We start from the raw sequence: 56673 nt of genomic DNA, 5'->3' as shown, positions 1-56673 counted from the left end.
CGCCAACTCAAGTCCTATGCGCGCAAGGGTCAGGACGCTCTGAGCCCTGTAAATATGGGCGATGCGCTGGCTTCGTCCCTGTCGATGATGGAGCCGCAGTTGCGTCAGCGCCGGGTGCTGATCAATCGCGTTGTACCCCCTGAACCAATCGAGGTGATGGGCGACCGGATGCGCATCGAGCAGGTCATGGTCAACCTCTTGCGCAATGCCATCGATGCCACCAAGTCAGAGCGAGAGCCGCAGGTGGACATTATTCTGTCGGCAGGAGAGACAGCGACGCTGACAGTGCGGGACAACGGGCCGGGGATCGAAAACCTCGATAGCCTGTTCGAGCCGTTTTATACGACCAAGCAACCGGGGGACGGTGTGGGGCTGGGCCTTGCCATCTCCTCCGGCATTGTGAACGATTTAGGCGGACGCTTGATTGCGCGCAACGGACAGGCAGGCGGCGCCGTATTTGAAATGCAGCTTCCGATCCTCGGGGACGAGGGGACGGAAGGTGAGGACACCAAGATCAGAGCGGCAGAGTAAGCCCCTCCGAGGAGCCAATAGATGACACAAGCCATGAAAATCGCGATCGTCGACGACGAGCAAGACATGCGCCAATCCATCAGCCAATGGCTGGCCCTGTCAGGTTATGACACCGAAACCTTTGCCAGCGCCGAAGACGCGTTGAAGGTGCTTGGACCGGAATATCCCGGCATTGTCATTTCCGACATCAAGATGCCCGGTATGGACGGGATGCAGTTTCTGAAGAAGTTGATGGGCAACGACAGTGCTTTGCCTGTCATCATGATTACGGGCCACGGGGATGTGCCCATGGCGGTTGAGGCGATGCGGGTGGGGGCGTTTGATTTTCTCGAAAAGCCCTTCAACCCTGACCGGATGAGCGAGCTTGCCAAGCGCGCCACCGGCGCCCGCCGCCTAACTATGGACAACCGGGTCTTGCGTCGCGAGCTGAGCGACGGCGGCCAGTTGATGAAGAAACTGATCGGTCAAAGCCCCGTGATGGAGCGCTTGCGCGAAGACATCCTGGATCTGGGTCAGGCGGATGGCCACGTGTTGATCGATGGTGAAACCGGAACCGGCAAGACCCTTGTTGCCCACGCATTGCACGCAGTTGGCAGCCGCGCCGGCAAGAAGTTCGTGTTGGTCAGCTGTTCGGCTTGGGAAGAAGAGGCGCTTGCGAAGCGACTGTTCGGACCGATGTTGCCCGAAGACACCGCTTTGCCCGCCATTGAAGAAGCCCGTGGCGGCACCCTTGTTCTGGAAGACATTGAGGCGCTGAGCGAAAGCCTGCAGGCGCGGTTGCTGTCGGTCATCAATGAACAAGGCACACCGGCAGAGACGCGCATCGTTGGCATCTGCAACATGCAGGAAGCTGGCAAGACCTGCGAAGACGCCTTGCGTCCGGACCTGTACTACCGACTGGCTGCATTGAAGATCACCGTTCCGCCATTGCGCCAGCGGGGCGAGGATATTTTGACTCTGTTTACGCGGCTAAGCGATCAATTCGCGGACGAGTATGGCTGTGAAGCGCCGAAAGTGTCTGCTCAGGAAGCTGCGCAGTTGCTTCAGGCCCCATGGCCCGGCAACGTGCGCCAACTGATCAACATAGCCGAACGCGCCGTCTTGCAGGCGCGCCGCGGAACAGGCTCCATCGCGTCGCTGCTGATGAACGACCACGAGGAGATGCAGCCGGTGATGACCACCGAGGGCAAGCCGCTGAAAGAGTATGTGGAAGCCTTCGAGCGGATGTTGATCGACAATACGATGCGCCGCCACAAGGGATCGATCGCCAGCGTCATGGACGAATTATGTCTGCCCCGACGGACGCTGAATGAAAAGATGGCGAAATACGGTCTGCAAAGGTCAGACTACCTGTAACGTCGTATTTCGGCTTGTATGAAACTGTGACCGCTGCCAGTGGCAGCGGTTCTTTCATTTCTGGAACGCCTGTGTCAGGTCCATGCCTTCCAAGGGAGGCGGGCAATGAACGACACACCGGCGGCATATCTTTTCGACATGGACGGGCTCTTGCTGGATTCCGAGCGCGTGTACCGGCAGGTCTTGATCGACCTGCTTGTGCCACAGGGCCATGCACTGGCCGAGATCGAAGAACTGTTTTTGCGACTCGTTGGCAATTCCGGCGCACGCAGCCGCGCCATTCTGGGAACGGTCCTGAACGGGGACGTTACCGACTTTGATACCCAATGGCACAAGGGCGTGCGAGAGGCGTTGACGAAGCGTATCCGCTTGCGCCCGACGGTCGAAAAGACCTTGAGCACATTGGCCCGAGCGGGGGCTCGGATGGCTGTTGTCACATCAACCCACGGGGCAGCCGCCCGACAACATCTCGCCAATGCGCGTTTGCTACACCATTTCGAACACGTGGTCGCCGGTGACGAGGTTCCGGCCAACAAACCCGATCCAGCGCCTTATTTGCAGGCAGCAAACGCGCTTCGGCTTGATCCTTCACATTGTGCCGCCTTCGAAGACAGTGATGCGGGGATCACCTCTGCCATGATGGCCGGGTGTCGCGGCGTACAGATTCCCGACCTTCGACCCAATACGGTTCCATTGCCCGATCTTGGTCAACACGTGGCACCTGACCTGTGGACCGGTGTTGAAACAGTTCAAGGGCGCGGCCCAAAGGCGAGAACCGCCTGACGAGCGATTGCCCATTGTCATTTGCACCCGGTTCCTCTTATCTAAAGAAACGGGAATGCGATGCGGAGCAGCGTCGCCCCGGTTGAGTTTCGCTGTTGGACAGGACGGGCAGGGCAACCTGCCGCTTTCAACAGACCGATTGGGCCAGAGATGGCCACGAGTTGCTGACGCGGACCGAGGTTTGGCGCAGCTTATGAACGGATACGCCGCATGCAGCGCGCGTATCGGAGAAGAACCGCGATGACGCGCGCGAGGACAATACAGGTTCCAGCAGAAGGCCCTCAGGGTCAGGCCTGCCGCACGTCTAAAATCGCTCAGACAAGACTCAATCCACGCAGCCTTGCACCGCCAGGTGCGGGGCTCGTGCGATTGCGCAATGGACTTTCATGGCAAAGAAAATGCTTATCGATGCCACCCACGCGGAAGAAACCCGCGTTGTGGTGGTGGACGGAAACAAGGTCGAGGAGTTCGACTTTGAATCTGAAAACAAACGCCAGCTTGCTGGCAACATCTATCTCGCAAAAGTAACACGGGTCGAACCGTCGCTTCAGGCGGCGTTTGTGGACTATGGCGGCAACCGCCATGGCTTCCTTGCGTTCTCGGAAATCCACCCGGACTACTACCAGATCCCCGTCGCCGACCGTGAGGCGTTGATGGAGGAAGAGCGTGCCTATGCTGAGGCGATGAAGGCGCGCGACGATGAAGATGATAAACCGAAATCGTCCCGCAGCCGCTCGCGCTCGCGGTCAAAAGCGTCCAAGGCCGCCGATACCGACGCAAAGGTGACGACCGAGATTGGTGGAATGGAAACCATAGATCTTGATACCGATGCCGAAGGCGACGTGAATGTACCCGAGGACGAAGCGGCTTCGCCCATGGAAACGGTCAAAGACACGCCCGTGGAGACACCGGAAGCCGGTGAAGAACCGGTTGAAACTGAGACTGCAACAGACGCGGCTGAAGATACGAAGACACCAGTCGACGCACCGGCATCTGATGCCGAAGCTGATGCTGCCTCTGCCGAGGACGAGTCTTCGGACGACGACACAACTGCCAAGGCATCCGATGCGACATCGAAAGATGACAGCATTGAATCCGTTGCAGATGAAGACGATAGCGATGACATCCGTCCGCCGCGCAAACCGCGTCCACGCCGCTACAAGATCCAGGAAGTCATCAAGGTCCGTCAGATTCTGCTGGTGCAGGTCGTCAAGGAAGAGCGGGGCAACAAGGGTGCTGCTCTGACCACTTATCTGTCGTTGGCCGGCCGCTATTGCGTCCTGATGCCCAACACAGCCCGTGGTGGCGGTATTTCCCGCAAGATCACCAATGCTGCCGACCGCAAGAAGCTCAAGGAAATCGCCAACGAGATTGAAGTGCCGCAAGGTGCTGGTCTTATCGTGCGCACCGCAGGCGCCAAGCGGACAAAGGCCGAGATCAAGCGCGACTATGAATATCTGCAACGCTTGTGGGAACAGATCCGCGAGTTGACGTTGAAATCCATCGCGCCTGCCAAGATTTATGAAGAGGGCGACCTGATCAAACGGTCGATCCGCGATCTTTATAATCGTGAGATTGACGAGGTGTTTGTCGAAGGCGAGCGCGGCTACCGCATCGCCAAGGACTTCATGAAGATGATCATGCCGTCCCATGCCAAGAACGTGAAGATGTACGCCGAAAGCCTGCCGCTTTTCGCGCGCTATCAGGTCGAGACGTACCTGGGTGGTATGTTCAACCCGACCGTTCAGTTGAAGTCGGGTGGCTACATCGTCATCGGAATCACCGAGGCGCTTGTGGCCATCGACGTGAACTCTGGCCGGTCGACAAAGGAAGGCTCGATCGAAGACACCGCGTTGAAGACGAACCTTGAAGCAGCCGACGAGGTGGCCCGCCAGTTGCGACTGCGCGACCTTGCCGGTCTGATTGTCATCGACTTCATAGATATGGACGAGCGCAAGAATAACTCGGCCGTTGAAAAGCGGATGAAGGATCGGCTCAAGACCGACCGCGCCCGCATTCAAGTGGGCCGCATCTCTGGCTTTGGCCTGATGGAAATGTCACGCCAACGTTTGCGCCCCGGCATGATCGAGGCCACGACACAGCCATGTCAGGCGTGTCATGGCACCGGTCTGATCCGGTCGGACGACAATCTGGCCCTGTCCATCCTGCGTCAGATCGAGGAAGAGGGCACCCGCCGTCGCTCGCGCGAAGTCTTGGTCAAATGCCCCGTTGGCATCGCCAACTTCCTGATGAACCAAAAGCGCGAGCACATCGCGCAGATCGAAGCCCGTTACGGCCTGTCCGTTCGGATTGAGGGCGAGCCACATCTGGTCAGCCCTGACTTTGCGCTTGAGAAGTTCAAGACAGCGACCCGCGTGGTAAAAGCTGCGGAGTCGCCTGTGGTGTCTGTTGATACCTCGATCATGGATCAGGTGGACGAAGAGGACGAGGTTGTCGAAGAGGCACCCGAGGCCACCACAACGGAAGATGGCGAACCCAAACCCAAGCGTCGTCGTCGGCGGCGTCGCAGCCGGAGCCGCAGCAAATCGACCACGACCGAGACCGAAAGCACGGATCAGGACGACGGCGACACCGCTTCGACATCTGACGATACGGCGGAAACCGTCGCTCAACCGGATGCCGCTCCCGAGGTAAAGGACGCCCCGGTAGAAATTGAAACTGTCGATGCCAAGCCCGAAGTGGTCGAAGAGAAGCCGAAGAAAACGCCGACGCGCACGCGGTCTACGCGTTCGAAAACTGCAACTGCAAAGGCCGCCGAAGCCAAGGCGGCCGAAACGGCGACGGCTGCCGAAACGGTCGAGGCGCCAGCTGAGACGGCCAAGCCTGCTCCGAAAAAGACCACGACACGGTCGCGTAGTACGAGTGCTTCCAAGGCAGCCAAGGCAGAGGATGCAACTGTGCCCGCAGCGGCGGAGCCCGCCTCTGAACCGGCGCCGGTTGAAGCAGTGAAAACGCCGGAACCAGTGGCCGAGGTAGCCGAGGTGCCCGCATCGGATGAGCCGCCCAAGCCGAAAAAACGCGGCTGGTGGTCGCTGGGTAAGTAACAAAAAGGGGGCGTTCCGAAGGGAGCGCCCCTTAACCTTTGCGGATGGTGTAGCGATGCACTGTGCTGTCAGTGTCTGCTGAGATCAGTGTATGTCCCGCTTCGACACAGAAATGGGGCACATCGACGACAGCGGCCGGATCATCAGCCAAAATGGTCAACGTATCGCCCGGCGCAAGAGCTATCAATCGCTTGCGTGCCTTCAGCACGGGCAGGGGGCAAAGCAGCCCGACAGCATCAAGGGTATTTGGATCATCCATGCCCGCCAAATAGGGGCGATGTTACACCCTGTCCACAGACATGTGACCGCACGACGCGTGACGGCAGCGCCAAGGGCAGTTAGGTGAAGAGAATGTTTGGAATAGATATCATCGACGCGAGCCTGATTCCGGCCATGAGCGTGGCACTGCTTGCGGGCATCATCAGCTTTCTCAGCCCCTGCGTTCTGCCCATCGTGCCACCGTACCTGGCTTATATGTCCGGCATGACAGTGAACGAGATGTCTGACGGCCGGTCCGGCCGCAACCGTGCGACGGTGACAGCACTGTTCTTTGTGCTGGGGCTGTCGACGGTTTTTATCATTCTGGGCTTCGCAGCCTCCGCCTTTGGCGCATTCTTTTTACAGAACCAGATTCTTTTCGCGCAGATATCCGGTGCCGTCATCATGGTGTTCGGCCTGCACTTTCTAGGCGTCTTTCGTATTCCGTTTCTGGATCGCGAAGCGCGGATGGATGCAGGCGATCACGGTGGATCGTCCTTTGGAGCTTATGTGCTTGGCCTGGCCTTCGCCTTTGGTTGGACACCGTGCATCGGTCCACAATTGGGCGCGATCCTGACCTTGGCCGCGTCCGAGGCGTCGGTGACACGCGGCACCTTCTTGCTTGGGATCTATGCGGCGGGCCTTGGCATCCCATTCCTGCTGGCTGCGATGTTCATGAGCCGGGCCATGGGTTTCATGAACCGGATCAAGCGGCATATGGCGCTGATCGAAAAGGTGATGGGCGCACTTTTGTTGCTTGTCGGCGCAGCCATGCTGTTCGGACTGTTTACGCGGTTCTCGTTCTGGCTGTTGGAGCAGTTCCCCGCTCTGGCGACTTTGGGATAAAAGGCCTCAGTTCAGTTTTTCGACCAAGAACCTAACAACACGCATTATCCCCCTCGGCCTTACTTTGGTTGCACAACAGCGCTAGACTGCACCAAAAGGTGCAAGACATGAGCAGTTCGCATCAAAAAACCGTAGCGCGTCGCCGGGTGTTCTACATCCCCGGCTACGATCCGATTCACCCGCGCAGATATCGTGAGCTGTATCGCAAGGAAGGGGCCGTGCAGGCCGCCATTACCGGGTATGATCTGACGCTGAAGCCTGCACAGGCATCGCAGCACTATGGCTGGCAAGTGGAGGCCACGATTGATGGCGCCAACGTCCACGCCGACGTGGAAGTCCTGGTATGGTCCGACATCGTGCGCGACAGTATGGAGGCGTCAATCCCCGGTACCTATCTGCAACTGGCACGCACCGCGTGGATCTACATCGCGTCCGGCGCATTGCGCCGTCTGATGCGGCTGCGCAAAGGCCCGGTGATCGCAGCCCTTTATCCGGTCGGGATGCTGTTGGGGCAGGCCTGTGTCGCAATGCTTTTGTGGTATCTGTGCTGGCGCGTCGGAGGGGCGGTATCGGGTGCCCTCGGCGCCTGGGCAGGGATTGCCTTGGGCGCAGTTGCCTTTGCGGTCGTCCTACGTTGGTTCAAAGCCAAGGACGGCAAGTTTTTCGCCTATTATCTGATGCATGATTACGCATATTCGGCAGCATCCAAAGGTGCGCACCCGCCTGCGCTCGAAGAGCGGATGCAGACATTCCAATCCAGTATTGCAGCTGCGCTGACCGATGATGTGGACGAGGTGCTGGTTGTCGGCCATTCGTCCGGCGCGCATCTGGCAGTGTCCATACTGTCTGATCTGATACGCGCGGGTCGTGTGCCTGCAAATGGGCCAGCACTTGGGTTTCTGTCACTGGGGCAGGTGGTGCCCATGGTGTCTTTCTTGCCAGATGCCTATCGATTGCGAGCAGATCTGCAATTCCTGTCGGCGCGGGACGAACTGACTTGGGTCGATGTGACGGCACCCGGTGACGGGTGTGCGTTTGCACTGTGTGATCCGGTGTCCGTGTCTGGTGTGGCGCCGGACGACAAGCGCTGGCCGCTGGTATTCTCGGCAGCCTTCACGCAAACCCTGAGCCCTGAGCGGTGGCAAGAACTGCGCTGGCGCTTTTTCCGACTGCATTTCCAATATCTGTGTGCGTTCGACCGTCCCAAGGATTACGACTATTTCCAGATCACGGCGGGCCCAGTGACGTTGGCTGACCGCTATGCGGATCGTCCGCCATCAAAGTCACTGATTGATGTGCCGGCATCCAAATATACCTCCGTCGCTGCATGATCCCTCCAAAGCCTCCCAGCCGACCGGATCGCGTATCGCTCTGGCGTTACATGCAGCTTTTTCGTCAGGACATCCTGTCGGCACAACCCGCACGCCTCTACCGCGCATGGATGGCAGAGTTCCGGACCCCGTTTTTTCGCAGCTACCTTATGAACCAGCCCGAGCTTGTGAAAACCGTACTCAAGGACCGTCCCAATGACTTTCCGAAGTCCGATCGGGTCAGCGAGGGATTGCGCCCACTTCTGGGTAACTCGGTCTTTTTGACGAACGGCGATACGTGGAAGCGGCAGCGGCGGATAATCGATCCCGCGTTCGAAGGCGGCCGTCTTCGCCAAACGTTTCCGGCTATGTGGCAAGCCTCCGAAGCAGCTGCGCAACGGCTTCCGATGGGCGTCGTCGAAATCGAGGAACAGACAAGCCATGCGGCTGCGGACGTCATCTTTCGCACCTTGTTTTCCATTCCGATCGAAGACGCATTGGCCAGTGCCGTATTCCATGAATTCCGCGCCTACCAACGCAGCCAGCCCATTTTGAACATTGCCGCGTTCGTGCCACTGCCGCGCTGGATGCCGCGCCTGTTTCGCAAGGATACGCGCGCAAGTGCGGCTCGTATCCGAGCGCTGATTTCACAACTGGTCGACCGTCGAGCCGAAGAGATCGAACAGGGTACTGCCCCAGATGATCTGGCCACCAAGATCATGACCACCCCGGATCCGGAAACTGGCCAGACGTTCAGCGCCGATGAAATGGTTGATCAGGTCGCCATCTTCTTCTTGGCCGGTCACGAGACCAGCGCATCAGCCCTGGCTTGGGCGCTGTATCTATTGGCACTGTATCCTGACTGGCAGGACAAGGTGGCCGTCGAGGCGCAGGCGCTGCAGAGTTGTGATTTTGCCGTGATGTCGAAGCTGCCGGTGACGCGCGATGTATTTCGCGAGACTCTTCGTCTGTATCCGCCAGTTCCCATGATGGTGCGCGAGGCATCGTGCCCCGAGAAATTCCGCGACCGTGACATCAAACAGGGCAGCCAACTTGTTCTGAGCCCATGGCATCTGCATCGCCATGAACGGCTGTGGGAGCGCCCCGATGAATTTGATCCGGGGCGGTGGCAGACAGAGAATGGCAAGTCTTGTGGCCGCGACGCGTATATACCGTTTTCTGCGGGTGCGCGCGTGTGTACGGGTGCCGGGTTTGCAATGGTTGAGGGACCGCTTCTGCTGGCGCGACTCCTGCGCGATGTCACGGTGTCACCCATCGAGAACCGCGTTCCTGTCCCTGTTGCCCACCTGACTGTCCGGGCCAAGGATGGGATATGGCTGAATTTGTGCAAACGGTAGCGCAAACAGTGACATAACGGGATTAACCGCGCTTGTGGAATGCGCTAGGGCTGTAACAATTGAAGCCAAGACCTTGGAGCACGCCTATGACCGATTTTGCAAAAATGCGCGACCAAATGGAGCGCGGGAAGGGCTTTATTGCCGCCTTGGATCAATCGGGGGGGTCCACCCCCAAGGCGTTGGCGCTCTACGGTGTGGACGCGTCCGATTACGGCTCCGAGGATGAGATGTTTGCCGAGATTCAGAAGATGCGCGAACGGATCATTCTGAGTCCGGATTTCACCAGCGACAAGGTGATCGGCGCGATCTTGTTCGAAAAGACGTTAAACGAACAGATCGACGGGCAGACTGTGCCCGAATTCCTTTGGAAGAAACGCGGCGTCGTCCCGTTTTTGAAGATCGACAAGGGTCTGGAAGACGAAGCGCAGGGCGTTCAGCTCTTGAAACCCATCCCGGGACTTTCGGAAACACTCGCCGCGGCCAAGGCAATGGGGATCTACGGGACCAAGGAACGTTCTGTGGTGCATGAAGCCAATGCAGAAGGCATCGAGGCGATCGTTGCGAACCAATTTGATGTCGCCCATGAGGTTATCGCTGCAGGCATGGTGCCGATTATCGAACCCGAGGTGAACATCCATTCGAAAAGCAAGGCCGAGGCCGAAGCGCTATTGGCCCAAGCGCTTATGGCGCACACAGATGCGTTGGGCGATGGGCAGGACATCATGCTCAAACTGACCCTGCCGGAAGAGCCGGGCATCTACGACGATTTGGCGGACCATCCGCGTGTGCAGCGTGTTGTGGCATTGTCAGGCGGGTATTCGACCCAGGACGCAAGTGAGCGTCTCGCACAGAACCACAAGATGATCGCGAGTTTCAGCCGCGCCTTGACCGAAGGTTTGCAGCGCGACATGTCCGAGGATGGCTTTCGTTCGGCCTTGGGCGACAACATCCGCCAGATTTATGACGCGTCGGTGGCTTAGGACACAATCAGTCTCAATCCAGGTACGCGGCAGTGAGATAACGGCGTGGCAGACGTGCTGATGTCTACTTCCGGTCCATCAACCTGCGAAGAACATAGACCCGTATGGCAGACGCGAGGCCGACATCAGCGCCGCGCTCTGCATCAATTTCGGCGGCCAAGGCATTGATTGGACGGCTCTCTTCCGCAGCAATCGCGCGGAAGGCATCCCAGAATTCGGGTTCAAGTGATACGCTGGTACGGTGCCCTTTGAGGGTGAGCGAGTGCTTTTGCGGTCGCGCACTCACCGTTCAGCCCAAAAGCGCCGCGACGGATCAAGCTGTGCGATGCGCTCGTACGTGTTCAGTACACGGGCCAATGCGCCTTCATTTGCGCGGATGTAGCGCCGAGCACGGCGCAAGGCGCGAATTTGGTCGCGTACGGCTGTGTTATGGTTTTGCATCTTGGTGAACCTGTGCTTCTCAACGCGAGCAACATGACGCTGGTTTATGGCTTTTTAGGGTTTCCATTTGCACCATACGGAGACGTTTCGGCGGCTTTGCCGTCCAGTTCTCGCGCAGACCGGGTATTTTCCCGCATTGCGTGATCCTTTTCCGCCTTGGTCAGCCCAAACACCACCGTATTGGTGTCGGCGCGCGCCTTCTTGTCAGCGCGCGCGCGGGCCTTGCGGACCTTATTCAGGTTGATTGGCGTACTCACTTTGGCCCGATCATGTTTTCGGGGCGCACAACCTCGTTGAACCGCTCTTCGGTCACAAAGCCCAGTTTCACGGCTTCTTCGATCAACGTCGTGCCGTTCTTGTGCGCCGTCTTGGCCACTTTGGTCGCGTTGTCATAGCCGATTTCAGGCGCGAGGGCGGTCACAAGCATCAGGGACTCACGCATCAACTTGTCGATGCGCACTTCGTCCGCTTTCAATCCGTCAACCAGATTATCCGTGAAGGCCGCGCTTGCATCACCCAGAAGTTGCATGGATTGCAACACGTTATACGCCATCATGGGTTTGTAGACATTCAGCTCGAAATGCCCTTGTGACCCGGCAAAACCAACGGCCGCATCATTACCCATCACATGCGCGCAAACCTGCGTCAGGGCCTCGCATTGTGTGGGGTTTACCTTGCCCGGCATGATCGATGATCCGGGCTCGTTTTCGGGCAGGACCAGTTCGCCCAGACCACAGCGGGGGCCAGAGCCCAGCAAGCGAATGTCGTTGGCGATTTTGAACAGGGACGCGGCAACGGTTTTCAGTGCGCCGGACATTTCCACCATTGCGTCATGTGCTGCGAGCGCTTCGAACTTGTTTGGGGCAGTGATGAAGGGCAGGCTGGTGATGTCCGCCATGTGCCCTGCGACGGCTTCAGCCCAACCGACCTTGGTGTTCAACCCGGTGCCTACAGCGGTCCCGCCCTGTGCCAGCTCATAAATGCGACCCAGCGCATCCTTCACCCGTTGGATGCCCATGGCGACCTGATGGCTGTAGCCCGAAAACTCTTGGCTCAAGGTCAGCGGCGTGGCGTCTTGCGTGTGGGTGCGGCCGATTTTGATGATGCCATCGAACTCCGTCACCTTTGCTTCGAGCGCAGCGTGCAGCTTCTCCAACCCGGGCAACAACACGTCGCGCGCGGTCATTGCGGTCGAAATGTGCATGGCCGTGGGGAACGTGTCGTTCGAGGATTGGCCCATGTTACAGTGATCATTCGGGTGCACCGGATCTTTGGACCCGATGACCCCGCCAAGAATCTCAATCGCGCGGTTTGCAATCACCTCGTTGGCGTTCATGTTCGACTGCGTGCCGGATCCGGTCTGCCAAACGACCAAGGGAAAATTGTCATCCAGCTTGCCGTCGACCACTTCGCCCGCAGCTTCGATGATGGCGTCCGCCAGTCGCGCATCAAGCGTACCCTGCGCCTTGTTCTGCATCGCACAGGCCTTCTTGATCACACCCAGTGCCCGCACAACAGGGATGGGTTGCTTTTCCCACCCGATGGGGAAGTTAATGATCGAGCGTTGCGTCTGCGCGCCCCAGTACTTGTCAGAGGGAACCTCCAACGGGCCAAAGCTGTCGGATTCGGTGCGGGTGTCGGCCATCAGGGGGCTCCTTTGCGGGTGTCGTCGTGATATCTTGCACTTACCGGGCGCGGGCCTTTCAGACAAGCATGGGCCGTCCAGCTCACTCGCATGTGCTCACACGCCGCACGGACAAGGGTGCATCTGGACGGCTGTGGCCCTATATTCACATTATCAGGAGGAAAAAGGGTTCATCTATGATCAAGACGCGCACTTTGACCCGGACATCGCCAAACGGCATTGTTGCGGCCCTTTTCGCTTTGGGAATTGCCTTGTTTCTGCTTGCCGGCCAAGCGCGCGCAGAGATTGCGCCCTTTGTCGGTTCGTACACGGGCAGCGCCGAGGTGGCCCAGGTCGATGGCACCAAAATCCCGCGCGACATGAGCGTAATGATCAGCGAAAACAAGCAAGGCTTCACAGTCAAGTGGACGTCGATCACCTATAAGGAATCGGGTAAGGTTTCGGAGAAATCGTACTCCGTCGATTTTGTGCCCAGTGGTCGGGGCAATGTGTACGCCGCGGCACAAAAGAAAAATGTGTTCGGGCACGAGGTTCAGTTGGACCCCATGAAAGGCGAACCCTACGTCTGGTCACGCATCGATGGGGACACGCTGACGGTCTATTCCCTGTTTGTGGACACGGATGGCGGTTACAGCCTGCAGCAATATGATCGCACACTAAGCGATGGCGGACTGGATCTGCGCTTTCAGAATATCCGCGATGGATTGATCCTGCGTGCGGTCACCACATTCCTGAGCCGCGAGTGAGCGACCCGCTTATTTTCTGAAACTATCGAGAGAAACGATTTCGGCATCTTTGCCGTCGCCCCCATCTTCAGGTTCTACATCTGTCGCCTTGGGCGCTGCAGGGGCGCGGCTCGGCAGAATTTCCGGTGGCGCGGCTGGTGTTGTTTCGTCTTCGTCCTCACCTTGCGTTTCAAACCGCAATCCGAACTCGACCGATGGATCAACAAACGTCTTGATCGCGTCATAAGGGATATAAAGGGGTTCTGGCGCATCACCGAAGTTGAGCGTAACGGCAAAGCCTTCGGATCCCACATCCAGCTTGTCATACCAGTGTTGCATGACCACTGTCATCTCGCCCGGATACCGATCGCTCAGCCAATCGGCCAGTTCTGCATCCGGATGGCTTGTGTCGAACGTGATAAAGAAATGATGCGCGCCGGGAAGCCCGTTCTGGGCCACATCGGTCAACACTTTGCGAATGAGGCCACGCATGGCCTCGTGCATCAGGTTGCCGTAATCAATGCTCCGGCTCATGGCGATCCTCACGCTGCTTGGTACAACCATATCCCAATTTACCGCAGAGGGAAGGGGGCCAGGTTCGCTGTGTCGGATTAAACCAGCCCAAGCAGCGAAAGCCCGCACCCGGCGACGGCCATCAGAGCTAACGTGCTCACGAATCCGACGCGGAACCGCAGCATCAAAAGGGCGGCCGCGCCTGTCAGAACGACTGCCCACAGATTGAGCGACGCGACGTCGGGCAACGGAACCGCGAAAGCTGAGGATGTGCTGATCCTGTCAAAGATGACATGCAGCGCGAACCAAACGGACAGATTTAGAATGACACCAACGACGGCGGCGGTGATGGACTGCAACGCTGCTGCCAGCCGTGGTCGCGCGGCAATGTGATCAAGATACGGCCCGGCTGCGAATATCCATAAAAAGCAGGGCACGAAAGTCACCCAAAGTGTGACAGCGCCTGCGGCCAGTGCAAGGGCGACACCGCCCTGGGCATATCCCGCCAAGAGCGCCACGAATTCCGTCACCAGTATCAGCGGCCCAGGCGTGGTTTCAGCGAGGCCAAGCGCATCGATCATCTCTCCGGTGGTGATCCAGCCATGATCCTGCACAACCTGTTGGGTCATATAGGCAAGCACCGCATAGGCACCGCCAAAAGTCACAACGGCCAGCTTGGAAAAGAACAGCCCGATGTCCAGCAAGAAGGTTTGGGCGGTCAACCACAGCGCAATAAGCGGTGCAGCCCACAGTCCGCCAAGGATCAAGACAGGACCCATCGTTTTTTTGGTCGTCCTGGACGGAGCGGCAGGTTGGACTTCGGCATTGGCACGCAGAGCGCCAAAAAGACCGGCAAGAATAACCACCGCGGGGAACGGTACGCCAAACACGAACAACGCCACAAAAGCCGCCCCCGCAAGACCCCAGGCCGCAGCACCGTTCAGTGCCTTGCCTCCAAGTCGCATCAGCGCCTGCAAGACGACTATGATCACGGCGGCTTTGATCCCCAGAAACGCGGCCTGCACCATAGGGACGTCCCCGTACCGAACGTAAGCCAGCGCGAGCGCAAGGATGACAATCGCTCCGGGTACAACGAACAAGAGCCCGGCCAGCAAGCCGCCCGCGACGCCACGCAGGCGCCACCCGGCAAAGGTGGCCAACTGCATCGCCTCCGGGCCAGGCAACAACATACACAACGACAACGCGCGCAAGTATTGTTCTTCTGTCAGCCACTTCTCGCGCGACACTAAAGCGTCATGCATCAGAGCAATCTGTGCGGCTGGACCACCAAAAGACAGCAGGCCAATGCGCCCGAAAACGCGGGTCATTTGGGACCAACTGTGTTGCATCATGCTGCCTCCTGTCCGATCTGCTGGCGGAATGCGACCCAGGCGGCGTCCAACAAGCGCAGGGCGGCATGGACCAAACATTCATCACTTTGATGAAGGTTTCGCAACGCACCAAGCAATGTCACCACTGGTGATGTCTTGGTTTCGATGTCGTCGAGAAACTCTGACAGCTGCGCGGTCATCAATCCGCGGGGCTCAAATGCCTTGGGAAGCGGTGTGTCCAACTCGAGAGCATACGCATCGAAGCGAGACGCGACTTCGGAAACGAGTTCGGGCGCGACCCATAGTAGTGGTGCGGTGGGATCATACCAACGCCTGACGACCCAAGCAGCGCTCAATGCGCGCCTGTCTCGGGTCGCCGGCAGGACCCAGTGTGTTCCCACTGATGGTGCCACGCTGAGCGACAATCTGGGGTAGTCCGCCGCCAACCAAGCCAGAATGCCACCGGTTAACGCAGTGGCGTCGAAGCCCATACTGCGTAGCAGGGCGGCAGTCCCATGAGACAGCTTCAATCCTTTTTGGCAGATGACGACGATGGGCACATGACGGTTCGCCGTACCTGCCCAATCTGCGACATCCTGATGCGAGACGTGCACTGACCCCGGGATGCGCCAAGGCGCCAACGCGATGTCTTCGGGCACACAGACGTCCACGACCTGTGGCATGCGATGCGTGCCGAGGTCGAACATCAGTCTTTGGGCGGAAATCGAGTGAGGTGTTTGGTCCATTGCGGCATCCTTTGAGCACAACAAAAGGATGCGACTTTGGGCCAGCGCACGGGTCAAGCCTGATGGGGCAGTCGCGTCAGCCCCTGAGGCTTGGGTACACGGGCCGATCAGCTTTCGTCAACCGTCAGGTCAACTTGTTGCCGGCCATCAGAAGTGGGTACGCGTCGTCCGGCAGTTGCCCAAGCTGTTCGAAAAACCGCAACAGGTCGAACTGTGGATAGCTCTCGGCCAATCGCCCGTCCTGCTGTCGCAACATGATCTGTTGAAAGACTTCCACCTTTGCCCCGTTGACACGCGACGTGCAATTAATCCTCATGAACACTGACGCCCAGTTGTCGACATCCAGCGCCTTCAAAAACGTCACCTGTATGTCCCGCACCAAAGAAAAGAGTATGGCCATCCATTCCCGAACTTCATTTGGTTCAACACCCCTGTCACCAACCAGGATCACGTCATTGGGCGCAGGCTGGAAATACGTATCAATGCAATCCATGCGCTCTTGCTCCCACACTTCGGTGTAGAACTGCCTCAAGATGTCAGATGTTGTAGGCATCAACGCAGCCGCGTCCCGCCCAGCATCACTGCCATGGCGTTCTCCGGCAACATTCCCAGCTGCTCAAACAGTGTCAGGGAATCGGTGCCGGTGTAGATTTCCACCATTTTTCCGCCATCAAAGCGCGCGATGACTTGCCCGAAAACATGAACGGGATCGCCGGTATCGGCGGCATGACTTTTGATCTCTACCAGAGCCGACAGCCAATCGTCTTGTTCCATTGTGATGGGAAGGGTGATTTCGATTGTGCCAAGCAATTCGCGCACCATCGTCACCAGATCTTCCAAATCATCGATGGCGAAGGGCATGTCGCCCATTATGCCGCGAGAACGGGCATTTGGGGCCAGGAACTTAGGGATCGCCTCCAGATCCCCATTGGTCCAAACCTCATCATACCAGCCTTGCAGGGTCTTGACCTTGTTCGGCATGGAGCCCTCGTTTTGAAATCACCTCTGTAAGATCAGCGATAGCGCGAGGGGCTTAACAACCCTTAAAGTTGTGGAGAAAAATGCACGCGTCAGCCAAATACTTGCGGCGTCGCGTCGGAACGTAGTGGATTGAAAGTGCAGGCTTCTGTTGCCAGGTGCCTGCGAACCCCGCCTTACGCGGCTAGGCGCAAGGGCTTAAGTTTCGATTTAGGTAACAGCTTACGCTGCTACTGCCATCGGAGCACGATTGTCATTTGCAATTGTACAAGTTTCGCCGGTAACGGTGGCAGACAGCCGAGACAAAGCAAACCCCTTTAGACGTCCGTCGATCCTATTTCGACCCCATGGTCCCCCAAATGAAGGGATGTTTGGTGGAGTCGCCGGGTACCGCCCCCGGGTCCGATCCGCTTATTACGAGCGCGTTTATGTCCATAGTCCCGAAGGACACTGTCTAAGTATGTGACCGATGCGCCTTTTGCAATCTGTGTGGGTGTCAGACAGTAAATTTTTTGGAGTGGAGAAGACAAGCGTTTACTTCAAGAATAGCGTTTAGCACTTTGATTACAGGGCGCTTACAGCGAACTGCATCGCCCGAATTGCGCCAAGATTGACGGACAACGCGACAGCGGCCACAGCCACTTCCGAGCCGAAGAATATCCATTTGAGCCGTGTCGTGCCGTCCGCGATGAGCGATGTGACCCGCCCGAGCGCACCACCCGCCCAGATGAAGCCAAGCATTGCATAGGCCACATGCGTGCCCAACCACAGCGCCCCCAGTCCGGCCACCACAAACAATGCGCCGGAGGCTGCCCGCACCTCGGATCGACCCATGGTCGAGCCACCGTCCTTCAGGTCAACCGTTTTCATTGTGTAGCGTGGTGCAAGCCAGCCCAATGCGCCGAAAAAGATCGTGATCATGGCAATGGCGGAGTTGATGACTGTAATCCAGTCCATGGGCGTCCTCATGCGTTAGGTCAGGAACGTAACGCACGGTGCTGCCCAAAGGTTCACACGTTCGCGCCCAGAAACCACAGCGCCAGTGCCGCCTCAATGCCGCCGAAGACCAGCACCTTTTTCACTGGCGGTTTATCGAACAAAAGGGACAAGGCACGCCCCAATGCGGCGCCGGTGAACGCAAAGCCGATCATCGCATAGCCCAGTGGCGCATTGATCCAGATGGCCGCTAGTCCTGCGACGACAAATAACCCCCCGACCGATGCCCGCATTTCACTTAACCCCATGGTGCTGTCCGTGGTGGCCAGATCCAGTGCCGCGGCCGTGTAGCGCGGCGCAAGAAACCCGAACAGCCCGAAGGCTATGGTCAGAAGCGCGGCGACGATGTTGATGATGTCGATCATGAGGCGCAGGTAGGGCCTGACCCCTAAGGTGGCAAGCCTAGAACGCGTCGCGGATTGGCGTGTTCAGCATGGCTTCGAGTGTATTGTTGAACGCTGCAAGGTCGGTGGACGGGTCCAAAGCGCAGACAGTCTTTATATCGACCGAGATGTGACGACGTCCTTTTCTGATCCCGAGGAATGTCCAGAAGTAATCGTAGCGCGCGGGCTGGAACTTGCCCAGTCCATCCAACCGCAACAACAGGACCGGACGGTCAGGATTGGTTTGCAGGATGTCGTAAGCGCCCGACAGGTGCGGTGCGATCACTTCGGGTTCCTGTTGGCGTGTATGGCCGGCCGGAAACAGCAGAACGCTCTCCTCGCGTTCCAGTGCGCGCAGAATGCGTTGCATGCTCGCTTCTTTCTGCGCTTGTCGGCGTTCTGGTGTCCACGTCTTGGGTGAGCTGACCGGTATGGCCCGCGCCACGAACATCGGAAACCACTGTATCCAGTTGTAATATTCGTTGTAGTGCACGACCGGCCGAATGCGTTGTGTGGTATAGAGGATGGCAGCGATCAATGGGCCATCGAAGCGGCTGACATGGGTCGCTAGGATCAACGCGCCGGGCGTGTCCTGAAGCAAGTGCTTGCCCGAGCAACTGACATTATAGAAAAGCGCGAAGTACGTTCGAACGATGGCAAAGAAGACGTGGCGCAACCATTTGCCTAAAGTCTGGTCGATCAATCGCAACATCTTCCGGGAACCTGGCACTGCACGTTGTTGACCTGACATTTGCGGCCTTGGTCCGTTTGGTCAATGGCTTTCTCAGATTGCAGTCCACAGGCCGACGCCACCCACGACAATCAAACTTAGCGCCCACACAAGCTCAAGGTCGAACCAGCTTCGGCTCAGGAATTGCAGGCCCAGCCAGCGGTGCACTGCGTAGGCGACCGCGCCCCCAGATCCCATCATGGCAACCGTATGCAGCACGGCCACGCCAAGCGCCAATGCCGTGGTTGCCATAAGGGCAGAAGCGGCACGGTGCCCGGCATCCAATTCTTCGATCGCGCAGAGGCCGAGGTAGATGGGCACCAGCATCAGTGCCGCGCCATGGGCCAAAGCAACCAGAAATGACCAAAGCGTCAGCTTGTGCGGTGGAATCCGGGCCAGAAACCGAGGATGTTTGCGCGTAATAGCAAGATAGAGACCCATCGCGATCACGATCAGCCCTGCGCCGATGCGAATCTCGCGTTCGTAGTCGATCAGCAGCGTCATCATGGAAAAGGGCAGCAGGATGCCCAGCATCGCCGCGAAATGGCCAAGGCTCAGCGCCCCAAGCGCGGGCCACAGCGCGCTGCGCCGCCGCTCGAACAGCGCGGAAGAGACAGCCAAAGGCCACCCCATGCCGGGGTTCAGACCGTGATACAGGCCAGAGAGGATCACGGCGAGCCAGAGGCCCGCCGCGGTCGTGAGGTCCATCAGACGGACGGGTAGCAGAAACTGTCCGTCGAACAGTCGCCGCCCTCAAGTCTAATCTGGTGGCTGCGATAGCCTTCCGGGAACTTGGTCCAGAAGTTCTCATCCAGCGTCAGGCCACCGTTTTCACCCACATGGGCCATCACCATGGCGGCCCCGCGTTCCCCGGGATAGAACTGATCGTCCCATGTGGAGTAGAGCGAGTTGGTCCAGTAGACGCGCTTGCCGTCACGGCTGATCTCGACCATCTGGGGGCCGTAGCCAAAGTCCTGACCATTGGGGTGCTTGGTCTTTTTGACGATGCCGCCAATCTCGACCTTGCCCGCCAGAACGGGGTTCATCGGGTCGGACACATCATATTGATGCATCTCACCCAGTCCCCAGCACGCGACATACAGGTACTTGTCATCAAGGCTCAGGTCGATGTCCGTGACCAGTGGCGGCACCGCACCAAAGCCTTTCAGCAGCTCGGGCAGGTCATCGGCATCCGCAGGCACGGGATCAATGGTGATCGTCTTCTTAGCCTGCCACTCACCATCCTCATCACGCCACCAGGTAAAGATCGCGCCTTGCAGGTTGGTGGTGTCGACGACCACGCCGCAGAACCCGTATTCCTTGACCGGATCGTGGGCCGGGCGGATTTCCAGCGCCATCTGGTGGTTCTCGCCCAGATCAATGGACTTTGTCACCTTGCGCCCGCGCAAGTCCCAGAAATGGATCGTGTGGCCGTACTTGTTCGACAGCAAATCCTCCGGCACCACGCCGTTTTCGAATTGCGGCGGCAGGCCCCATTCGGAACTCACCATGTAGTCGCGCGGCAGGTTCCACCAGAAATCATAGTGCTTGTCCTGAATGCCGCGATCCATCTCGTAGCGGCCCAGGATGTCAAAGGTTTCGCAATCCATGATGAAGATGCCGGGTGGTCCGTCGGTTCCATCCTCACCACCGCCGCCAAGGGTCGAGACATAGATGCCTTCTGGCCCGCAATGGATAGTATGGGGGCGCGAATACCCCGTCTTTTCAAACAGTTCTTCGGGTTCGATGATCTTGTGGATTTTGGCATCAAGCGGTTCTTTCACATCAATGATGTAGATACGCGACGACCGGATGCCCGGAATGATCAGGTAGCGGCGTTCCAGAAACGCGTGGCCAGTCAGGGGCGACAGGGCGGATGAACAGGCGTTCCAGCCAAAATGGTGAAATTCGTCACCGAGGTTCGGCACATACAACTCGTGCACAATCTGGCTGTAGGTGTCGCTGGTGGGGTCCACATCCACGACGGCCAATCCGTCCGGCTTGGTCCCATCCGGGCTGAGCATCAGCGTAAACGCCAGCTTCTCAACCGGGGCCTCCATCGCCATCTTGGGCGAGGGGTAAAATGTGGGGTCTGGTCTCAAATTCATGGGCTTCCTCCCTGAAGCGGTGTGAATAACGGTGCCCGGCCCCTTGTTGCGTCGTTGCGACTTATGGCTGAGGGATCAGGCGGTCTTCTCCTTGTCTTTTCTGCTTTGGCGTGCGGCGACGACCGAATGGGCCAGATGCCGCGTATAGGCTTCGAGTTTCACCAGCAGTGCGTCGATGCGGGTGGCATCCTGCGCCTCGACCGCATCCGCGATGTCGGTATGCAGGGCCACAATTTCTTCCCGCGACCGCGCCGTGAAAGTGATCATGTTCATCAGGGGCTGCATCGCCTCGACCGCACCGGCCAGTTGATAGCTCAGGACCTTGTTGCCCGCGCCATCGACCAGCGCCCGGTGAAAGGTTACGTCAGACGCGCAAAACGCCTCATCCGTCAGGCCCGGCTGCTCTTGGCGGTGAATTTCGGCCCGCATGGTCGCCAGATGATCAGGGGTGCGGCGTTCGGCCGACAGCGGTGCACAAGCGCGTTCCAGCGCGTAGCGCGCCTCGCAGGCCACATCGAAGCTGACGGCGTTCATGGACAAAAGCAGGGTCGAAGTGGTGACTTGCTGGGCATAGGCGTCTTCGAACCGCAGCCGGTTCACGAACGCGCCGCCGGTGGCCCCACGCTGGGTTCGGATCAGAGATTGCGCAGCGAGTCGCTTCAGCGCCTCGCGCACTGTGGGCCGGGACACGTCGAAGTGATCAGCAAGCTCGGCCTCGGACGGAAGCCGTTGATCCACAATCAAATCACCCGCAATGATGGCATCCCGGATTGCTTTGGCAATCTGGGCAGAGAGATCAACTGTGCTGTCAGGATCAATTTTCATTTGTCTTACATTTTAATGTCTGACATTTAAGCTGGCAAGCATTGAGTCGTGTGGGTTCAGGGAGGACACATGCCGCATCTTGTCAGATCCACGCTCTGGCTGGGGTTCTTCGGGGCCATTCTCGCGTCGTGGTGGGTCATGTATTCCATGTCGCTTTCGATGGATGTCGACCTGATCGGCAGGCCCGGAGAGATGGGCGCGCGCATGGCCGCCATGGACCCGCGGATGCCGATGTATATGCCCATGGCAAATTTCGGCCCGCTCTTTGCGATGTGGGCAATCATGATGGCGGCCATGATGCTGCCCACGCTGGTGCCCACCCTGCGCAGCTACGAAGACCTGATGGTGTCCGCCGACGGCACGCGGGCAGGGTGGTTGGGCGTCTTGCTCGGCTATTTCGTGGTCTGGGTCGCTTTCGCCGCTCTTATAACCGGCGTCCAATTGGCCTTGCTTTATGGCGGCGTCATCGACATGCTGGGAATATCCAAGACCACCACATTTGCGGGCCTGCTGTTGCTGGCCGTTGGTCTGTTCCAATTCACCCGAGCGAAGGAAATCTGCCATGGCGTCTGCCATAGCCCAATGATGTATTTCCTCGGCCATTGGCGGACCGGCTTCCAGGGCGGTTTGCGCATGGGCCTCGGCCTTGGCGCGTTCTGCGTGGGCTGCTGCTGGGGCTTTATGGCGCTTGGATTTGTCGGCGGGGTGATGAGTCTTCTTTGGATGGGTCTCGCCACTCTCTTTATGGTGATCGAAAAACTGCCCCAGATCGGGCATGTTGTCACAAAACCCATGGGGGTTCTGCTGACCCTCGCAGGGCTGGCCGTGCTGGCTTGGCCCTTTGTAAACGGAGGATAATATGGCCGTGAAAAAACGCCCCGACGCGGACAAGTTGCCCGTCAGCCAGCGCATCGACAGCCGGATGCCCAATCCGGGCCGCCGCCAGATGTCGCCCACCGAATGGGCCATCAAGGGCGAGCTGTTCCTGAACTGCTCGTGCGAGCTGTTCTGCCCCTGCGTGGTGTCCCTTGGCGCACACCCACCCACCGAAGGGCACTGCCACGCGTGGATGGCCATCGCGATCGACGAGGGCCATTTTGAGGGCGAAGACCTCTCGGGCCTTAACGTGGGTCTGATGGTCGATATTCCGGGCCGGATGGGCGAAGGCGGGTGGCGCGTTGCGGCTTATGTAGACGAGCGGGCGTCGGGCAAAGCCTATAATGGCATCCTGCAAATCTTTTCGGGCGCCGCGGGCGGCACCACGGGCCTCTTCACCATGCTGGTCAGCGACATCGTGGGCGCCGAGCGCGAAAAGGTCGAGATTGTGCGCGAGGGCAAGAAACGCGGGCTCTATATCGGGCGCAAGATCCAGGGCGAGATCGAGATGATCACCGGCAAGTCCGAGGATCACCCAGTGATGATCACCAACTCCAAATACTGGATGGGCCCCGACATCATCGCGGCGCGCGGTGTGAAATCCAAGGTGCGCGATTACGGCCGCATCTGGGACTTCGGCGGCAAGTCGGCCGAGATTTGCCCCATTGACTGGAAAGGGCCCAAGCCGTGATCGACGCGGGTTATGTACGCACCATGGCCCGTTACAATGGCTGGCAGAACCGCCAGCTGACGGAGATGCTGACGGGTGTACCGGACGCGGAGCTACGCAAGGATCGCGGCGCGTTCTTCGGCTCAATCATGGCGACGCTCAACCACATCCTGTGGGGCGATGCGATGTGGATGAGCCGTTTTGACCCCAAGATACCTGCGCCAGCGGTGCCACCCGAACAGCACAAGGATTTCACTCCGACCTTCGCGGTCTGGAGTGCAGAACGCTTCCGCATGGACGGCACGATCCGGCTTTGGGGTGACGCGCTCGACACTGTGGCACTCAAGGGCGACCTGTCCTGGTATTCGGGGACCCTCAAGCAGCACTTTCAAATGCCGCTGGAGACTTGTGTGACCCATCTCTTCACCCACCAGACCCACCACCGGGGTCAGGTGCACGCCATGATGACCGCTGCGGGCCTGTCTGCGCCGGTCACTGATATCGTATTCATGCCAAAGGACGAGTGATGGCCGTCATTTCTCCATCGCGCCGCCTGCGCCGCACACCCTTTTCTGATGGGGTCGAGGCCGCAGGGGTAAAAGCCTACACCATCTACAACCGGATGCTGCTGCCTACCGTCTTTGAAAGCGCGGAGGCGGACTATCGTCACCTCAAGGATCACGTGCAGGTCTGGGACGTGTCTGTCGAACGGCAAGTCGAGTTGCGCGGCCCCGATGCAGGACGATTGATGCAGATGCTGACCCCGCGCGACCTGCGCCGCATGCTGCCGGGGCAGTGCTACTATGTGCCCATCGTGGATGAAACCGGGGGCATGCTGAACGATCCTGTCGCGGTGAAACTCAGCGAAGACCGCTGGTGGATCTCCATCGCGGACAGCGACCTGCTGCTGTGGGTCAAAGGGATCGCCAATGGCTACCGGCTGGATGTGCTTGTGGATGAACCCGACGTGTCACCGCTGGCTGTTCAAGGGCCCAAGGCCGACGACTTGATGCAGCGCGTGTTTGGTGAACGGGTCCGGGACATCCGCTTTTTTCGTTTCGACATGTTCCAGTTCGAAGGCTGCGATCTGGCCATCGCCCGCTCGGGCTATTCCAAGCAAGGCGGGTTCGAGATTTACGTACCTGACAGCGCGCAGGGTATGCCGCTGTGGAACGCACTGTTCGACGCTGGCGAGGATTTGCAAGTGCGCGCGGGCTGCCCCAACGGGATCGAACGGATCGAAGGTGGCCTTCTGTCCTACGGCAACGACATGACCGATGACAACACACCGCACGAGTGCGGGCTGGGCCGGTTCTGTGACACGCAAACGGCCATCGGTTGTATCGGGCGAGACGCTTTGTTGCGTGTGTCCAAGGAAGGGCCGGTGCAGCAGATCCGCCCCATCGCCATTCACGGCGACGCCGTTCCCACCTGCGACCGGCCTTGGCCGCTCCTGGCTGGGGGCAAGCGCGTGGGGCAGATCACATCCGCCGCCTGGTCGCCTGATTTCAAGACCAACGTCGCCATCGGCATGGTGCGCATGACGCATTGGGACCCCGGCACCGATTTGGAGGTCGACACCCTCGACGGGATGCGCCGCGCCACGGTACAAGAGACGTTCTGGTTGTGAAGTCGGACCGGGGCGCTGCCCCGGACCCCGCGGTTTAATTTGCGAAATGAAGCAGGGGGTCGTCCCCGGAAAATGGAGAGCGATATGTTCAATGCACTGGTGGTCAACAAGGACGAGGACAGCGGCAAGACATCCGCTGCGGTGCAGGAGCTGTCCCTGGATGATCTGCCTGAAGCCGAGGTGACGGTGGCGGTCGAGTACTCGACCGTGAACTACAAGGACGGGCTGTGCATTGGCCCCGGTGGCGGGTTGGTGCGCAAGTACCCCCATGTGCCGGGAATCGATTTTGCGGGCACGGTCGAGGCATCGGATGATGACCGCTACAAGCCCGGCGACAAGGTTGTATTGACCGGTTGGCGCGTGGGCGAGGCGCATTGGGGTGGCTATTCACAGAAGGCGCGGGTCAAGGCCGATTGGTTGGTGCCGCTGCCCGAGGGCCTTGATACGCGGCAGGCGATGGCCGTGGGCACCGCTGGTTTCACTGCAATGTTGGCTGTGATGGCGCTGGAGGACCACGGGATCAAATCTGGCCCGGTGCTTGTCACCGGTGCTGCGGGCGGTGTGGGGTCGGTCGCCACTGCCATTCTCGCCAATCTGGGTCACAAGGTGGCCGGTGTCACCGGGCGACCCGAGACAGCTGACTATCTGACGTCGCTGGGGGCCAGCCAGATCGTAGCCCGCGAAGAGATCAACGAGACCACCAAGCGCCCGCTCGAAGGGGAAACCTGGGGGGGCTGTGTCGACGCCGTAGGCGGCGCGATGCTGGCCCGTGTTCTGGGGCAGATGGAATATGGCGCAAGTGTTGCTGCCGTTGGTCTGGCCGGTGGCGCGGCCTTGCCTGCCACGGTCATCCCGTTCCTGCTGCGTGGTGTGAACCTGTTGGGCATCGACTCTGTCATGCAGCCCTATGACAACCGCGTCCGCGCCTGGAGCCGTATTGCCAAGGACCTGCCCATGGACAAGCTCGACGCCATGGTCCAGCCTGCAACCCTGACTGATCTGCCCAAGCTTGGGGCGGATATTTTGGCAGGCCAGGTCAAGGGTCGCGTCGTGGTCGACGTGAACGCCTGATCGGTCTAAACGGGTCTTCGAACAAACGTCGGAGACCCGCATGACCGCTTATGACGACCAGAACATTTTTGCCAAGATCCTGCGGGGCGAGATCCCCAATGTGACTGTCTATGAAGACGACGACACGCTGTGTTTCATGGACATCATGCCACGCACGGATGGGCATTGTCTGGTTATCCCCAAGACGCCGTGTCGCAACGTGCTGGATGCAAGCGACGCGCAATTGGCGTCTGTGATGGCGACGGTGAAGAAGGTGGCGAATGCCGCCAAGGTAGCATTCGAAGCGGACGGCATCACCTTGCAGCAATTCAACGAGGCCGCCGGTGGGCAGGAAGTCTTTCACCTGCATTTCCACATCCATCCCCGGCACGAAGGCGTTTTAATGCGCCCGCCAGGCAAGATGGGGGATATGGACGCCATCAAGGCGCATGCAGATGCGATCCGCGCAGCCCTCTGAACGAGAAAGGGGCGCCGCAATAGGCGCCCCTTTTTGTTTTCTTCTTTCCAAGCCTATTCTGCCGGTTGGCCGATCGCATCATCCGTTTTGGCCCGCCGGCTGTCATTGAACAACGCCTTGACCAAAGACACCATCATCAAGACCATGATGATCGTGAAGGGCAGGGCGCCGATGATCATCGCATCCTGCAACGAGGCCAACGGATCGCCACCGCGGCCAGATGCACCTGCGATAATCAGGCCCCCAATCACACCCGTCATGATGAGACCCCAGATGATCCGGTGCTTGATCCCCGTTTCCTGCGCGCCACCCGACATGATTGTGTTCATCACTAGGATGCCCGAGTCAGCGGATGTAACAAGGAAGGTCATGATCAACACCACGCACATCACGGTGATGGCTGACAGGAACCCGCCATCGATCATGTAGCTGAGTGTCACGAACAGCTTGTTGGTGTTGGACGCGCCGATGATGGCACCCTCCGCCACGCCCTGCAGTTCCAGATCAATGGCCGTCCCACCAAGGATGGTCATCCATGCAAAGCAGACCAGCGCCGGCGCGAACACGCAGCCCAGGATGAATTCGCGGATCGTGCGCCCTTTTGAAATACGCGCAAGGAACAGACCTACAAAGGGCGAGAACGCGATCCACCAGGCCCAATAGAAGGTGGTCCAACCGGACTGCCAGCCGAAAAGACGCCCTTGGGTGCCCGCCGCATATGCTGCGACCTGTGCATCTGTTGGCAATTGGGCAGCCGCGCCTTCAAGCCCTTCGGTGAACGCTGTTTGGCTGCCCCACGCATTGGTTGCGCCGCCATAAAGATCAGCGGCCAAGGGGGCGGCTTCTTCAGGCAACGCGGTTGCAAACGTGTCCTGACCCAGCGGGCTGTAGGCCTCAAAGCTCAACGGGATGAACTGGAGGATGTAGTCCACAAGTGCGGTGCCATATGTCGTCATTGCAAACATAAAACTGCCGAAGACAACAAAGGTGAGCAGCAGGATGATCGACAGGACAAGGTTGAGGTTCGACAGGTACTTAATCCCGCGGCCCACGCCTGACACGGCGGACAGGATCGACAGAAACATGATCACACACAGGGCGGAGAGCAATCCAACGGTGGACGGTGTCGGTGGCGCATCGCCTTCGGCAACCCCCATCAACCACTCCATGCCCGTGACCGCGTAAACGCCATCGACGAACTGGCTCACGCCGTAGCCGATGGTGACCGACACGCCGAGGATGGTGGCAACCACACCCAGCACGTCCACGATGTGGCCGACGATGCCATTGGCGACCTTCCCCAGCAGAGGTGTCAGGGCGGATCGGATCGTCAGGGGCATGTCACGGGTATATGCGTAATAGGCAAGGCTCAGCCCCGTCACCACGTAGATGGCCCAGGCATGAAATCCGTAATGCAGGAAGGTGTAGCGGTAGGCCGATGTGAGTGCCTCTGGACTGTTGCCTGCAACGTTACCTGCAACGGTTTCGGGGTTTGATCCCCACAGCCCCAACGGCTCAGCCGTGGCAAACACCATCAGGCCGACGCCAAGGCCCGCACCGAACATCATCGAAAACCACGAGAAGTTCGAAAACTCGGGGACCGTGTCATGCCCACCCAGCTTGCGTTTGCCGGTTGGCAGGATCGCAAGGGCAAACAAAAAGAATGCAAAGCACCCGACTGAAATGATGTAGAACGAGTTGAACCCCTGCAAGAGCGCCCAATTCCAACTGTCGAGCGTGCCATTGGCGCTGACGGGAAAAAGAATGGCCCAAAGCACGAGGGCGACCATGATCGCCTTGGACTTGAGCGCGATGGGAAGGCTGTAGCCTTCGTAGAACCCTGATTCCTGCTTGTTGATATCAAGATCCGTGAACGGTTCCTTTATCGCCATGTGTCGGCTCCCTGTCTGTTGGGTTGGCCCGGCATCTTGTGTGACCTGGGCTTGGGTTTCAGCACACCGCTTCACACAACAAAGCCAGCGGCCAAAGGGTGCGCCACAAACTGCGCAACCTTCCTCTAGGGTGGCAGGCTCGCGTCAGAACACTGGTGAAATCCCGACAGCAAGAGGTGCCGATTTGACGTTTTTTGTCGGTTTTCGGTGCATATCGGGGCGACTGATCACGTCGGTAGGCGCCTCCGAAACGCGCACGAATCTCGAAAACTGAGACAAAAATCGTGATGTGCCATGCGCACACTGGAAGCCACCATAGCACGAAATCGGCCCGATTCCTGAAAAGGAGGTGACGAAATTTCATATCGGAACCAGAAACGGCCATCTGGTGCCCAAAGCGACCCGCCGAAGGGAAAATAATTCTTCTTCAATTGGCGAACCCGTGGTTTGCTCCTGTCATAAAAATGAAAACAGGAAGGTAACCATGTCAATTCAACCTCCATTGACGGAGCTGCCGATAAAAACAGCGGACAGCGGTTTTTATCGCGGCTTTAGCGTCAACGTTGCTGTGGTCAGTAAGATCATCATAAGCATGCTGGTCGTGTGGTGCATTGTTTGGCCCACAGAAGCAGGCACCATTCTGGGTGACTGGAACAGCGTAATTCTTGCAAACTTCGCCGCTTGGTACATCTGGGTCGTCGCATTCTTTGTGCTTGTTTGCCTGGGACTTGCGATCTGGCCAACGGCCGGGCGTCTGAATCTTGGCCAACCCGGGGAAAAGCCTGAATTCACCAACTTCTCGTGGTTCTCTATGATGTTCGGCGCCGGTATCGGCGTAGGAATGCTCACTTGGGCCGTGGCGGAACCGGTTGCACACTTCAAAAACAACCCGTCCGTCATTCAGGGTGCGACCACGGCACTGGGCGAAGACAACGTGCGCGAGGCCTATGTCTGGTCCTTCCTGCACTGGGGTCTTGGCGCGTGGGCCTGCTACGCGGTGGCGGGGCTGGCGCTGGCGTTCTTCAGCTATCGCCGTGGTCTGCCGCTGACGATCCGGTCGTCACTGACACCGCTGTTCGGTGCGCGCCTGTCCGGGTTCCTTGGCAACCTGATCGATATCGTGGCGGTTGTGGCAACCATCCTTGGTGTGGCTCAGACCCTCGGCTTTGGTGTCGAGCAGTTTGTGGCCGGTCTGACCCGTATCGGCATCGGTGGTCTGGTGCAGGAAAGCGGTTCCGCGACGACGCTGGGCATCATCGTGGCCTTGCTGGTGATCATGGGCGCTTCGACCCTGTCGGCTCTTTCGGGCGTGGGCAAGGGGATCAAGTGGCTGTCGAACATCAACATGGTCTTGTCGATCTTTCTGCTCAGCTTCTTCATCATTTTTGGCGCGACGTTCTTTGGCGCTGCAGCCTTCTTTGTCGGTATCTGGGATTATCTGATCTCGCTGCCGTGGCTCAGCTTCAACGTCTATGCCGCTGACGGTGTCGAAGGGTCCGAAGCGTTCCTGCTGGCGCAATGGCAGGGCTGGTGGCCCGTGTTCTACTGGGCGTGGTGGATCGCATTCGCACCGTTCGTGGGCTTGTTCCTGGCGCGCATCTCTCGCGGTCGGACCATCCGCGAATTCGTGCTGGGTGCCATGATCGTTCCGTCGCTGATGTGCTTTGTCTGGTTTTCGTGGGCCGGTGGTACCGCCATCGATCTGGAACTGAACGGCGACGCAAACGGTGTCATTCTGGACGCGGCCAATGGCGACAAGATCTTTGCCATGACCGAATTCATGCTGGCACCCATCGCAGAGTTCCTGGCTTGGGCCATGGCAGTCGTCATCGTTGTGCTCTTGATGACGTTCCTCGTGACATCCGCAGACTCCGCGGTTCTGATCGTGAACACCATCAACGCCGCTGGCGACGAAGGACCCAAGGCACGCCCCCACATCCTGTTCTGGGGCGGTGCCCTTGGCCTCGTGGTGGCAGGCTTGCTCATCTCAGGCGGAACCGGTGCCATTCAGACGGCGATGGTGATCGGCGCGTTGCCATTCTCGATCGTGATGGCGCTGATGTGCGTGGCATTGATCAAGGCGATCTACAATGACGGTCGCCGCGAGGCAGCGGGTGTACCCGCCGTGCATTCGGAAATTCCGGGTGCGACCGGCAACGGGCTATCGCCGGCCGAATAGGCGCGGTTGAGAACTCAAATGAAGGCCCCGGTGCTTGCGCGCCGGGGCCTTTGTCTTATCGTGGCCTCAGTATTGAAAGGTTCACTCATGTCTCTCGATCTCGAGTTCGTCCGCGCGCAATTCCCCGCCTTCGCCGAACCGTCCCTGCAAGGGCAGGCATTCTTCGAAAACGCTGGTGGCAGCTATACCTGCGGTTACGTCATCGACCGGCTGTTTCGCTTCTACACCCAGCGCAAAGTGCAGCCCTATGCCGATTACGAGGCCTCCCGCCTAGGTGGAGAGGAAATGGACGAGGCGCGCACCCGGATGGCCGCCCTGCTTGGCGTCGATGATGACGAATTGAGCTTTGGGCCATCAACGACCCAGAACACCTACGTTCTGGCGCAAGCATTTGCCCAGATGATGGAGCCCGGTGAGGCCATCGTCGTCACCAACCAGGATCACGAAGCCAACAGCGGTCCGTGGCGCCGCTTGACCGATCGCGGGATCGAGGTGCGCGAGTGGCAGCTTGACCCCGGCACCGGTCATTTGGACCCGGCGGCCCTCGAACAACTGCTGGACGAGAAGGTGCGTCTGGTCTGCTTTCCGCACTGCTCCAACGTCGTCGGAGAGATCAATCCGGTGACCGAAATCACCGCACTTGCCCACGCGGCGGGCGCTTTTGTCTGTGTCGATGGCGTCAGCTACGCGCCCCACGGCTTCCCGGATGTGGGTGATCTTGGCCCCGACATCTACCTGTTTTCGGCCTACAAGACCTACGGCCCGCATCAAGGTCTGATGGTCATCCGCCGCACGCTGGGGGAGCTCCTTCCAAACCAGGGGCACTCTTTCAACGCCGGGTCGCTTTACAAGCGGTTCACACCGGCGGGACCCGATCATGCACAGGTTGCCGCCTGTGCAGGCATGGCAGATTATGTAGACGCTTTGTACGATCATCATGTCGGTGGTGGTCACACACAAGTGTCCCCGCGGGGACAGATCGTGCACGACCTCATGCGCGCCCGCGAAGTCGAAGCGCTGGCTCGCGTGATGGCCATGCTCAAGGATCGCAACGACCTGCGGGTGCTCGGTCCCACGGATGCGGCCACACGTGCGCCCACGATTGCTTTGGATCTGGGCCGTGACCCTGTGGCCGTGGCTGCGGAGCTGGCCGGGCACGGTATCATGGCAGGTGGCGGGGACTTCTATGCCGGGCGGGCGTTGCAGGCGATGGGTGTCGATCCCGACCGTGGCGTCCTGCGCCTCAGCTTCACGCATTACACCAGCGACGCCGAGATTGATCAGCTGTTGAACGCCCTCGACACAGTTCTGTGACGCAAGGGCAGCCTGCGACACCTTGATCCAAAGCGCTGCGTGCTACGTAAGCCTTGGTTAAGAATAAGGAACGGGGCCTTGAGCAGCACACCGATCATCATGTGGTTCCGCCGCGACCTGCGGCTGAGCGATCACCCAGCTTTGAAAGCCGCCTGTGACAGCGGGCGTCCGGTCATCCCGGTGGTGATCCGCGATGCCAGCGTGGATGATCTGGGGGCCGCGCCAAAGTGGCGCTGGGGCCTTGGCATCGAACACCTGTCGCAGTCATTGAAAGACAAGGGCAGCAGACTGATCTTTCGCTCCGGTGACGCGCTGGAGGTGCTGCAAAAGCTGATCGAAGAGACCGGTGCAGGGGCCGTCTATTGGTCGCGTCTTTACGATCCCCAAGCGGTCGAGCGGGACAGCAAGATCAAGACCGCCCTCAAGGAACAGGACATCGACGCGCGCAGCTATGGCGGGCACCTGATGTTCGAGCCGTGGACAACCGAGACCAAGACCGGCGGCTTTTACAAGGTCTACACCCCGTTCTGGCGGTCGGTGAAGGACCGCGATGTGGATGCGCCGCTGCCCACACCCGGCTCGTTTGCAACGCCTGCGAAATGGCCCGACGGCGAAGATCTTGGCACGTGGTCCTTGGGCAAAGCCATGAACCGTGGCGCCGACGTGGTCAGGCCCTACGTTCGCTTGGGCGAAAGTGCTGCACAGTCCCGTCTGGGGGCGTTCATGGCCTCCAAGGTCGCAAGCTACAATGAAGGCCGCGATATTCCGGGCGAAGACCGCACGTCCAACCTGTCGGAAAACCTGGCCTTGGGAGAGATCAGTCCGCATCAGTGTTGGCACGCTGGCGTGCGTGCATTGAACGAAGGCAAATCCGGGGCGGAGATATTCCTTAAGGAACTGGTGTGGCGCGAGTTTGCCTACCATCTGATGCACCACACGCCCCGCATTCTGGACCAGAACTGGAAAGAGGATTGGGACAGCTTTCCATGGAACGAAGATGCGCGCGGGGCGCAAGTCTGGGCTTGGAAAAAAGGGCGCACGGGCATCCGCTTCGTCGATGCCGCCATGCGGGAACTCTATGTGACAGGACGGATGCACAACCGGGGCCGGATGATCGTGGCCTCGTACCTGTGCAAGCACCTGATGACACATTGGCGCATTGGTCAGCAGTGGTTCGAGGACTGCCTGATCGACTGGGACCCGGCCAGCAATGCGATGGGCTGGCAATGGTCTGCAGGGTCGGGGCCAGACGCGACCCCATACTTCCGAGTATTCAACCCGGTCACGCAACTCGACAAATTCGACAAGAACCGCGATTATGTCAGCCGCTGGATCGCGGAAGGACGCAGCAACAAGGCGGCCGAGGCATTGTCCTTTTTCGATGCGATCCCCCGACACTGGGGCATGTCACCGGATGATGAGTACCCCGATCCGATTGTACCGGCGGATGAAGGGCGCAAACGGGCGCTAAGTGCTTATGAAAACCGTGATTTTTAACGACAACCGCCTGCGCATGGTTGCGCAGCACAATGTGTCAAGCTAACTTGACAAAAACGCGAATGGGGAGCGTGCATGATCCTGACAACGACTGACGGCCAGACCGGCTTGCCACGGTATTTTACCCGTGTCTTTTCGATGGCTCAGGGGATGAACACAGGCCGCGTGGACTTTGTGCTCGCGGATGGGCGCCGGTTTCGGGCCGAAGGGCCAAATCCCGGTCCCGTGGCCGAGGTGCATATCCACAATGACGATATTTTTGCGCGGCTGATCCGTGAAGGAGACCTTGGATTCTGTGACGCGTATCTGGATGAATGGTGGACCACGCCGGACTTGCAGGCTTTCATGGACTGGGTGCACGCCGACAATGACAGCCTTTACGATGGCTTCCCCGGCATGGGGCTGGTCCGTCATTTCGAGCGCTTTCGTTTCTGGTTGCAACGCAACCACCGCGATCAGGCGCGCAAGAACATCAGTTATCACTACGATCTGGGCAATGACTTCTATGGTCTGTGGCTGGACGACACGATGACCTATTCATCCGCCCTGTTCGAGACGGGACAGGAAAGCCATGAAGCTGCGCAAATTGCCAAATACGCCAGCATGATTGACCAGATGGGCGCGCAACCGGGTGACCACATTCTGGAAATCGGCTGCGGCTGGGGGGGCTTTGCCGAATACGCGGCCAAAGAGCGCGGCCTTAAGGTGACAGGGCTGACGATCAGTGAGGAACAGATCAAGTATGCCCGTGAGCGCATTGAAAAGGCAGGTCTTTCTGGCCAGGTGGACTTCAAGCTGCAAGACTACCGGGACGAACGTGGCACCTATGACGGCATTGCGTCGATCGAGATGTTCGAAGCAGTTGGCGAGAAATACTGGCCCATCTACTTCGAGACCGTGCGTGAACGCCTCAAACCCGGCAAGAACGCAACCTTGCAGATCATCACCGTGCAAGATCGGCGTTGGAAGGTCTACAAACGGGGCGTGGACTTTATCCAGAAATACATCTTTCCGGGTGGTATGTTACCAAGCCCTTCGGCCTTGCGTGAACAGGTCGTCAAGGCAGGCCTTGGCATCGAAAAGTCGATTGAATTTGGCCAAAGCTACAACATCTCGCTGCGCCGTTGGCACGATACGTTCAACCAAAGGTGGGACCAGATCGCCGAGATGGGCTTTGACGATCGATTCCGCCGGATGTGGAATTTTTACCTCACCTCTTGCGCGGCGACCTTTGAAAGTGCCAACTGCGACGTAACGCAGATCACGATCAAACGACCCGGATAGCCATGAACGAGCACATAAATGCCTGACGCAGCCAAACTGGTGGCCGCTTTGGGCCTTGGGCTTCTGGCCTTTATCGTGTCCGGCATGATCATGCCGCTGTTCGAGGAAGACACCAATTTTGGATGGTTCACGCATGTGAACGTTGTCGTCGGGGTCATTTGCGGCTGGATTGTTATCGGCAGTCGGGCCGGACGTGGCATGACCTCTGCCATCAACGTCGGCCTGACCGGACCGGTTGTCTTGGTGTTCTGGGGCCTTTTCATACAGTCGTGCAACGAAATGGTCCGGATCGCGATGAAAAATCGGTATGATGGTGCGTTCGACGCATTGGTCGACGTTTTTCAGATCGGCGCCGAATGGGCACTTTTGATGAGCACGATCCCGATCTGGACGACGCTGTTGCTGGGGGGCGTCATCACAGGCGTTCTGACCGAATACGCGTGGCGCACCTGGCGATAGATCAATGAACACATTGTTTTTCTACGGCACGTTGCGACACGTGCCCTTGCTGGAATGCGTTCTGGGTCGCTCATCCGATACGCTTGATCTGGCGGAGGCGCAGTTGCCTGACCACGTGGCGCTGTCGTCGCCCGACGGGCACTATCCTGTGTTGCGTCCCCAACGTGGCACTGCCACGGCAGGCGTCATTGTGCGCGCCTTGTCAGATCAGGACATCGCGCGTCTGAACCACTATGAAGGTGGGTTTGCATATGAGTTGCGCAAAGTCACCCTGAGCACGGGCGAAAGTGCTGCCGTGTATATCCCGGACGCCAGCGTCCAATCACTGGACACCGCGTGGGATTTCCAAGCGTGGCAGGATCGTTGGGCGGACATGACCCTTTGGGCGGCCAAAGAGGTGATGGACGCGTTCGGACGAATGTCACCCGCCGACATCGCAACCCGGTTTCCGCGCATCCGCGCCCGGGCATGGAGCAAGGTTCTGGCGCAGTCCGGGCGGCACGGGCTGGGTGTCTTGCGGGGACAGGTGGACGTTGTTTCGCGGACACAAGCCTATAGCAATTTCTACGCCTTGGAAGATGTCCAACTGCGTCACGAAGAATTCGATGGCGGCATGTCGGACACGCTTGATCGGGCTGTGCTCGTATCATCGGATGCGGCGATTGTCCTGCCCTATGACCCTGATCGGGATCGTGTCTTGCTTGTGGAACAGATCCGGCTTGGCCCGATTGGTCGTGCAGATCCCGTGTGCTGGCAAATGGAGCCTGTTGCGGGTCTGATCGATCCTGGCGAGACGCCCGAGCAAGCCGCGCGCCGCGAAGGGGCCGAAGAAGCCGACCTTGTGTTCCAAAGGCTGGAACCGGCGGGGGAATGCTATGCCTCGCCCGGTGCTGCGACTGACTTTTTCCATTTGTTCGTGGGTTTGTGCGATTTGCCCGATGGCAGTGCGGGTCTTGGCGGAGAGCCGACGGAAGGCGAGAACATTCGCAGCCACCTGATGTCCTTTGATGCGCTTCTGAACATGGCCGAAGACCGCCGGGTTGCGAATACACCTTTGGCCATGCTGACCTATTGGCTGGGGCATCACCGTGCGCGGTTGCGCAACCGGGCCTGAGCTAACGTGGCTTGAGGTCACGGGGCACCACAGCTACACCTTTGGCGAACGACGAAAGGAATGCCCCATGCGCTACGCATCTGATCTGGCCGAGGCCATTGGAAACACGCCCCTGATCAAGCTGCGCAGGGCGAGCGAAGAGACGGGGTGCACAATTCTTGGCAAGGCCGAGTTCATGAACCCCGGCCAGTCTGTCAAGGACCGCGCGGCCCTCGCCATCATTCAAGAGGCCGTGGCAAGTGGCGAATTGCGCCCCGGTGGAACCATTGTCGAGGGCACGGCGGGCAATACGGGCATTGGCCTTGCTCTTGTCGGCGCTTCAATGGGCTTCAAGACGGTGATCGTAATCCCGGAGACACAAAGCCAGGAAAAGAAGGACATGTTGCGCCTTGCCGGGGCCGAGTTGGTGCAGGTGCCAGCGGCTCCTTACCGCAATCCGAACAACTTCGTCCGTTATTCCGGTCGTCTGGCCGAAAAGCTTGCCAAGACGGAACCGAATGGCGCGATCTGGGCCAATCAGTTCGACAATGTCGCCAATCGCAAAGCCCATATCGAAACCACCGGACCTGAGATATGGGACCAGACCGACGGCAAGGTCGACGGCTTCATCTGTGCCGTGGGGTCTGGTGGGACATTGGCCGGCGTGGCCCAGGTGTTGCAGCCCAAAGGTGTCAAGATCGGTCTGGCTGACCCGGACGGCGCGGGGCTTTTCAGCTACTTCACAACCGGCGAAATCGCGATGGAAGGGTCCTCCATTGCCGAAGGCATCGGGCAAGTACGCATCACCAAGAACCTTGAAGGGCTGACCCCGGATTTCAACTACAATATCCACGATTCAGAAGCGTTGCCAATTGTCTTCGATCTGCTGGAACATGAGGGCCTGTGCCTTGGTGCGTCGTCCGGTGTGAACGTGGCCGGGGCCATTCGCATGGCTAAGGATATGGGTCCGGGCCACACCATCGTGACCATCCTGTGCGACTTTGGCACACGCTATCAGTCCAAGCTGTTCAATCCTGATTTCCTTAAGGAAAAAGGCCTGCCCGTGCCAGAGTGGCTTGATCAGGGACCATCCAGCATTCCCGGCGTTTTCGAGGACGTGTGATGCATCTCGCCTTTGTGCGTGCCGCAATTCTGTCGCTGTGCTTTGCTGTCTTTGCAACATGCACCACCGCGCAAAACGCCGGGCCGGACTACGCATCATGGCAAACGGCCGCATCGCGCGCGGAAGACGCGGTAGAGACGGCGCGAGCGTCCGATCGCGCCCTTGAAACCTTACGAGCCGAGGTGGCGGATTGGCGGCTGCAATTCCAAAACCAGCTGAACGCCAATGACAGCCGGTTGCAGACGTTACGCGACCAGATCGCGGCCCTTGGGCCTGCGCCCGAGGAAGGGCAGGATGAAGCGTCGGAAATTGCAAACAGGCGGGCCGAATTGAATGCCCAGCTTGAACGGTTGAGCACACCGCGACGAACCGCCGAAGAAGCGTTCAGCCGCGCCAATGGCATCATCACTGAAATTGACGAAATCCTGCGCCAGCGACAGACAGATGAACTGTTGAACATGGGGCCGTGGCCGGTCAATCCATCGAACTGGTCAACCGCCGCGCGACATGCCCAAGACACGTTGATCGCGATGTCAGCGGGGATACGGCAGGCGTGGAAAAACCCGTCGCGCATGTCGAATGCCAGCGACAACCTGCCTTTGATCCTTGTGTTGCTGGCCATTGGTATCGTGCTGCTGGCGCGCTCGCGCTACTGGTCGGAGCTGTTGGCCGTGCGCATCCAGCGTGGCGATGCCAGATCAAGTGCGGGCGTGGCAAGTTTTGTCGTGTCACTGGGGCAGATCATCCTGCCCATGCTGGGCCTGTTCGCGTTCATTCGGGCGGTTCGTGCCACGCAGCTCTTCGGCCCGCGCGGTGATTTGTTGCTGGACGCGCTTGAAGGTGTGGGCCTTGTGCTGTTCTTCTCGCTCTGGCTGGCAAGCCGTTTGTTCCCCAAGGACGACGCCCTGCGAGCACCAGTCGCCATTCCTGAGAATCGGCGGTCCGAGGGACGCATCTATACCGTCACTCTGGGCGTCGTCTTTGCGATCTACATCCTGCTGGGCCGCTTTTCCGACTTCGACCGCTATGATCCAGGGTCAGACGCGGTTCTGAACTTCCCACTGATCATGGTGGCGTCCCTTATTCTGATCCGGTTGGGGTGGCTCTTGCGTCGGCGTGTCCGCGACAGCGCCGAAGACAGTGATCACGAGGCGCGCTATGGCGACCGCATCGTCGGCACCGTTGGGCAGGCCGTGATTGCCGTGGGCCTGATCGCCCCGATCCTTGCCGCGCTGGGGTTTGGTGCAGCGGCAAAATTCCTGACCTATCCCATGATCCTGACGCTGGCGCTGATCGGTACGGTCGTTCTGTTGCAGGGTGTAATCCGCGACGCCTATGCCGCGCTGCGACCGGGTGAGGGCGCGCGGGACAGTCTGGTGCCGACCCTTCTCGGGTTCCTGGTCGTTCTGCTCGCCATCATCCCGCTGTCCCTGATCTGGGGGGCACGTGTGACCGACCTGACGGAAGTGTGGGCCACCCTGCGATCTGGCCTGACCATCGGTGACATGACCATCTCACCCGGCAGCTTCTTTACGCTGATTGTCGTCTTTGTCATCGGCTACCTTCTGACCCGCGCGGTGCAGAACGCGTTGAAAACCTCTGTTCTGCCAAAGACCAGGATTGATCCGGGCGGGCAGGTCGCGATTGTGTCGGGCCTTGGTTATGTCGGTATTTTCCTAGCGGCCCTGATTGCCATCACGTCCGCAGGCATTGATCTGTCAAGCCTTGCCATCGTGGCCGGAGCCCTTTCCGTCGGCATCGGCTTTGGTCTGCAAACCATCGTGTCGAACTTTGTGTCCGGTATCATCCTGTTGATCGAGCGTCCCATTTCCGAAGGTGACTGGATCGAGGTTGGAGGGCAAATGGGCTACGTGCGCTCGATATCGGTCCGCTCGACGCGGATTGAAACCTTCGACCGCACGGACGTCATCGTGCCCAATGCCGACCTGATCTCGGGCACGGTCACCAACTACACCCGCGGCAACACTGTGGGCCGCGTGATCATACCCGTGGGCGTGGCCTATGGCACCGACACACGCCGGGTCGAGGCGGTGTTGAAAGAGATTGCAGATGCCCATCCCATGGCCCTTGCCAATCCACCACCCGCCGTCCTGTTCATGGGCTTTGGTGCGGACAGCCTCGACTTTGAAATCCGCATCATTCTGCGTGATGTAAATTGGATGCTGGCCGTCAAGAACGAGATCAACCACCAGATCGCGGCTCGGTTCGAAGCGGAAGGAATCGAGATACCCTTTGCCCAGCGGGATGTGTGGCTGCGCAACCCGGAAGTTCTGCAACCCCAGTCACAGGGGGACAAGCCTGCGGCGGCCCCACCAACGGTTCAGCATATTGACCAAACCGACATGGACCCGGACAGCCCGGCCGAGGATGGAGACGGACGATGACCAGCCCCTTGTTTCGCGATGACGCCTATGCCCGTGATGCAGACGGTGTTGTGATGGCACACACCCCCGAGGGCGGTATCGTTCTGGACCAGACCGTGTTCTATCCCACGGGTGGCGGACAACCCGGTGACAGCGGAGCGCTGACATGGTCCGGTGGCGCGCTTGGTATCGCGACTGCGATCAAGGGCGATGACGATGCGATTGTATTGGTTCCGGCAGAACCACGTGCCTTGCCACCTGTCGGGACAAATGTGACTCAAAGCCTCGATTGGGACCGCCGCTATGCGCATATGCGCGTACACACGGCCTTGCATTTGTTGTCGGTGGCACTGCCGTTCGGCGTCACCGGAGGCTCTGTCGGGGCAGGGCGCGGGCGACTGGATTTCGACATGGCCGATGCCCCGGAAAACCGCGACGAGGTCGAAGAGATGCTGAACGCCCACGTGTCCGCCGATATCCCCGTCAGCGCCGAATGGATCACCGATGCCGAGCTTGATGCCAACCCCGGCATGGTCAAGACACTGTCGGTCCAGCCACCCCGTGGTGCGGGGCGGATCCGTCTGATCCGCATTGGCGAGGCCGACACAACCGTGGACCTGCAACCCTGCGGCGGCACCCATGTGGCCCGCACAGGCGAGATCGGTAGCCTGCGCATCGGCAAGATCGAAAAGAAGGGGCGGATGAACCGGCGCGTTTATCTACATCTGGACCGATAGGGGCACGCGGCAGCTTTCTTTCATCTTGCGACTTGCATTCGACCACCGGGTTTGGATAAAGACGCCCCACGGACAGGTGGCCGAGTGGTCGAAGGCGCACGCCTGGAAAGTGTGTAGGCGGGAGACCGTCTCCAGGGTTCGAATCCCTGTCTGTCCGCCACTCTTCCTTTTTGCACCACGCTTCAGGTCATGTGAGAACCTGCTTGTGGGGTCGAACCGCGTTTCTTTGACCAGTTTCGGAGTTGGTGCATTGCGGTCTGCGGTCGAACAGCTTTCTGCCGATACGCATCAAGGGCACAAGCTGGGCAGCGGTTCAGAACATTGTCGTGACTGTCGCATTTTATCGAGGGCTTTCATTGCGGTGGCTCCGAACCGTCGTGAAGAAGTACAGCCTGAACCGGGGGAAATAAGTTGAATTGCTGAAAGATGACCCGATGCGCGGAACTGCGTCAGCAGACCCAACGTCAAGCATCAGAACACGTAGGTCGCGCGTTCTGCTATGTCATAGATTATTGACAGCGAACTGCCTGCGAGTGGAATATATCAAATTGCCGATACTTCTAAGTCGTTCTATCCCTAAAAGGGTCGAGGACGCCGTCGAGGGGGACGATATCCATGCAAGCCGACTTTCGGCAGGCCCTGAAGGATCGGACATATGCCGATCATGTGCGCGTTGACGAAACGCTTGCCGGTTTCGACTTGCAAACGCGGGACGGCTTTGCCGCGTTTCTGGGGATTCATCATGTCTGTTTCGACGCGATGACCAGCGCTGCGATCAACGACAGTCATGCGCAAAGCAGCCTGCGCGATATGCAGCGGCGTATCGCGGCGGATTTGGCCACGTTGGGCACGTCATATACGCCGATGGCTGCGGCACCGATGGACCCGGTCGACCCTTTGGCGATGGACTACATCATCGAAGGCTCCCGCCTTGGCAGCCAAGTGCTCAAGCGCAACTGGGCAACATCCACCGACGCACTTGTCCGCGATGCGCAGGCCTATTTCGCGATGGCCCCGGTGCCCGGCCGGTGGCGCAGCGTCTGCCATGACCTCGGGCAGGTGCCTGTTCAAAGCGCGCGGGCAGACACGATCACAACAGACACCAGACGGCTCTTTGATCTTTTCTACGAAGTTGCCAGCACATGGACCGTCCAGCACAGTCTGGGCAAGGAACTCACGTCATGACTCAACTCGACAAAGGTGGGGCTGCGGATCAGTCAGTGGACCTCACCAATTGCGACCGCGAACCCATACATCTTCTTGGGAATGTGCAAGGCTACGGATGTCTGATTTCCACATCCTCCGACCTGATGATCAATCACATGTCAGCCAACTGCGCGGAGATGCTGGGCCTTGATCCGAACGAGGTTGTCGGCCAGCGCCTGATCGAATTGCTGCCTGAACGGACGGTGCACGACTTGCGCACCAAATTGCAGATCAGCAGCAGCTCGGGCGCGGGTGGCAGCCGCCTGTTCGGCTACGATGTCCTTGAGGACGGACGCCTGTTCGACGTCTCCATCCATGTGTCCGGCCAGTCCTTCATATTTGAATTCGAGCCGAAATCCTCGGAAGAGGAGCGCGACGACATGGCTCTGGTGCAGCCGTTGATTGCACGCGTCGCCAAGAAGGACACGGTGATCTCCGCCGTGCAGGAGGCGGCGGTGGCGCTGCAGGTCCTGTCCGGGTTTGACCGGGTCATGGTGTACCGCTTTGCGCAGGACGGGTCCGGTGAAGTGATCGCGGAACGGCACGCCTCGGGCATGGAGCCCTTTCTGGGGCTGCGATATCCGGCCAGCGATATCCCCAAGCAGGCCCGCGAGCTTTACAAGCGCAGCACGTTGCGTCTGATTGCGGACGTGAACGGAGAGGTGTCACCGCTTGTTCCCGAGCGCAATCCCAATGGCGAGCCGCTGGACCTGTCCCTGTCGGTGACACGGGCCGTGTCGCCCATCCATCTGGAATACCTGCGAAACATGGGCGTCGAGGCGTCGATGTCAGTGTCCATTCTGAAGGACGGCGACCTGTGGGGCCTCTTTGCATGTCACCATCGGTCCGCCCGGTACGTGGACTATGAGCGCCGCACTGCGATCGAGCTTTTTGCCCAGTTTTTCTCGTACGAACTCGAACGCAAGCTGGAGGCCGAAATTCGCGACGAGGAACGCAATTCGCGGGCGCTGCACGACCGCCTGATGGTTCGGTTGTCCGCTGGCAGCGACCTTATCGACAGCTTCGAAGTCATCGCGGACGAGTTGTCCCAGGTTGTGTCCAGCGACGGGGTCGCCGTGTACTCCGAAGGGCGCTACACCGCGCGCGGTTCTGCCCCCACGGCCGACGAATTCAAACGGCTGGTGCGCTTTTTGAACACCGCCCCAACCGGGCAGGTGTTTGCGACGGACCGCATCATTGCGAACTACCCCGATGCCGAAGCCATCGGTGACCGTGTGGCGGGACTTGTCGCCGTACCGATTTCCCGAACACCGCGCGACTATATCGTGTTCTTCCGTCGCGAGATTGCACGGTCCGTCCGGTGGGCAGGCAATCCCGAAAAGCCGGTGGAAGTGGGCCCAAACGGGGTGCGCCTGACGCCGCGAAAAAGCTTTGACGCTTGGACGGAGATGGTGCGCAACACCTCAGCGCCATGGATAGAAAGCGAACTGCGGGCCGCCGAAGCGCTGCGCCTGTCCTTGATCGAAATCGTTCTCAAGCTGACTGACGAGGCGAACGCGGATCGCAAGGCAGCCGCGGAAAAGCAGGAACTGTTGATCGCGGAACTCAATCACCGGGTGCGAAACATCCTCAACCTGATTCAAGGGCTCGTCTCGCAAAGCAAATCGGGGGCTGTGACACTCGAATCCTATACCAAAGTACTGGATGGCCGCATTCAGTCGCTCGCACGGGCGCATGATCAACTCACCCGTCAGGAATGGGCGCCAAGCGCCATCAGGAACCTGATCCACGTCGAAGTGAACGCATTCCTGAACGGACAAAGGGAACGTCTGGTCGTGACCGGCGACGCCCCTTTGCTTGCCCCCGAGGCGTTTTCCACCATGGCCTTGGTGATCCATGAACTGGTCACAAACTCCGCCAAGTATGGCGCGTTGACCGATCAGTCTGGCAGGGTCGGTGTCGACCTGAACATTGCCGATGACGGCGCGCTTGTCATCGAATGGCGCGAGCGCGGTGGACCTGTGGTCAAGGCGCCGACAAGACGCGGGTTTGGGTCCACGATCATCGAACGCACCGTGCCGTTCGAACTGAATGGAACGGTCGAGACGCGCTTCAAGATCTCCGGGTTCGAAGCCGATATCATGATCCCATCACGATATGTCTCCGAAGGCGTGATAGTCGACAAGGAGGACGGCCCGAGCGACGCCCCAAGCACTGGCAGCGCTATGGTCGAGTTGTCCGGCACAGCGCTCGTGCTGGAGGACAACATGGTGATCGCCCTGGATGCGTCCGACATCCTGAGCGGCATCGGGGCATCCGACGTCAAGCTGGCAAGTTCCGTTGAAGACGCGCTCGAAATCATCGAGGGCGAGGATATCAGCTTTGCCGTGCTGGACATAAATCTGGGCAACCAGACATCACTGCCCGTTGCGCAGCGGTTGAACGCTCTGAACATCCCCTTCGTCCTCGCCACCGGATACGGTGATGTCGAAAGCATTCTGACTGAATACCCGGACGCGCCCGTGGTTCAGAAACCGTTCACGTCCGAAAGCCTGTACAAACAAACGCATATGGCACTGGCGAAAGAGACCTAGCTACAGCCCTGTCTCGTGTGACCGCGCAGGACAGGGCTGTCGGTTACACGAGCAAGCACACGGCATTTCACATGCCCTTAGTCCGTTGCGCAAAGACAACGCGCAGAGCTTGGTCAAAGGCGTGGGTCAGGTCATGTTTCCGTGCCCTGTCGGGCGCGAAATACCCGAACTCGATCTCCATGCGCGGCTCCCAATCCACCAGCCGAACATCGGAGGCCAATTCGGGGTCCAATGCGACCGGATCGGCAAAGGTAAAGCCCATGCCGCGCTGCACCAGCCTGTAGGCCGCCGATCCCAGTGACACCTCATGCGCCACCCGAAGCCGCGCACCAATTGCGGCCAGTTCCTGATCGACGATGCGTCGAATGACTGTTGTGTCATCCAGCGCGATATACGGCACATCCGCCAGGTCCTCCGGGCGCAGCACATCGCGCGCGGCCAAGGGATGATCGCTGGCGATGGCGATTTTCAGGGGAACCGCACCCAACCGAACAGGTGCCATCTGATCAATCGCCAACGGAAGCGCCGTCAGGCCGATGTCGTAGCGATCATTCAGCATCCGCCGCCCAAGGTCGCGGCGCGGGTGGATCTCAAGCTTGATTGGCTGATCGGGAAAGGCATCACGCAACAGGGCAATGGCCGGGATGGCCAGGCCATTGACGATCCGTGTCTGCGCGATGATCCGGAACGCTTCGGGCGATCCGCTTTGTATCTGCTGAACGAAAGCCGGTAGGGCGTCGATCTGAGACAGGATGCGCAGGGCTTCGGGATAAAAGCGTTCGGCCTCTGGCGTGGGGATCAACCGTCGGTTTTCGCGTCGGAACAACCGGATCGCATATTCCTGTTCCAGCAGTTGCAGCAATCTGCTTGCTGCCGACTGGCTCAGATGCATTGCGTCCGCCGCACGGACGAGGGTGCCTTCCTCCATCACCAGGCAGAACACTTTCAGGCAGCGCAGGTTCATCGTTCGAATTTCTCGATGTATAATTCGGATAATTCTGTTTTTTCTACGCAAACAGATGCCCTACGGTCCAGCCATAATCGATGTGGCGCCGGTCCAAGGTGTCACCGCCCAAGGGAGGACATCATGAAACGACGCGACTTTATCAAGACGGGGGTGTCGGCCTATGCCGCACTGGCCGCGCTGCCCGCATTTGCCGAATGGTCGCCACGGCGGCCCATCAATGCCATTCTGCCGTACTCCGCAGGCGGCGGTACGGATGCGCTCGCACGTGCGGCAGCGGCGTCTGCGGATGGTATCCTTCCGGTTCCGCTGGTCATCGTCAACAAACCCGGATCGTCCGGCATCACCGGCGCGACCGAGGCGGCAGCGGCCCGCCCCGACGGCAACACCGTCATGGTCACGTCGGCGGGTTCGTTCTTGCTGACCTCGATGCTGCGCGACACGGACGTCAATCCGTTCGACAGTTTCGACGTCATTGCCCAGATCGGCAACCTGACACCCGCTGTTATTGTTCCTGCAAACAGTCCCTTTCAATCTGTTCAAGATCTGGTCGATGCGGCGCGCGCGACCCCGGGTGGCCTCCGGTGGGCCCATAACGGGCGCGGGGGCTTCCATCAGGTCGCAGGTCAAAGCTTTCTCGACCGCAACGATCTTGAGGCGCAGGACATTCCCTTCAAAGGGGGCGGACCAACACGCGCAGCCGTTATCGGCGAACAGGTCGATTTCGCCTTCGTGGGCATCCAGCAGGCCGCGGGGTTTGAGAACGAATTACGCGTGTTGGCCTTGGTTGCACCGGAACGGGACGCGATCCGCGATGATGTCCCGACGCTTGCCGAACTGGGATTTGACTATGTGGCCGTGTCGTCGCCGATCGTGTTCTTCGCCCCCAAGGGCACCGACCCCAAGGTTGTTGCCGGCATGGAGGCGGCCCTGCAAGCCATCACCGAAACCCAGCAATTCGCCGACCTGATGCGCGAGCGGGGCAATGTTCCGGCCTTCCTGAACGGCGCTGACACCGAAGCCCGATTGCGCCAGATGCAGTCAGACACGCAGCCCGTGATCGACGCATTAAAGCAGAGCGGATGAAGCAATGACCCCGGGGTCCTCTCCCGCCCCTCGGGTGGTCGGCGTGGCGCTGGTCCTGATCGGGCTAGCCGCCACGGCCACCTCCCTGAGCATTTCGCTGGACCAATACGGGCGTTGGGGTGCGCGGTATTTTCCACTGGCAGGCGCCTTTGCCTTGATCCTGCTGGGCGCCGCCGAACTTCGATCCGCAAGGGCCGGTCGGTCGTTTGATCGTACGCACCTGCCTGCAATTGCGGGCCTGCTGGCCGTGTCCGTCACATATGTCTGGGCCATCTCGGCGTTCGGCTATCTGATCAGCACCGCATTGGCCGCGCCCGCAGCACTCTGGATTTTCGGCACTCGTAACGTGCTCGGCCTTGCTGTGGCCGCCATTGCCTGTCCGACCGCATACCACCTCGTGTTCTTCAAGCTGCTGGGTGTCTTTCCGCCACTGGGTCGATATTTCGACCTCCTCGACCTGTTCGGAGGCGTCTGAGGGCATGGACATTTTCCCTGCACTCGCCGGGGTCTTGACAGACCCAATCCTCATGGGATGGGTGTTTCTGGCAGCCATCGTCGGAATGGTGGTCGGAGCCATCCCCGGACTGACGGCCTCTGCGGCCATCGCAATCCTGCTGCCACTCACGTTCTACATGGAGCCTTTGCCCGCACTTGCCTTTCTCTATGTGATCGGGAAATCAGGGCGGTTTGGCGGGTCTATTGCGGCGATCCTGTTCAACACGCCGGGCACCGCCGCGTCCGCCGCGACGCAGCTGGACGGCTACCCGCTCGCACGTCAAGGCAAGGCCAGCAAGGCGATGAAGGTGGCCACCATTTCGTCGGTGATTGGCGACTTCACGGGCGAGGTTCTGTTGATCGCCGGGGTGGCATGGATCGCGGCGGTCGCATTGAAACTTGGCCCGCCAGAGCTGTTTGCCGTCTATTTCGCGGCGTTCATCGTCATCGGCTCGGTGATCGGAAAGTCGGTCACCCGCGGGCTGGCCTCTGCGGCCTTGGGCGTGCTGGTTGCCATGATCGGCCTAGATCCCATCAGTTCGACCGCCCGGTTCACATTCGGAAGTTTTGACCTGACCAACGGGATCGGGCTCGTGCCCCTGATGATCGGCATCTTCGTCTTGGGTGAGGTGTTCGCCCAGATAGAGGAGCGCGGAAAGCCCGCCAGTATGGTCGCCGATGACACGGACGCCACGCTCAGCAATTTGACTTGGGCTGAATACAAACCCTGTCTGCCGCATGTGGTGCGGTCGTCGTTCATCGGCGCATTCATCGGAATGTTGCCCGGTCTTGGATCGGCCATTGCCGCGTTCGTGGCCTATGGGGAAGGCAAGCGGCGGGCCCGCAACCCGGACGAATGGGGCACCGGCGCGCTTGAAGGTGTGGCAGCCCCCGAGGCGGCGAACAACGCCGTGAGCGGCCCGTCCATGGCACCGCTGCTGACGCTTGGCATCCCCGGATCCACCATCGGCGCCATCCTGATCGGGGTGTTCCTGATCCATGGCATCCAGATCGGGCCGACCATGTTCCTGACAAGCCGCGATCTTGTCTATGCACTGTTTGCCTGCGGTTTGATCGGCATCGCGATGTACGGGGTCATCGGCTATTTCGGCGCGGCTTTCATCGGCCGGTTTATCACCCGCATCCCGACCAAAGTGCTGTATCCGATCATCTTCCTCACGTCCTTTGTGGCGGCCTACACGTCGCGCGGAAACCTCTTTGATGTCTACGTGATGGTCGCTGCCGGTTTCGTCGGATGGGCGATGCGCAAGCTCGATTTCAATCCAGCTGCCTTTGTCATTTCCTTCGTGCTGGCAGGCGGCGCGGAGGAGACGTTTCGTCAGGCGCTTTTGCTGTCCGACAACGGCCTCTTGATCTTTGTCACCCGTCCCGTCGCGCTGCTGTTTCTGGTCATTGGGTTCACAGCCCTGTTTCTGCGGGTACGAAGTCTGAACAGGCACGCGCGCGCCCACGCCCTGAGGGACGCGTGATGACAGCGCCCTTGCACGGCATCCGCGTCATTGACTGGACCCATGTTCTTGCGGGGCCAGCGTGCTCCTACTACCTCGGCCTGCTGGGCGCGGAGGTGATCAAGGTTGAACGCCCGGGCCGGGGCGATGCCATGCGGCACCGGGGCGGCACCGACACGACGCGCGCGGCGTCCGGCATGAGCACTGCGTATCTCACGCAAAGCGCAGGCAAGCGGTCTGTGGCCCTCGATCTGGCAACGGACGCGGGGCAGGGTGTCTTCCGCAGGCTGTTACAGTCTGCCGACGTATTGGTCGAAAACCACCGACCAGCCACATTGAAACACCTCGATCTGACCGAGGACACAACACGCAGCCTGAACCCGCGCCTGATACACTGCGCCATGACCGGCTACGGCCGCGCAAACGACATGGCAGATGCACCGGCTTATGATGTGAACATTCAGGCGATCAGCGGTTTGATGGCGCTCACCGGCACCGCAGACACTGGACCCACGCGCACCGGTGCGCCGATCATTGATTATGCAACCGGATTGGCGGGGGCGCTTGGCGTGATGTCGGCTCTCATGACGCGGAACCAGACTGGCAAAGGCGCATTTGTCGACGTCTCGATGCTCGAAACCGCTTTTACACTCATGAACTCCACCATCACAGACTACCGCCTGACCGGCACCGCGCCGAAGGCACGCGGGAATGCGGCAAACAGCCGGTCCCCATCGTCCGGCGTGTTTGCTTGCGCCCGGGGGCATCTGAGCCTCGGCGTCAACGAAGATGCCCAGTTCCGCGCGCTTGCACATGCACTGAACCGTTCGGAATGGCTGACGGACCCTCGATTTGCAGAACCAACGGCACGCGACGTGCATCGGTCAGATCTGTCTCAGGCAATTTCTGATGCATTGCGCACACGCCCGGCCAGCGCATGGGAACATGAATTGATGGCAGCAGGCGTGCCATGCGCGCGGCTCAGAACCTTGCCAGAAGCACTCGAATTGCCGCCCGCCGCACAACGCGGCTTTGCTGAGCGCGGGGCACATGGGTTCTGTGGCCTGCCATTCACGCTGCCCGACGGACCATTGCCCGAAGCGTCCATGGCACCACAAACACTTGGCGAAAGCACACGCGCCGTGCTGGAAAACCTAGGCTATGACGGCCAGGAAATCGACGCACTCTTTACCGCTGGCGCAGTTGGTGGCGGGCGTGGCACCGCCTGAGGCATACGCAATCCAAAGGGCAGAACGATGGGTCGTTTTCACTGTTTCATCTGCATTCAATCCCTGTAGTACGCGCGCCCACGTTGCGGGGCACCCTCGGCTCCTGATCCAGCGCATTTATTGATGACTTTTGCCGGAAACTCATGTTCGTCTTGCGACGTGATCGCGCACCAGAAAACGAAGCAAACAATGGTCAAACCACATTTCAGTTTTTGGATCATCGCCGGGTTGGGCCTGATCTGGAACCTGATGGGGTGTCTGAATTTCCTCACCCAGTTGAGTGCCGAGGCCGTGGCCGAAATGCCCGAGCTATATCAGCAGATCATCGAGATGCGTCCGCTGTGGGCCACGCTCGTCTTCGGTGTCGCGGTGTTTGGCGGTGCGGCGGGGTGCGCCTTGTTGCTGCTGCGTGCCCGGGTCGCTGTCGCGGTGCTTTTTGGATCGTTGATCGCAATCGTGTTGACGACGATCCAGACGAGTATGGCCGTCGGAATGACCACAAGCACGACCGTTGCCTTGCTGGTCGGTGCCGCACTGTTTTGGTATTCGACGATTGCGGCGCGCGTGGGATGGCTGCGCTCAAAATAGCGCCCGTCCGGCTTCCGCGTCAGCTTGCCAGAAACGTGGTTAATTTTGTCGGAATGCGCCGGTCGCACGGACAAGTTGTTGATACGACACGGCGATCACAAACGAACTAAGATAACGTGTCACCACCGCACAGCCTGTCCCCGCGGGGACAAACCCGGGTAAAGGTCTTGCAAACCCCGTGTTTCCGCAAAAAACGCGCCGCAAATCCATCCCAAATCTGCGTTTCAACAACCACGTTCCCCTCAGGTGTTCTGAGGATAGCTGATGATCGACAAATAGCGCGCGGGCAGGCTGACCAGTTTCTCCGGCCCGTGCGGCGCATCGGCGTCGAAGAATAATGTGTCGCCGGGCTTGAGCGCATAGACCTCGCTGCCATGCCGATAATCCACCTCACCTTCGAGCATGTAGATCGTTTCGATCCCGCCGTGTTGGAAGGCAGGGAAAATGTCGGACTCGGCGGTCAGCGTGATCAAGTATGGCTCGACAATGACACCCGATGCGTTTGATCCGATGTGCCCTAACAGATTGTACTGATGATTGGCGCGCGTGCCGGCCCGTTCAATCGACACGCCTTCGCCCGACTTTGTGTGCACGGCCTGCCGGTTTTCCTCGAACTGGCGAAAGAAGCTGGTCAGCGGGACCGACAGAGCGTTGGCCAGCAACTGCAACGTCGTCAGCGAGGGCGAGGTATTGCCGTTCTCGATCTTGGACAACATGCCAATCGACAGCCCCGTCGTCTGGGACAACTCAGCCACCGTAATTTCCTGCTGACGCCGGAAGCTGCGCACTTCACGGCCGATGGCCACCTCCAGCACTTTTTCGCGTTCCCCGTCGCGGGTGCGGTGCGGATCCTGGGTGAGTTTGCTGACCATGTCGGTGGCTGTCTTTTTCCATGTTGTCACCGGCTGCGTTCTACGCGGCGACGCGCTCGTAAACAATTCTGATCTGGACTTGGGTCTGACTTCCAACCTTCTCCGATGCTACAGCCGCGCAGTGTTGCGGCCCCATGGGTCTCAATGTCTTTGATCGTCTTCCCTGCGGCTCGCTGCAAGCGATGGCAGCAGTCTGACCACAAGCCCCATGAGTAATGCAGTGCTGATGCCGAAGGTCAGAAGGCCTGTGATGGCAGCAAAGGTTCCAAAGATGCGCAGGCCGTCCTGCAGCACCAAATCGCCATAGCCAAGGGTCGTGTAGGTGGTTGTAGCGAAATAGAAACTGGTTGGGAAATCCGCGAAGGCACCCATCGCGTAAAGGGCCAGCGACCATGCCCACACCTGAATCGTGTGGGCCACAAGGACCAGCAGAACCGCTTCGCTCGTCAACACCATGGCGCGCAATCTGACACTTGCCTGTCGCATCCGTCCATGAGCGCGCGACAGAAGCGGGACCATGATTGCCACGAACCCCACATGGACAAGGGCGCACGCTGTGAGCAGGGCGCTGCCAAGCAGGATTTGTGAGGCGGCGGTCATGGTGAGCCTTTCGAAACAGGACGGAGCGTTTCGGCATAGTGCAGCCGGGTGGCCGCAGGCTCAAGGGCCAGACGGAGGTCCGACGACGTTCAACTGCCCAGCAACATCGTGCGGCATGCGGAAAGGTGTTGGGTGGCCATGCGGCGCGCGGCGTCGGCGCGACGCGGGCGCGTGTCGAAGGTCGCCTGTTGCAGCAACGAAGAATGGGCCAGCTTGACCTCGATCCGGTGGCTGAGGATGGCGCGACCCTGCTGCTGTGCAAGAGATGCCTCTGTCAGCGTGACAAAAGTGGCGCGATCCTCTTCATGATGACGCGCGTCCGGGTCGTTCATCAGCCAGGCATGTTCCATCTCAGCCGAAAAACGACCGGCGCAACCGGCAAAGTCGAAGGCGATACTGTCATCCGCCGAAACCTGCAGACCGCCCGCTCCGATGAACGCAATCGCCGCGATCATTGTTTTCATTCTGCTCATATTTCCAGCATTGAGCCGAAAATACTGCACGTCAACTATGCGTTATGAAAACTTTGAGGCAGATGAGACATGAGACCGAGCGTCATTTCTCCTTACGCTTGGGGCAGTCGACCCGGCCGCTATGCTCCACGGTTTGAGCCTCACCAACGACCGAGCCCCGCAAAAGAGCATGTTTGTGAAATGTTTTGCCGTCGCTTTCATCGTAGTGTCAGGATGAACTGGCAGGAACCGGACACAATTGTCGCGCCTGCGTGACTGGCATTGAGCCTTTGCGCCTGACCCGCTATCTGCACGGTATACGATGGTGTGCAGAACGGCACGCCGTGCGCCCCGACTTTAGAATATGTGTCTGAAACAACCGAAAGACTGCCCCATGTCCCAAGACGCCGCCCCCGATATCATCTACACCGCCACTGACGAAGCGCCGCAACTGGCCGCCGCATCGCTGCTGCCCATTGTGCGCAAATTCGTGTCTGCCGCTGGCATTGACGTGTCAACGCGCGACATTTCGGTCGCGGGTCGCATCCTTGCGGCATTCCCCGAACGCCTAACCGCCGCACAAGCGCAAAGCGATGATCTGGCAGCCCTTGGCGGGCTTGTGACGACGCCAGACGCCAACGTGATCAAGCTGCCGAACATTTCGGCGTCTGTTCCGCAATTGCAGGCCGCGATCAAGGAATTGCAGGGGCAGGGCTATGACATCCCGGACTACCCCGAAGCTCCTAGCACAGGTGCGGAAAAAGAGATCCGTGCGCGCTATGACGCCATCAAGGGCTCTGCGGTGAACCCGGTTCTTCGAGAAGGCAACTCCGACCGTCGTGCACCTGCAGCGGTCAAAGCCTACGCCAAGGACAACCCGCATTCGATGGGCACCTGGACCAGCGACAGCAAAACCAAGGTGTCGACAATGGATGCGGGCGACTTCCGGTCGAACGAGAAATCCGTAACGCTGTCGGCGGCGCAAGCCGGTGCATTGAAGATCGAACACACCGCTGCTGACGGCAGCGTCACCGTGCTCAAGGACGGCATCGACATGCCGGAAGGCGCCATTGTTGACGCCACATATATGTCCCGCGCCGCGCTGATGGATTTCCTTGCGGCCGCCATTGATGACACCAAGGCTGACGGTACACTGTTCTCGCTGCACATGAAGGCCACGATGATGAAGGTGTCTGACCCGATCATCTTTGGCCACGCGGTGCGCGCCTACCTTAAGCCAGTCTTCGACAAGTATGACGCGGAATTCAAAGCCGCCGGTGTGAACCCCAACTCCGGCCTTGGAGCGATGCTTGAGATGATTGCGGCCATGGACAAGGGTGCCGAAATTCAAGCCGAGATTGACGCGGTCATGGCTGACCGTCCGCCAATGTATATGGTGAATTCCGACAAGGGCATCACCAACTTGCACGTGCCATCGGATGTCATCATCGACGCCTCCATGCCCGCCATCTTGCGCGCAGGCGGAAAAGGGTGGGGCCCGGACGGGAAAGAGGGTGACACGAACTGCGTGATCCCCGACAGCTCGTATGCGGCTGTCTATGCCGAAACGGTTGATTTCTTCAAAGGCAACGGCGCACTTGACCCGACCACTGCGGGCACGGTGCAGAATATCGGGTTGATGGCGAAGAAGGCCGAAGAATATGGCTCGCACCCGACCACGTTTGAAATTCCAGCTGACGGCACCGTCAAGGTGATTGCGGCCAATGGTGACGTGCTGACCAGCCACGAAGTGGAAGAAGGCGACATCTGGCGCATGGCTTCCACCCGGAAAGAGGCTGTTGTGAACTGGGTCGATCTGGCGATTTCGCGTGAATCCACAACAGGTTACGCGTCGGTCTTCTGGTTGGACGAAAGCCGCGGCCATGATGCAGAATTGATCAAGATGATCACACCGCTGCTGGACGCCAAAGGCAAGACGGACAGCTTCCGGATCATGGACCCCGCCGCGGCCACGCGCCACGCGCTGGGGATCATCACGGCGGGTGACAATTGCATCGCAATCACCGGCAACGTGCTGCGCGATTACCTGACCGACCTGTTCCCGATCCTGGAAGTTGGCACATCGGCCAAGATGCTGTCGGTCGTGAAGCTGATGAACGGTGGCGGCATGTTTGAAACCGGGGCAGGTGGCTCCGCCCCAAAACACGTGCAGCAACTGGTCGAGGAAAACCACTTGCGTTGGGACAGCTTGGGAGAATTCTGCGCCATTGCGGAAAGCCTGCGCTTCTTTGGCGAGGCACATGGCAATGCCAAAGCGTCCATCATGGGCGATGCGGCAGATGCGGCCATTATCAAGCTGCTCGGGAACGGCAAATCGCCGGGCCGCAAAGTGGGCCAGCCCGACAACCGTGACAGCCACTTCTTCTTTGCGCTCTACTGGGCCGAAGCGCTGGCTGCACAAACGGATGATGCCGATCTGGCCGCATCTTTTAAGGATCTCGCGGCGGCGCTGAGTGCGCAAGCCGACGCGATCTCGTCCGAGATGATGGCCGGTCGCGGATCGGCCGTTGACCTGGGTGGCTACTACAACACCGACGCGGCAAAGGTGGCTGCCGTTATGCGCCCCTCGACCACGTTGAACGCGCTGATCGACGGATAAACACTGGACACTGCCGGGGCGCCCCCTCGGCAGTGTCGCCTTCTTGCAGTATTCAACTTGCCAATGCTGCATATGCGGATCGCGCCGAAAATGAGACATTTCGCGCATGCTCTTTTCGGTTTTCGAAAAATGCGCCAACGTATTTCGGAATGTTTGCCCTAAGGTCATTGCCGACCTTGCGCCTGCTCGGATGTGCGTCATAGCGTGCGCAAAATCATCCAGCGATCAGGACATTCGATGGCACGTGAATATCTCAAGAAAGCAACGCTTACCTCGTCGTCAGGCGCGTCGGACGTTCATCAGATCGTCACTGATATTCTGGCAGATATCGAGGGCCGTGGCGATGCGGCTGCGCTGGAATATGCGGCCAAGTTCGACAAGTATGACGGCAATGTGCTGCTGACGCAGGACGAGATTGAAGCGGCCATCGCGCAAGTGCCCGAAAAGCTGAAGGCCGACATCCAATTTGCCCATGATAATGTGCGTCGCTTTGCAGAAACGCAGAAAAGCACCGTTGCGGATGTGGAGCTGGAAATTGTGCCGGGATTGATTGCGGGTCAAAAGGCGATCCCGGTGGATGCGGCGGGCTGCTACGCCCCCGGTGGCCGCTACAGCCACGTGGCCAGCGCCATCATGACCGTGACCACGGCGAAGGTTGCAGGCTGCAAGCACATCACCGCCTGTTCGCCGCCACGTCCGGGCGTCGGTGTGGCGCCAGCCATCGTTTACGCGGCCCATATCTGTGGTGCGGACAAGATCATGGCGATGGGTGGCGTGCAGGGTGTCGCCGCCATGACCTTCGGACTGTTTGGGCTGCCAAAAGCGAACATCTTGGTCGGCCCCGGCAATCAGTTCGTGGCCGAGGCCAAGCGCATCCTGTTTGGCCGCGTGGGTATCGACATGATCGCGGGTCCAACCGACAGCCTGATCCTCGCCGATGCGGACGCTGATGCGCATATTGTTGCGACCGATTTGGTGAGCCAGGCCGAACACGGCTACAACTCGCCCGTCTGGCTTGTGACGGACAGCCGTGATCTGGCCGAACGTGTGATGGAAATGGTGCCGGGTCTGATCGACGATCTACCGGAAGTAAACCGCGAGAACGCCACCGCTGCCTGGCGCGACTATGCCGAGGTGATCGTGTGTGCCGATCGCGAAGAAATGGCAGCGTGTTCGGATGATTACGCGCCGGAACACCTGACGGTGCAGGCCAAGGATCTAGATTGGTGGCTGGACCGTCTGACTTGCTACGGCTCGCTCTTTCTGGGTGAGGAAACAACGGTGTCCTATGGCGACAAGGCGTCAGGCACCAACCACGTGTTGCCGACATCCGGTGCGGCCAACTACACGGGCGGACTGTCCGTGCACAAATACATGAAAATCGTAACATGGCAGCGCGCCACGCGCGAAGGGTCGAAACCCGTGGCAGAGGCGACGGCCCGCATCTCTCGTCTTGAGGGGATGGAAGGGCACGCCCGTGCGGCAGACGTACGTCTGGCCAAATACTTCCCCGGCGAAAACTTCGACCTCAGCGCCGATGGGTAGACCGTATCCACTCTCCATTGGTTCGAGTGTTTCAGGTGAGGGCAGGAGGCACAGGGGCAAGACTGTGTTCTGCAAATTCCTGTCGATCATCGGCGGGCTTACCGGGTGTCACGATCCGCGCCCTAAGACCTTGAGAGATGTACTTCTTCCTACATTGGGTCCAATAGGTGGACCCCGCGAAGACATCACGGTGCTGAACGCCTTGCGATCACTCTTGCAGACAACCTTGTCCGTCCGCGCCGATACCTTAGCCACGCATTACAGAATACCCACTGGCGCGGCTCCGTGTCTGCGACCAAGCACGTCATTTTGTACCCCATACCTCGGAGATTGTTGACCTTATGAACATCGACAAGAAGATAACGGATGATTTGGTTGCGAACGACATTTCGTTTGTGACGACGGTTCCGTGCAAGCA

54 protein-coding genes, 1 tRNA gene, 1 other RNA gene and 1 pseudogene (1 of these 57 only partly in view) are annotated in these 56673 nt (G+C 59.3%); 35 read left to right on the top strand and 22 right to left on the bottom strand.

Features of this window, described 5'->3' with window-relative positions; genetic code table 11:
* The 4 genes from Q1A32_RS11380 to Q1A32_RS11365 all read left to right on the top strand — a co-directional run.
* A protein-coding gene (locus Q1A32_RS11380; protein ID WP_299614486.1) for an ATP-binding protein crosses the window boundary here: on the top strand, window positions 1–531 show its 3' end. Its footprint begins 1251 nt before the window's first position; the window shows 531 of its 1782 coding nt (coding positions 1252–1782); the start codon falls outside the window, past its left edge; its stop codon occupies window positions 529–531.
* Between the two features lie 21 nt (window positions 532–552).
* Entirely contained in the window at window positions 553–1887 is a 1335-nt protein-coding gene (locus tag Q1A32_RS11375) for a sigma-54 dependent transcriptional regulator (protein ID WP_299614487.1), read from the top strand.
* A gap of 105 nt (window positions 1888–1992) precedes the next feature.
* The gene (locus tag Q1A32_RS11370) at window positions 1993–2670 is read left to right on the top strand and encodes an HAD family phosphatase (protein WP_299653078.1); all 678 of its coding nucleotides are present in this window, start codon (window positions 1993–1995) and stop codon (window positions 2668–2670) included.
* A 386-nt stretch (window positions 2671–3056) separates the two neighbouring features.
* A complete protein-coding gene (locus tag Q1A32_RS11365) occupies window positions 3057–5735 on the top strand; it encodes a ribonuclease E/G (RefSeq protein WP_299653075.1) in 2679 nt (892 codons plus the stop codon).
* A 31-nt stretch (window positions 5736–5766) separates the two neighbouring features.
* On the opposite strand, the gene Q1A32_RS11360 is transcribed toward Q1A32_RS11365, so the two are convergent.
* Complete coding sequence (locus tag Q1A32_RS11360; RefSeq protein WP_299653072.1) at window positions 5767–5994, bottom strand: sulfurtransferase TusA family protein; 228 nt, start codon at window positions 5992–5994, stop codon at window positions 5767–5769.
* Between the two features lie 92 nt (window positions 5995–6086).
* Here Q1A32_RS11360 and Q1A32_RS11355 point away from each other — a divergent pair, with 92 nt between their 5' ends.
* From Q1A32_RS11355 to Q1A32_RS11340, 4 genes are all read left to right on the top strand, one after another.
* Window positions 6087–6839 carry a cytochrome c biogenesis CcdA family protein gene (locus Q1A32_RS11355; protein ID WP_299614492.1) on the top strand — a complete coding sequence of 251 codons (753 nt, stop codon included), beginning with the start codon at window positions 6087–6089 and terminating at the stop codon, window positions 6837–6839.
* Window positions 6840–6946: 107 nt separating this feature from the next.
* Entirely contained in the window at window positions 6947–8170 is a 1224-nt protein-coding gene (locus Q1A32_RS11350; protein WP_299653069.1) for a hypothetical protein, read from the top strand.
* Complete coding sequence (locus Q1A32_RS11345; protein ID WP_299653066.1) at window positions 8167–9507, top strand: cytochrome P450; 1341 nt, start codon at window positions 8167–8169, stop codon at window positions 9505–9507. Before Q1A32_RS11350 ends, Q1A32_RS11345 begins: the two co-directional genes overlap by 4 nt.
* Before the next feature lie 86 nt (window positions 9508–9593).
* Complete coding sequence (locus tag Q1A32_RS11340; RefSeq protein WP_299653063.1) at window positions 9594–10487, top strand: fructose bisphosphate aldolase; 894 nt, start codon at window positions 9594–9596, stop codon at window positions 10485–10487.
* Between the two features lie 64 nt (window positions 10488–10551).
* On the opposite strand, the gene Q1A32_RS11335 is transcribed toward Q1A32_RS11340, so the two are convergent.
* From Q1A32_RS11335 to fumC, 4 genes are read right to left on the bottom strand one after another with little or no spacing between them, the layout of a single operon-like run.
* The gene (locus tag Q1A32_RS11335) at window positions 10552–10773 is read right to left on the bottom strand and encodes a ribbon-helix-helix domain-containing protein (RefSeq protein ID WP_299653060.1); all 222 of its coding nucleotides are present in this window, start codon (window positions 10771–10773) and stop codon (window positions 10552–10554) included.
* Complete coding sequence (locus Q1A32_RS11330) at window positions 10770–10928, bottom strand: hypothetical protein (RefSeq protein ID WP_299653057.1); 159 nt, start codon at window positions 10926–10928, stop codon at window positions 10770–10772. The genes Q1A32_RS11335 and Q1A32_RS11330 overlap by 4 nt, the downstream gene beginning before the upstream one ends.
* Before the next feature lie 44 nt (window positions 10929–10972).
* The gene (locus Q1A32_RS11325; RefSeq protein WP_299653054.1) at window positions 10973–11185 is read right to left on the bottom strand and encodes a DUF4169 family protein; all 213 of its coding nucleotides are present in this window, start codon (window positions 11183–11185) and stop codon (window positions 10973–10975) included.
* Window positions 11182–12573: a class II fumarate hydratase gene (gene fumC / locus Q1A32_RS11320; protein WP_299614506.1), complete on the bottom strand. Its 1392-nt coding sequence runs from the start codon at window positions 12571–12573 to the stop codon at window positions 11182–11184. The genes Q1A32_RS11325 and fumC overlap by 4 nt, the downstream gene beginning before the upstream one ends.
* Window positions 12574–12749: 176 nt before the next feature.
* Between fumC and Q1A32_RS11315 the strand changes: the two genes are divergently transcribed.
* On the top strand, window positions 12750–13319 hold the full coding sequence (locus Q1A32_RS11315; protein WP_299653051.1) for a hypothetical protein: 570 nt from the start codon (window positions 12750–12752) through the stop codon (window positions 13317–13319).
* 9 nt (window positions 13320–13328) lie between these two features.
* Here Q1A32_RS11315 and Q1A32_RS11310 read toward each other — a convergent pair whose 3' ends face one another.
* From Q1A32_RS11310 to Q1A32_RS11255, 12 genes are all read right to left on the bottom strand, one after another.
* Window positions 13329–13832: an SspB family protein gene (locus tag Q1A32_RS11310; RefSeq protein ID WP_299614509.1), complete on the bottom strand. Its 504-nt coding sequence runs from the start codon at window positions 13830–13832 to the stop codon at window positions 13329–13331.
* Between the two features lie 77 nt (window positions 13833–13909).
* A complete protein-coding gene (chrA, locus tag Q1A32_RS11305) occupies window positions 13910–15163 on the bottom strand; it encodes a chromate efflux transporter (protein WP_299653048.1) in 1254 nt (417 codons plus the stop codon).
* Window positions 15160–15888, bottom strand: coding sequence for a rhodanese-like domain-containing protein (locus Q1A32_RS11300; RefSeq protein ID WP_299653045.1), 729 nt, complete (start codon window positions 15886–15888; stop codon window positions 15160–15162). Before Q1A32_RS11300 ends, chrA begins: the two co-directional genes overlap by 4 nt.
* 124 nt (window positions 15889–16012) lie before the next feature.
* Window positions 16013–16381, bottom strand: coding sequence for a hypothetical protein (locus tag Q1A32_RS11295; protein ID WP_299653042.1), 369 nt, complete (start codon window positions 16379–16381; stop codon window positions 16013–16015).
* Window positions 16382–16440: 59 nt separating this feature from the next.
* Window positions 16441–16869: an ester cyclase gene (locus tag Q1A32_RS11290; protein ID WP_299614515.1), complete on the bottom strand. Its 429-nt coding sequence runs from the start codon at window positions 16867–16869 to the stop codon at window positions 16441–16443.
* Window positions 16870–17003: 134 nt separating this feature from the next.
* Window positions 17004–17354: a transfer-messenger RNA gene (ssrA, locus tag Q1A32_RS11285) on the bottom strand.
* A 76-nt stretch (window positions 17355–17430) separates the two neighbouring features.
* Complete coding sequence (locus tag Q1A32_RS11280) at window positions 17431–17823, bottom strand: DUF4345 family protein (RefSeq protein ID WP_299653039.1); 393 nt, start codon at window positions 17821–17823, stop codon at window positions 17431–17433.
* A gap of 53 nt (window positions 17824–17876) precedes the next feature.
* Window positions 17877–18227: a DUF4345 family protein gene (locus Q1A32_RS11275; RefSeq protein WP_299653036.1), complete on the bottom strand. Its 351-nt coding sequence runs from the start codon at window positions 18225–18227 to the stop codon at window positions 17877–17879.
* Window positions 18228–18264: 37 nt separating this feature from the next.
* Window positions 18265–18957 carry a 1-acyl-sn-glycerol-3-phosphate acyltransferase gene (locus tag Q1A32_RS11270; RefSeq protein ID WP_299653033.1) on the bottom strand — a complete coding sequence of 231 codons (693 nt, stop codon included), beginning with the start codon at window positions 18955–18957 and terminating at the stop codon, window positions 18265–18267.
* 72 nt (window positions 18958–19029) lie between these two features.
* On the bottom strand, window positions 19030–19683 hold the full coding sequence (locus Q1A32_RS11265; protein WP_299653030.1) for a hypothetical protein: 654 nt from the start codon (window positions 19681–19683) through the stop codon (window positions 19030–19032).
* A complete protein-coding gene (locus Q1A32_RS11260) occupies window positions 19683–21083 on the bottom strand; it encodes a selenium-binding protein SBP56-related protein (protein WP_299653028.1) in 1401 nt (466 codons plus the stop codon). Before Q1A32_RS11260 ends, Q1A32_RS11265 begins: the two co-directional genes overlap by 1 nt.
* Before the next feature lie 75 nt (window positions 21084–21158).
* On the bottom strand, window positions 21159–21908 hold the full coding sequence (locus Q1A32_RS11255; protein WP_299653025.1) for a FadR/GntR family transcriptional regulator: 750 nt from the start codon (window positions 21906–21908) through the stop codon (window positions 21159–21161).
* Window positions 21909–21977: 69 nt separating this feature from the next.
* Between Q1A32_RS11255 and Q1A32_RS11250 the strand changes: the two genes are divergently transcribed.
* From Q1A32_RS11250 to Q1A32_RS11225, 6 genes are all read left to right on the top strand, one after another.
* A complete protein-coding gene (locus Q1A32_RS11250; RefSeq protein WP_299653022.1) occupies window positions 21978–22766 on the top strand; it encodes a DUF2182 domain-containing protein in 789 nt (262 codons plus the stop codon).
* A gap of 1 nt (window position 22767) precedes the next feature.
* Complete coding sequence (locus Q1A32_RS11245) at window positions 22768–23475, top strand: DUF1326 domain-containing protein (protein ID WP_299196282.1); 708 nt, start codon at window positions 22768–22770, stop codon at window positions 23473–23475.
* Window positions 23472–23981: a DinB family protein gene (locus Q1A32_RS11240; RefSeq protein ID WP_299653019.1), complete on the top strand. Its 510-nt coding sequence runs from the start codon at window positions 23472–23474 to the stop codon at window positions 23979–23981. The genes Q1A32_RS11245 and Q1A32_RS11240 overlap by 4 nt, the downstream gene beginning before the upstream one ends.
* Window positions 23981–25084, top strand: a complete 1104-nt coding sequence (locus Q1A32_RS11235) for a dimethylsulfoniopropionate demethylase (protein ID WP_299653016.1) — start codon at window positions 23981–23983, stop codon at window positions 25082–25084. The genes Q1A32_RS11240 and Q1A32_RS11235 overlap by 1 nt, the downstream gene beginning before the upstream one ends.
* Before the next feature lie 84 nt (window positions 25085–25168).
* Window positions 25169–26155 (top strand): acryloyl-CoA reductase, encoded by a 987-nt coding sequence (acuI, locus tag Q1A32_RS11230; RefSeq protein ID WP_299653013.1) that lies wholly within the window; start codon window positions 25169–25171, stop codon window positions 26153–26155.
* 40 nt (window positions 26156–26195) lie between these two features.
* Window positions 26196–26612, top strand: coding sequence for an HIT family protein (locus tag Q1A32_RS11225; RefSeq protein WP_299653010.1), 417 nt, complete (start codon window positions 26196–26198; stop codon window positions 26610–26612).
* Between the two features lie 53 nt (window positions 26613–26665).
* Here Q1A32_RS11225 and Q1A32_RS11220 read toward each other — a convergent pair whose 3' ends face one another.
* Window positions 26666–28504 (bottom strand): BCCT family transporter, encoded by a 1839-nt coding sequence (locus Q1A32_RS11220; RefSeq protein ID WP_299653007.1) that lies wholly within the window; start codon window positions 28502–28504, stop codon window positions 26666–26668.
* 484 nt (window positions 28505–28988) lie between these two features.
* On the opposite strand from Q1A32_RS11220, the gene Q1A32_RS11215 reads away from it, so the two are divergent.
* The 12 genes from Q1A32_RS11215 to Q1A32_RS11160 all read left to right on the top strand — a co-directional run bounded on the left by Q1A32_RS11215 (window position 28989) and on the right by Q1A32_RS11160 (window position 44335).
* Window positions 28989–30683 carry a BCCT family transporter gene (locus tag Q1A32_RS11215; protein WP_299653004.1) on the top strand — a complete coding sequence of 565 codons (1695 nt, stop codon included), beginning with the start codon at window positions 28989–28991 and terminating at the stop codon, window positions 30681–30683.
* 87 nt (window positions 30684–30770) lie between these two features.
* Complete coding sequence (locus Q1A32_RS11210; RefSeq protein ID WP_299653001.1) at window positions 30771–31997, top strand: aminotransferase class V-fold PLP-dependent enzyme; 1227 nt, start codon at window positions 30771–30773, stop codon at window positions 31995–31997.
* A 78-nt stretch (window positions 31998–32075) separates the two neighbouring features.
* Window positions 32076–33494, top strand: a complete 1419-nt coding sequence (locus Q1A32_RS11205) for a deoxyribodipyrimidine photo-lyase (protein WP_299652998.1) — start codon at window positions 32076–32078, stop codon at window positions 33492–33494.
* A gap of 75 nt (window positions 33495–33569) precedes the next feature.
* Window positions 33570–34778 carry a cyclopropane-fatty-acyl-phospholipid synthase family protein gene (locus Q1A32_RS11200; RefSeq protein WP_299614534.1) on the top strand — a complete coding sequence of 403 codons (1209 nt, stop codon included), beginning with the start codon at window positions 33570–33572 and terminating at the stop codon, window positions 34776–34778.
* A gap of 18 nt (window positions 34779–34796) precedes the next feature.
* Window positions 34797–35237 (top strand): TrgA family protein, encoded by a 441-nt coding sequence (locus tag Q1A32_RS11195; protein ID WP_299652995.1) that lies wholly within the window; start codon window positions 34797–34799, stop codon window positions 35235–35237.
* 4 nt (window positions 35238–35241) lie between these two features.
* On the top strand, window positions 35242–36351 hold the full coding sequence (locus Q1A32_RS11190; RefSeq protein WP_299652992.1) for an NUDIX domain-containing protein: 1110 nt from the start codon (window positions 35242–35244) through the stop codon (window positions 36349–36351).
* 67 nt (window positions 36352–36418) lie between these two features.
* On the top strand, window positions 36419–37453 hold the full coding sequence (locus tag Q1A32_RS11185) for a cysteine synthase A (RefSeq protein WP_299652989.1): 1035 nt from the start codon (window positions 36419–36421) through the stop codon (window positions 37451–37453).
* Window positions 37453–39858, top strand: a complete 2406-nt coding sequence (locus Q1A32_RS11180) for a DUF3772 domain-containing protein (protein WP_299652986.1) — start codon at window positions 37453–37455, stop codon at window positions 39856–39858. Before Q1A32_RS11185 ends, Q1A32_RS11180 begins: the two co-directional genes overlap by 1 nt.
* Window positions 39855–40574: an alanyl-tRNA editing protein gene (locus tag Q1A32_RS11175; protein ID WP_299652983.1), complete on the top strand. Its 720-nt coding sequence runs from the start codon at window positions 39855–39857 to the stop codon at window positions 40572–40574. The genes Q1A32_RS11180 and Q1A32_RS11175 overlap by 4 nt, the downstream gene beginning before the upstream one ends.
* Before the next feature lie 70 nt (window positions 40575–40644).
* Window positions 40645–40734, top strand: a tRNA-Ser gene (locus Q1A32_RS11170).
* 455 nt (window positions 40735–41189) lie between these two features.
* A complete protein-coding gene (locus tag Q1A32_RS11165) occupies window positions 41190–41759 on the top strand; it encodes a biliverdin-producing heme oxygenase (protein WP_299614540.1) in 570 nt (189 codons plus the stop codon).
* Window positions 41756–44335 carry an HWE histidine kinase domain-containing protein gene (locus Q1A32_RS11160; RefSeq protein WP_299652980.1) on the top strand — a complete coding sequence of 860 codons (2580 nt, stop codon included), beginning with the start codon at window positions 41756–41758 and terminating at the stop codon, window positions 44333–44335. Before Q1A32_RS11165 ends, Q1A32_RS11160 begins: the two co-directional genes overlap by 4 nt.
* A gap of 67 nt (window positions 44336–44402) precedes the next feature.
* Here Q1A32_RS11160 and Q1A32_RS11155 read toward each other — a convergent pair whose 3' ends face one another.
* Entirely contained in the window at window positions 44403–45299 is an 897-nt protein-coding gene (locus tag Q1A32_RS11155; RefSeq protein WP_299652977.1) for a LysR family transcriptional regulator, read from the bottom strand.
* A 123-nt stretch (window positions 45300–45422) separates the two neighbouring features.
* On the opposite strand from Q1A32_RS11155, the gene Q1A32_RS11150 reads away from it, so the two are divergent.
* The 5 genes from Q1A32_RS11150 (at window position 45423) to Q1A32_RS11130 (ending at window position 50166) form a co-directional block, all read left to right on the top strand.
* Window positions 45423–46385 (top strand): tripartite tricarboxylate transporter substrate binding protein, encoded by a 963-nt coding sequence (locus tag Q1A32_RS11150; RefSeq protein ID WP_299652974.1) that lies wholly within the window; start codon window positions 45423–45425, stop codon window positions 46383–46385.
* A 4-nt stretch (window positions 46386–46389) separates the two neighbouring features.
* Window positions 46390–46860: a tripartite tricarboxylate transporter TctB family protein gene (locus tag Q1A32_RS11145; protein WP_299652971.1), complete on the top strand. Its 471-nt coding sequence runs from the start codon at window positions 46390–46392 to the stop codon at window positions 46858–46860.
* Window positions 46861–46864: 4 nt separating this feature from the next.
* Window positions 46865–48370, top strand: a complete 1506-nt coding sequence (locus Q1A32_RS11140; RefSeq protein WP_299652968.1) for a tripartite tricarboxylate transporter permease — start codon at window positions 46865–46867, stop codon at window positions 48368–48370.
* Window positions 48370–49578 carry a CaiB/BaiF CoA-transferase family protein gene (locus tag Q1A32_RS11135; protein ID WP_299652965.1) on the top strand — a complete coding sequence of 403 codons (1209 nt, stop codon included), beginning with the start codon at window positions 48370–48372 and terminating at the stop codon, window positions 49576–49578. The genes Q1A32_RS11140 and Q1A32_RS11135 overlap by 1 nt, the downstream gene beginning before the upstream one ends.
* A 189-nt stretch (window positions 49579–49767) precedes the next feature.
* On the top strand, window positions 49768–50166 hold the full coding sequence (locus Q1A32_RS11130; protein ID WP_299652962.1) for a hypothetical protein: 399 nt from the start codon (window positions 49768–49770) through the stop codon (window positions 50164–50166).
* Between the two features lie 242 nt (window positions 50167–50408).
* On the opposite strand, the gene Q1A32_RS11125 is transcribed toward Q1A32_RS11130, so the two are convergent.
* The 3 genes from Q1A32_RS11125 to Q1A32_RS11115 form a co-directional block, all read right to left on the bottom strand.
* A complete protein-coding gene (locus Q1A32_RS11125) occupies window positions 50409–51038 on the bottom strand; it encodes an XRE family transcriptional regulator (protein WP_299655563.1) in 630 nt (209 codons plus the stop codon).
* 141 nt (window positions 51039–51179) lie between these two features.
* Window positions 51180–51638 (bottom strand): ion channel, encoded by a 459-nt coding sequence (locus tag Q1A32_RS11120; RefSeq protein ID WP_299652959.1) that lies wholly within the window; start codon window positions 51636–51638, stop codon window positions 51180–51182.
* A gap of 89 nt (window positions 51639–51727) precedes the next feature.
* Complete coding sequence (locus Q1A32_RS11115; RefSeq protein ID WP_299652956.1) at window positions 51728–52102, bottom strand: hypothetical protein; 375 nt, start codon at window positions 52100–52102, stop codon at window positions 51728–51730.
* Between the two features lie 382 nt (window positions 52103–52484).
* Between Q1A32_RS11115 and Q1A32_RS11110 the strand changes: the two genes are divergently transcribed.
* The 3 genes and pseudogenes from Q1A32_RS11110 to Q1A32_RS11100 all read left to right on the top strand — a co-directional run.
* A complete protein-coding gene (locus tag Q1A32_RS11110; protein ID WP_299652952.1) occupies window positions 52485–54710 on the top strand; it encodes an NADP-dependent isocitrate dehydrogenase in 2226 nt (741 codons plus the stop codon).
* A gap of 237 nt (window positions 54711–54947) precedes the next feature.
* On the top strand, window positions 54948–56255 hold the full coding sequence (gene hisD / locus Q1A32_RS11105) for a histidinol dehydrogenase (protein ID WP_299614551.1): 1308 nt from the start codon (window positions 54948–54950) through the stop codon (window positions 56253–56255).
* A 341-nt stretch (window positions 56256–56596) separates the two neighbouring features.
* Window positions 56597–56673: pseudogene (locus Q1A32_RS11100) on the top strand (sulfopyruvate decarboxylase subunit alpha); the annotation flags it as partial.

Source organism: uncultured Tateyamaria sp. (genome assembly GCF_947503415.1).
Classification (GTDB): Bacteria; Pseudomonadota; Alphaproteobacteria; order Rhodobacterales; family Rhodobacteraceae; genus Tateyamaria.
Note: the sequence above shows the minus strand (reverse complement) of the source record. Positions and strands in the feature narration are given on the sequence as shown.

Excerpts from the sequence above, each read along its gene's own strand:
- Q1A32_RS11375 (WP_299614487.1), top strand. The coding sequence starts at position 553 with ATGACACAAGCCATGAAAATCGCGATCGTCGACGACGAGCAAGACATG.
- Q1A32_RS11370 (WP_299653078.1), top strand. The coding sequence starts at position 1,993 with ATGAACGACACACCGGCGGCATATCTTTTCGACATGGACGGGCTCTTG.
- Q1A32_RS11365 (WP_299653075.1), top strand. The coding sequence starts at position 3,057 with ATGGCAAAGAAAATGCTTATCGATGCCACCCACGCGGAAGAAACCCGC.
- Q1A32_RS11360 (WP_299653072.1), bottom strand. The coding sequence starts at position 5,994 with ATGGATGATCCAAATACCCTTGATGCTGTCGGGCTGCTTTGCCCCCTG.
- Q1A32_RS11355 (WP_299614492.1), top strand. The coding sequence starts at position 6,087 with ATGTTTGGAATAGATATCATCGACGCGAGCCTGATTCCGGCCATGAGC.
- Q1A32_RS11350 (WP_299653069.1), top strand. The coding sequence starts at position 6,947 with ATGAGCAGTTCGCATCAAAAAACCGTAGCGCGTCGCCGGGTGTTCTAC.
- Q1A32_RS11345 (WP_299653066.1), top strand. The coding sequence starts at position 8,167 with ATGATCCCTCCAAAGCCTCCCAGCCGACCGGATCGCGTATCGCTCTGG.
- Q1A32_RS11340 (WP_299653063.1), top strand. The coding sequence starts at position 9,594 with ATGACCGATTTTGCAAAAATGCGCGACCAAATGGAGCGCGGGAAGGGC.
- Q1A32_RS11330 (WP_299653057.1), bottom strand. The coding sequence starts at position 10,928 with ATGCAAAACCATAACACAGCCGTACGCGACCAAATTCGCGCCTTGCGC.
- fumC (WP_299614506.1), bottom strand. The coding sequence starts at position 12,573 with ATGGCCGACACCCGCACCGAATCCGACAGCTTTGGCCCGTTGGAGGTT.
- Q1A32_RS11315 (WP_299653051.1), top strand. The coding sequence starts at position 12,750 with ATGATCAAGACGCGCACTTTGACCCGGACATCGCCAAACGGCATTGTT.
- Q1A32_RS11310 (WP_299614509.1), bottom strand. The coding sequence starts at position 13,832 with ATGAGCCGGAGCATTGATTACGGCAACCTGATGCACGAGGCCATGCGT.
- chrA (WP_299653048.1), bottom strand. The coding sequence starts at position 15,163 with ATGATGCAACACAGTTGGTCCCAAATGACCCGCGTTTTCGGGCGCATT.
- Q1A32_RS11300 (WP_299653045.1), bottom strand. The coding sequence starts at position 15,888 with ATGGACCAAACACCTCACTCGATTTCCGCCCAAAGACTGATGTTCGAC.
- Q1A32_RS11295 (WP_299653042.1), bottom strand. The coding sequence starts at position 16,381 with ATGGATTGCATTGATACGTATTTCCAGCCTGCGCCCAATGACGTGATC.
- Q1A32_RS11290 (WP_299614515.1), bottom strand. The coding sequence starts at position 16,869 with ATGCCGAACAAGGTCAAGACCCTGCAAGGCTGGTATGATGAGGTTTGG.
- Q1A32_RS11280 (WP_299653039.1), bottom strand. The coding sequence starts at position 17,823 with ATGGACTGGATTACAGTCATCAACTCCGCCATTGCCATGATCACGATC.
- Q1A32_RS11275 (WP_299653036.1), bottom strand. The coding sequence starts at position 18,227 with ATGATCGACATCATCAACATCGTCGCCGCGCTTCTGACCATAGCCTTC.
- Q1A32_RS11270 (WP_299653033.1), bottom strand. The coding sequence starts at position 18,957 with ATGTTGCGATTGATCGACCAGACTTTAGGCAAATGGTTGCGCCACGTC.
- Q1A32_RS11265 (WP_299653030.1), bottom strand. The coding sequence starts at position 19,683 with ATGGACCTCACGACCGCGGCGGGCCTCTGGCTCGCCGTGATCCTCTCT.
- Q1A32_RS11260 (WP_299653028.1), bottom strand. The coding sequence starts at position 21,083 with ATGAATTTGAGACCAGACCCCACATTTTACCCCTCGCCCAAGATGGCG.
- Q1A32_RS11255 (WP_299653025.1), bottom strand. The coding sequence starts at position 21,908 with ATGAAAATTGATCCTGACAGCACAGTTGATCTCTCTGCCCAGATTGCC.
- Q1A32_RS11250 (WP_299653022.1), top strand. The coding sequence starts at position 21,978 with ATGCCGCATCTTGTCAGATCCACGCTCTGGCTGGGGTTCTTCGGGGCC.
- Q1A32_RS11245 (WP_299196282.1), top strand. The coding sequence starts at position 22,768 with ATGGCCGTGAAAAAACGCCCCGACGCGGACAAGTTGCCCGTCAGCCAG.
- Q1A32_RS11235 (WP_299653016.1), top strand. The coding sequence starts at position 23,981 with ATGGCCGTCATTTCTCCATCGCGCCGCCTGCGCCGCACACCCTTTTCT.
- acuI (WP_299653013.1), top strand. The coding sequence starts at position 25,169 with ATGTTCAATGCACTGGTGGTCAACAAGGACGAGGACAGCGGCAAGACA.
- Q1A32_RS11225 (WP_299653010.1), top strand. The coding sequence starts at position 26,196 with ATGACCGCTTATGACGACCAGAACATTTTTGCCAAGATCCTGCGGGGC.
- Q1A32_RS11220 (WP_299653007.1), bottom strand. The coding sequence starts at position 28,504 with ATGGCGATAAAGGAACCGTTCACGGATCTTGATATCAACAAGCAGGAA.
- Q1A32_RS11215 (WP_299653004.1), top strand. The coding sequence starts at position 28,989 with ATGTCAATTCAACCTCCATTGACGGAGCTGCCGATAAAAACAGCGGAC.
- Q1A32_RS11210 (WP_299653001.1), top strand. The coding sequence starts at position 30,771 with ATGTCTCTCGATCTCGAGTTCGTCCGCGCGCAATTCCCCGCCTTCGCC.
- Q1A32_RS11200 (WP_299614534.1), top strand. The coding sequence starts at position 33,570 with ATGATCCTGACAACGACTGACGGCCAGACCGGCTTGCCACGGTATTTT.
- Q1A32_RS11195 (WP_299652995.1), top strand. The coding sequence starts at position 34,797 with ATGCCTGACGCAGCCAAACTGGTGGCCGCTTTGGGCCTTGGGCTTCTG.
- Q1A32_RS11190 (WP_299652992.1), top strand. The coding sequence starts at position 35,242 with ATGAACACATTGTTTTTCTACGGCACGTTGCGACACGTGCCCTTGCTG.
- Q1A32_RS11185 (WP_299652989.1), top strand. The coding sequence starts at position 36,419 with ATGCGCTACGCATCTGATCTGGCCGAGGCCATTGGAAACACGCCCCTG.
- Q1A32_RS11180 (WP_299652986.1), top strand. The coding sequence starts at position 37,453 with ATGCATCTCGCCTTTGTGCGTGCCGCAATTCTGTCGCTGTGCTTTGCT.
- Q1A32_RS11175 (WP_299652983.1), top strand. The coding sequence starts at position 39,855 with ATGACCAGCCCCTTGTTTCGCGATGACGCCTATGCCCGTGATGCAGAC.
- Q1A32_RS11165 (WP_299614540.1), top strand. The coding sequence starts at position 41,190 with ATGCAAGCCGACTTTCGGCAGGCCCTGAAGGATCGGACATATGCCGAT.
- Q1A32_RS11160 (WP_299652980.1), top strand. The coding sequence starts at position 41,756 with ATGACTCAACTCGACAAAGGTGGGGCTGCGGATCAGTCAGTGGACCTC.
- Q1A32_RS11155 (WP_299652977.1), bottom strand. The coding sequence starts at position 45,299 with ATGAACCTGCGCTGCCTGAAAGTGTTCTGCCTGGTGATGGAGGAAGGC.
- Q1A32_RS11150 (WP_299652974.1), top strand. The coding sequence starts at position 45,423 with ATGAAACGACGCGACTTTATCAAGACGGGGGTGTCGGCCTATGCCGCA.
- Q1A32_RS11145 (WP_299652971.1), top strand. The coding sequence starts at position 46,390 with ATGACCCCGGGGTCCTCTCCCGCCCCTCGGGTGGTCGGCGTGGCGCTG.
- Q1A32_RS11140 (WP_299652968.1), top strand. The coding sequence starts at position 46,865 with ATGGACATTTTCCCTGCACTCGCCGGGGTCTTGACAGACCCAATCCTC.
- Q1A32_RS11135 (WP_299652965.1), top strand. The coding sequence starts at position 48,370 with ATGACAGCGCCCTTGCACGGCATCCGCGTCATTGACTGGACCCATGTT.
- Q1A32_RS11130 (WP_299652962.1), top strand. The coding sequence starts at position 49,768 with ATGGTCAAACCACATTTCAGTTTTTGGATCATCGCCGGGTTGGGCCTG.
- Q1A32_RS11125 (WP_299655563.1), bottom strand. The coding sequence starts at position 51,038 with ATGGTCAGCAAACTCACCCAGGATCCGCACCGCACCCGCGACGGGGAA.
- Q1A32_RS11120 (WP_299652959.1), bottom strand. The coding sequence starts at position 51,638 with ATGACCGCCGCCTCACAAATCCTGCTTGGCAGCGCCCTGCTCACAGCG.
- Q1A32_RS11115 (WP_299652956.1), bottom strand. The coding sequence starts at position 52,102 with ATGAAAACAATGATCGCGGCGATTGCGTTCATCGGAGCGGGCGGTCTG.
- Q1A32_RS11110 (WP_299652952.1), top strand. The coding sequence starts at position 52,485 with ATGTCCCAAGACGCCGCCCCCGATATCATCTACACCGCCACTGACGAA.
- hisD (WP_299614551.1), top strand. The coding sequence starts at position 54,948 with ATGGCACGTGAATATCTCAAGAAAGCAACGCTTACCTCGTCGTCAGGC.